General features: G+C 32.2%; 49 protein-coding genes and 3 pseudogenes. 30 read left to right on the forward strand and 22 right to left on the reverse strand.

Annotated elements, in window-relative coordinates; all coding sequences use genetic code 11:
- Positions 1–168: 168 nt before the first annotated feature.
- The 4 genes from MHH44_RS20800 to MHH44_RS20815 all read right to left on the reverse strand — a co-directional run bounded on the left by MHH44_RS20800 (position 169) and on the right by MHH44_RS20815 (position 2,685).
- Complete coding sequence (locus tag MHH44_RS20800) at positions 169–606, reverse strand: hypothetical protein (RefSeq protein ID WP_340799540.1); 438 nt, start codon at positions 604–606, stop codon at positions 169–171.
- Between the two features lie 166 nt (positions 607–772).
- Positions 773–1,213 carry a hypothetical protein gene (locus tag MHH44_RS20805; protein ID WP_340718496.1) on the reverse strand — a complete coding sequence of 147 codons (441 nt, stop codon included), beginning with the start codon at positions 1,211–1,213 and terminating at the stop codon, positions 773–775.
- A 172-nt stretch (positions 1,214–1,385) separates the two neighbouring features.
- Positions 1,386–1,628 (reverse strand): hypothetical protein, encoded by a 243-nt coding sequence (locus MHH44_RS20810; protein ID WP_340718495.1) that lies wholly within the window; start codon positions 1,626–1,628, stop codon positions 1,386–1,388.
- 166 nt (positions 1,629–1,794) lie between these two features.
- The gene (locus tag MHH44_RS20815; protein ID WP_340799541.1) at positions 1,795–2,685 is read right to left on the reverse strand and encodes a hypothetical protein; all 891 of its coding nucleotides are present in this window, start codon (positions 2,683–2,685) and stop codon (positions 1,795–1,797) included.
- Positions 2,686–3,058: 373 nt separating this feature from the next.
- Between MHH44_RS20815 and MHH44_RS20820 the strand changes: the two genes are divergently transcribed.
- From MHH44_RS20820 to MHH44_RS20835, 4 genes are all read left to right on the forward strand, one after another.
- Positions 3,059–3,619, forward strand: a complete 561-nt coding sequence (locus MHH44_RS20820; protein ID WP_340799542.1) for a DUF3967 domain-containing protein — start codon at positions 3,059–3,061, stop codon at positions 3,617–3,619.
- Positions 3,620–4,371: 752 nt separating this feature from the next.
- The gene (locus tag MHH44_RS20825) at positions 4,372–4,701 is read left to right on the forward strand and encodes a helix-turn-helix domain-containing protein (protein WP_340799543.1); all 330 of its coding nucleotides are present in this window, start codon (positions 4,372–4,374) and stop codon (positions 4,699–4,701) included.
- Complete coding sequence (locus MHH44_RS20830; RefSeq protein WP_340799544.1) at positions 4,702–5,415, forward strand: ImmA/IrrE family metallo-endopeptidase; 714 nt, start codon at positions 4,702–4,704, stop codon at positions 5,413–5,415.
- Positions 5,408–6,031, forward strand: a complete 624-nt coding sequence (locus MHH44_RS20835) for a PIN domain-containing protein (RefSeq protein ID WP_340799545.1) — start codon at positions 5,408–5,410, stop codon at positions 6,029–6,031. Before MHH44_RS20830 ends, MHH44_RS20835 begins: the two co-directional genes overlap by 8 nt.
- A gap of 108 nt (positions 6,032–6,139) precedes the next feature.
- On the opposite strand, the gene MHH44_RS20840 is transcribed toward MHH44_RS20835, so the two are convergent.
- Together MHH44_RS20840 and MHH44_RS20845 are read right to left on the reverse strand one after the other, a co-directional pair.
- Positions 6,140–6,325, reverse strand: a complete 186-nt coding sequence (locus MHH44_RS20840; protein WP_340799546.1) for an antitoxin VbhA family protein — start codon at positions 6,323–6,325, stop codon at positions 6,140–6,142.
- 179 nt (positions 6,326–6,504) lie between these two features.
- Positions 6,505–6,786: an AbrB/MazE/SpoVT family DNA-binding domain-containing protein gene (locus tag MHH44_RS20845; RefSeq protein ID WP_340799547.1), complete on the reverse strand. Its 282-nt coding sequence runs from the start codon at positions 6,784–6,786 to the stop codon at positions 6,505–6,507.
- Between the two features lie 413 nt (positions 6,787–7,199).
- On the opposite strand from MHH44_RS20845, the gene MHH44_RS20850 reads away from it, so the two are divergent.
- Both MHH44_RS20850 and MHH44_RS20855 read left to right on the forward strand, forming a co-directional pair.
- Positions 7,200–8,093 (forward strand): tyrosine-type recombinase/integrase, encoded by an 894-nt coding sequence (locus tag MHH44_RS20850; RefSeq protein WP_340799548.1) that lies wholly within the window; start codon positions 7,200–7,202, stop codon positions 8,091–8,093.
- 223 nt (positions 8,094–8,316) lie between these two features.
- Positions 8,317–9,441 carry a hypothetical protein gene (locus MHH44_RS20855; RefSeq protein WP_340799549.1) on the forward strand — a complete coding sequence of 375 codons (1,125 nt, stop codon included), beginning with the start codon at positions 8,317–8,319 and terminating at the stop codon, positions 9,439–9,441.
- Positions 9,442–9,522: 81 nt separating this feature from the next.
- Here the strand turns inward: MHH44_RS20855 and MHH44_RS20860 are convergent, their stop codons facing one another.
- Positions 9,523–10,995, reverse strand: a complete 1,473-nt coding sequence (locus tag MHH44_RS20860; RefSeq protein ID WP_340799550.1) for a MutH/Sau3AI family endonuclease — start codon at positions 10,993–10,995, stop codon at positions 9,523–9,525.
- A gap of 144 nt (positions 10,996–11,139) precedes the next feature.
- On the opposite strand from MHH44_RS20860, the gene dcm reads away from it, so the two are divergent.
- From dcm to MHH44_RS20900, 8 genes are all read left to right on the forward strand, one after another.
- Positions 11,140–12,390, forward strand: coding sequence for a DNA (cytosine-5-)-methyltransferase (gene dcm, locus MHH44_RS20865; RefSeq protein ID WP_340799551.1), 1,251 nt, complete (start codon positions 11,140–11,142; stop codon positions 12,388–12,390).
- A gap of 49 nt (positions 12,391–12,439) precedes the next feature.
- On the forward strand, positions 12,440–12,817 hold the full coding sequence (locus MHH44_RS20870; protein ID WP_340799552.1) for a hypothetical protein: 378 nt from the start codon (positions 12,440–12,442) through the stop codon (positions 12,815–12,817).
- 177 nt (positions 12,818–12,994) lie between these two features.
- Positions 12,995–13,129 carry a hypothetical protein gene (locus tag MHH44_RS20875; protein WP_285848982.1) on the forward strand — a complete coding sequence of 45 codons (135 nt, stop codon included), beginning with the start codon at positions 12,995–12,997 and terminating at the stop codon, positions 13,127–13,129.
- Positions 13,130–13,578: 449 nt separating this feature from the next.
- Positions 13,579–14,430, forward strand: a complete 852-nt coding sequence (locus MHH44_RS20880; protein WP_340799553.1) for an AAA family ATPase — start codon at positions 13,579–13,581, stop codon at positions 14,428–14,430.
- Positions 14,411–14,773: a DUF5388 domain-containing protein gene (locus tag MHH44_RS20885; RefSeq protein ID WP_340799554.1), complete on the forward strand. Its 363-nt coding sequence runs from the start codon at positions 14,411–14,413 to the stop codon at positions 14,771–14,773. The genes MHH44_RS20880 and MHH44_RS20885 overlap by 20 nt, the downstream gene beginning before the upstream one ends.
- 181 nt (positions 14,774–14,954) lie before the next feature.
- Positions 14,955–15,458: a YkvA family protein gene (locus MHH44_RS20890; RefSeq protein WP_340799555.1), complete on the forward strand. Its 504-nt coding sequence runs from the start codon at positions 14,955–14,957 to the stop codon at positions 15,456–15,458.
- 941 nt (positions 15,459–16,399) lie between these two features.
- Positions 16,400–17,950, forward strand: coding sequence for a primase C-terminal domain-containing protein (locus MHH44_RS20895; RefSeq protein ID WP_340799556.1), 1,551 nt, complete (start codon positions 16,400–16,402; stop codon positions 17,948–17,950).
- 680 nt (positions 17,951–18,630) lie between these two features.
- Complete coding sequence (locus MHH44_RS20900) at positions 18,631–19,896, forward strand: hypothetical protein (RefSeq protein ID WP_340799557.1); 1,266 nt, start codon at positions 18,631–18,633, stop codon at positions 19,894–19,896.
- 457 nt (positions 19,897–20,353) lie between these two features.
- On the opposite strand, the gene MHH44_RS20905 is transcribed toward MHH44_RS20900, so the two are convergent.
- The 6 genes from MHH44_RS20905 to MHH44_RS20930 all read right to left on the reverse strand — a co-directional run bounded on the left by MHH44_RS20905 (position 20,354) and on the right by MHH44_RS20930 (position 29,996).
- Positions 20,354–20,527 carry a hypothetical protein gene (locus MHH44_RS20905; protein WP_340799558.1) on the reverse strand — a complete coding sequence of 58 codons (174 nt, stop codon included), beginning with the start codon at positions 20,525–20,527 and terminating at the stop codon, positions 20,354–20,356.
- A 736-nt stretch (positions 20,528–21,263) separates the two neighbouring features.
- Positions 21,264–22,688, reverse strand: coding sequence for a hypothetical protein (locus MHH44_RS20910; protein WP_340799559.1), 1,425 nt, complete (start codon positions 22,686–22,688; stop codon positions 21,264–21,266).
- A gap of 265 nt (positions 22,689–22,953) precedes the next feature.
- Positions 22,954–23,331 (reverse strand): hypothetical protein, encoded by a 378-nt coding sequence (locus MHH44_RS20915; protein ID WP_340799560.1) that lies wholly within the window; start codon positions 23,329–23,331, stop codon positions 22,954–22,956.
- A 171-nt stretch (positions 23,332–23,502) separates the two neighbouring features.
- On the reverse strand, positions 23,503–24,063 hold the full coding sequence (locus tag MHH44_RS20920; RefSeq protein WP_340799561.1) for a DUF3967 domain-containing protein: 561 nt from the start codon (positions 24,061–24,063) through the stop codon (positions 23,503–23,505).
- Between the two features lie 1,590 nt (positions 24,064–25,653).
- On the reverse strand, positions 25,654–25,869 hold the full coding sequence (locus MHH44_RS21240; protein WP_445683060.1) for a nucleotidyltransferase family protein: 216 nt from the start codon (positions 25,867–25,869) through the stop codon (positions 25,654–25,656).
- Positions 25,870–28,550: 2,681 nt separating this feature from the next.
- The gene (locus MHH44_RS20930; RefSeq protein ID WP_340799562.1) at positions 28,551–29,996 is read right to left on the reverse strand and encodes a hypothetical protein; all 1,446 of its coding nucleotides are present in this window, start codon (positions 29,994–29,996) and stop codon (positions 28,551–28,553) included.
- A gap of 3,441 nt (positions 29,997–33,437) precedes the next feature.
- Here MHH44_RS20930 and MHH44_RS20935 point away from each other — a divergent pair.
- Both MHH44_RS20935 and MHH44_RS20940 read left to right on the forward strand, forming a co-directional pair.
- Positions 33,438–35,007: pseudogene (locus MHH44_RS20935) on the forward strand (IS3 family transposase).
- 273 nt (positions 35,008–35,280) lie between these two features.
- The gene (locus MHH44_RS20940; RefSeq protein ID WP_340799563.1) at positions 35,281–35,520 is read left to right on the forward strand and encodes a hypothetical protein; all 240 of its coding nucleotides are present in this window, start codon (positions 35,281–35,283) and stop codon (positions 35,518–35,520) included.
- A 541-nt stretch (positions 35,521–36,061) separates the two neighbouring features.
- Here MHH44_RS20940 and MHH44_RS20945 read toward each other — a convergent pair.
- The 4 genes from MHH44_RS20945 to MHH44_RS21250 all read right to left on the reverse strand — a co-directional run bounded on the left by MHH44_RS20945 (position 36,062) and on the right by MHH44_RS21250 (position 38,759).
- Positions 36,062–36,787 (reverse strand): LytR/AlgR family response regulator transcription factor, encoded by a 726-nt coding sequence (locus MHH44_RS20945; RefSeq protein ID WP_340799564.1) that lies wholly within the window; start codon positions 36,785–36,787, stop codon positions 36,062–36,064.
- Positions 36,788–37,768 carry a sensor histidine kinase gene (locus MHH44_RS20950; protein ID WP_340799565.1) on the reverse strand — a complete coding sequence of 327 codons (981 nt, stop codon included), beginning with the start codon at positions 37,766–37,768 and terminating at the stop codon, positions 36,788–36,790.
- A 273-nt stretch (positions 37,769–38,041) separates the two neighbouring features.
- Positions 38,042–38,182 carry a cyclic lactone autoinducer peptide gene (locus tag MHH44_RS21245; protein ID WP_445683061.1) on the reverse strand — a complete coding sequence of 47 codons (141 nt, stop codon included), beginning with the start codon at positions 38,180–38,182 and terminating at the stop codon, positions 38,042–38,044.
- 1 nt (position 38,183) lies between these two features.
- Positions 38,184–38,759 carry an accessory gene regulator B family protein gene (locus tag MHH44_RS21250; RefSeq protein WP_445683062.1) on the reverse strand — a complete coding sequence of 192 codons (576 nt, stop codon included), beginning with the start codon at positions 38,757–38,759 and terminating at the stop codon, positions 38,184–38,186.
- A 197-nt stretch (positions 38,760–38,956) separates the two neighbouring features.
- On the opposite strand from MHH44_RS21250, the gene MHH44_RS20955 reads away from it, so the two are divergent.
- From MHH44_RS20955 to MHH44_RS21005, 11 genes are all read left to right on the forward strand, one after another.
- The gene (locus tag MHH44_RS20955) at positions 38,957–39,118 is read left to right on the forward strand and encodes a type A2 lanthipeptide (protein WP_340799566.1); all 162 of its coding nucleotides are present in this window, start codon (positions 38,957–38,959) and stop codon (positions 39,116–39,118) included.
- A gap of 91 nt (positions 39,119–39,209) precedes the next feature.
- Complete coding sequence (locus MHH44_RS20960; protein WP_340799567.1) at positions 39,210–42,467, forward strand: type 2 lanthipeptide synthetase LanM family protein; 3,258 nt, start codon at positions 39,210–39,212, stop codon at positions 42,465–42,467.
- Entirely contained in the window at positions 42,452–44,617 is a 2,166-nt protein-coding gene (locus MHH44_RS20965; RefSeq protein ID WP_340799568.1) for a peptidase domain-containing ABC transporter, read from the forward strand. The genes MHH44_RS20960 and MHH44_RS20965 overlap by 16 nt, the downstream gene beginning before the upstream one ends.
- Positions 44,618–44,749: 132 nt before the next feature.
- A complete protein-coding gene (locus MHH44_RS20970) occupies positions 44,750–45,460 on the forward strand; it encodes a response regulator transcription factor (protein ID WP_340799569.1) in 711 nt (236 codons plus the stop codon).
- A complete protein-coding gene (locus MHH44_RS20975) occupies positions 45,457–46,569 on the forward strand; it encodes a sensor histidine kinase (protein WP_340799570.1) in 1,113 nt (370 codons plus the stop codon). Before MHH44_RS20970 ends, MHH44_RS20975 begins: the two co-directional genes overlap by 4 nt.
- Before the next feature lie 81 nt (positions 46,570–46,650).
- Positions 46,651–47,571, forward strand: a complete 921-nt coding sequence (locus MHH44_RS20980; RefSeq protein ID WP_340799571.1) for an ABC transporter ATP-binding protein — start codon at positions 46,651–46,653, stop codon at positions 47,569–47,571.
- Entirely contained in the window at positions 47,568–48,326 is a 759-nt protein-coding gene (locus MHH44_RS20985) for an ABC transporter permease (RefSeq protein ID WP_340799572.1), read from the forward strand. The genes MHH44_RS20980 and MHH44_RS20985 overlap by 4 nt, the downstream gene beginning before the upstream one ends.
- An 11-nt stretch (positions 48,327–48,337) precedes the next feature.
- Positions 48,338–49,081, forward strand: coding sequence for an ABC transporter permease (locus MHH44_RS20990; RefSeq protein WP_340799573.1), 744 nt, complete (start codon positions 48,338–48,340; stop codon positions 49,079–49,081).
- Positions 49,082–49,102: 21 nt separating this feature from the next.
- The gene (locus MHH44_RS20995; protein ID WP_340799574.1) at positions 49,103–49,387 is read left to right on the forward strand and encodes a hypothetical protein; all 285 of its coding nucleotides are present in this window, start codon (positions 49,103–49,105) and stop codon (positions 49,385–49,387) included.
- A gap of 944 nt (positions 49,388–50,331) precedes the next feature.
- Positions 50,332–50,772, forward strand: a complete 441-nt coding sequence (locus MHH44_RS21000; RefSeq protein WP_340799575.1) for a hypothetical protein — start codon at positions 50,332–50,334, stop codon at positions 50,770–50,772.
- A 107-nt stretch (positions 50,773–50,879) separates the two neighbouring features.
- Positions 50,880–51,155 carry a hypothetical protein gene (locus MHH44_RS21005; protein ID WP_340799576.1) on the forward strand — a complete coding sequence of 92 codons (276 nt, stop codon included), beginning with the start codon at positions 50,880–50,882 and terminating at the stop codon, positions 51,153–51,155.
- Between the two features lie 351 nt (positions 51,156–51,506).
- Here the strand turns inward: MHH44_RS21005 and MHH44_RS21010 are convergent, their stop codons facing one another.
- Positions 51,507–52,016 (reverse strand): hypothetical protein, encoded by a 510-nt coding sequence (locus tag MHH44_RS21010; RefSeq protein ID WP_340799577.1) that lies wholly within the window; start codon positions 52,014–52,016, stop codon positions 51,507–51,509.
- A 197-nt stretch (positions 52,017–52,213) separates the two neighbouring features.
- Here MHH44_RS21010 and MHH44_RS21015 point away from each other — a divergent pair, with 197 nt between their 5' ends.
- Positions 52,214–52,774 (forward strand): transposase, encoded by a 561-nt coding sequence (locus MHH44_RS21015; RefSeq protein ID WP_340799578.1) that lies wholly within the window; start codon positions 52,214–52,216, stop codon positions 52,772–52,774.
- Positions 52,738–53,601, forward strand: coding sequence for an IS3 family transposase (locus MHH44_RS21020; RefSeq protein WP_340799586.1), 864 nt, complete (start codon positions 52,738–52,740; stop codon positions 53,599–53,601). Before MHH44_RS21015 ends, MHH44_RS21020 begins: the two co-directional genes overlap by 37 nt.
- 90 nt (positions 53,602–53,691) lie before the next feature.
- Here MHH44_RS21020 and corA read toward each other — a convergent pair whose 3' ends face one another.
- Entirely contained in the window at positions 53,692–54,645 is a 954-nt protein-coding gene (corA, locus tag MHH44_RS21025; protein WP_340799579.1) for a magnesium/cobalt transporter CorA, read from the reverse strand.
- 135 nt (positions 54,646–54,780) lie between these two features.
- Entirely contained in the window at positions 54,781–55,719 is a 939-nt protein-coding gene (locus tag MHH44_RS21030) for a magnesium transporter CorA family protein (RefSeq protein ID WP_340798684.1), read from the reverse strand.
- Positions 55,720–56,462: 743 nt separating this feature from the next.
- Here MHH44_RS21030 and MHH44_RS21035 point away from each other — a divergent pair.
- Positions 56,463–56,641, forward strand: a pseudogene (locus MHH44_RS21035) (transposase); the annotation flags it as partial.
- Positions 56,642–56,791: 150 nt separating this feature from the next.
- On the opposite strand, the pseudogene MHH44_RS21040 reads toward MHH44_RS21035, so the two are convergent.
- Positions 56,792–56,911 (reverse strand): annotated as a pseudogene (locus tag MHH44_RS21040) (undecaprenyl-diphosphate phosphatase); the annotation flags it as partial.
- Positions 56,912–56,961: 50 nt separating this feature from the next.
- Positions 56,962–57,579, reverse strand: coding sequence for a DedA family protein (locus tag MHH44_RS21045; protein WP_340798686.1), 618 nt, complete (start codon positions 57,577–57,579; stop codon positions 56,962–56,964).
- Positions 57,580–57,671 lie beyond the last annotated feature (92 nt).

The raw sequence follows: 57,671 nt of genomic DNA on the forward strand, positions 1-57,671 counted from the left end.
TTTACAACAATTCTTATTCCGACCTTATAGTTCCCAAATCGAGGTTTGGGGATTTACTGTTTATAAGCGTCAAAATAACCCCTTATTCAATTGAATAAAGGGTGTTGGCTCCCAAAGTGTCATTTGGGAACGTTATTTAAATTTACTTTATAGAGTTTAATAAAAAGCTTATTGTTTAATTTCATCGAAAATGTATTCAGGAATATCATCATTTACTATTTTTCTAATAAAATCTACTATTTCATTTTTACCTAATGATTTTTGATATATATCGGTTGATTGAATTATAAAATTAGTCATATCGAATAATCCTGTAAACATGTATATTTCAGATACAAACTTTTTTATATGTCTAATAATTTCTTCAAAGTTTTTAGTTTCATCTTCAATTAAATATACAAAACTTTTTTGTTGCCCTTTTTTAATATCAATATATGTAACAAGGTATCCCAATACTTCAAATAGTCTTCCATCCCAATATTCATCAAAATTTTGAGGTTCATTTACTCCGCGAATAAAATAAAATTCTAAACTTTGAGTTCGAATTAAGCGAGTAAATGAGTATCCTTCAAATTTACTCATTTTCATATTTTCATAGTCGAACAAAATAATCCCTCCCTTCCCTTACACTCATTACAACCCGTTTTTTAACATTATATACTTATTGCGGTTTAAGAAAACGCACCCAAAGCGGGGTTTGGGCACATTTTGAAACGTTTGTTACACTGCTCAAGAAGTGTTTTCACAATTTACCTTCAAACAGTAACTTATTTTACTCAGATCCATTCTCTATTTCCTTCAACATTTTTACTTCTTCTGGGAATAAAAAACTAATTAGTTTTTTAAACATACTTTGTTGATACATAGATAAAAGGATTTCTTGAATAATTTCTTCATATTTAATATTTAAAGTAGATGAAATGATTGTAAGTGTTTGATTTAAAGTTGGTAAATCTTTTTCGAACAATTCAGGTGGGAATTCGGGATCTTTCCTTAAACTATCGTATTCTTGATCTAAGCGACTTGATAGATGGAACATAATATATTCAAGTTTCTTTTTATCCTCTTCAAAAATACCTAGTGAAAGAAGTAGATGCCAGTATGGTTTTTTTTTATTAGGTTCTACCAAGATAGCAAGGCGTTTTAAACTTTGCTCTAAAGAATAAAGTTTTCCCTCTAATTCTTCTATTTTGTTTTGCTGTTCATCTTTCATATTAGGTCCCCTTTAATATAAATAAGATTCTTTGTTCAGTTGAATAATTCCTTATTAAACTAAACTGCTGCGTTAATTGAAGTATAACCTTCCCAAACCGATGTTTGGTCACATCCTGATTATAAGGAGTCTAAACCTCAATTAAATTAAATTGGGGTTTAGACTCCCTATACTAACCTAAATAAACAATTTTCCCATCTTCTTTTTTTAATCGAATTGTTACTTTACCAACAAAATGCTCTGGATTTTTGTAACCTTCTTCAACTTCTTGGAACTGCTTAGATAATAGAGCTTCAATTTCTCCTAGTGTTGTATCTTTAGGAAGGTTATGTAACCGAATTAATTCAGTGCCTTTATAAACATCTCCATTACCATCAACTTCTCCAAATGCTTTAACTTCAATCTCAATTTTCATACCTTCACCCCTTTCGATACTATTATCACATTTACGGATTAAATCACAAAATATTCTGGTGGTTTTTATAAATAAAATAGAAACCTTCCCAAACCGACGTTTGGGAACATTAAGTATAAAAAACAGATAATATATTACTCATATTCAATGCGTACGCATTCCCCTATTATTTATTGTCTTTATTAAAGGCTTCTAAACGGCTTTCATAATTCTGTCTGATCCGCTCATTCTCCACATGCATCTCAGCGACTTTATCGTTGTACTTGTCATTTTGGGCTTGTAACTTCGCCTGATACGTCCGTTCTACTTCTACCAGGGCCTTCTCGCGCTCAAGATCCTTACGTTCCTGCATGATTTCAAGTTCACGTGTATAGTTCAACTGGGCGTTTTCTAATGTTTTTTCTAATTCACGAACACGCTCATTTGCGTGCTGATGTGCTTGTTCTAATTGACGGATTTGGTCGGAGGAAGCTGTTTGTTGCTCGTTTAACTGCTGCAAAAGTGAGGCCTTTTCAGCTGCAAAAGCCGTTTTTAATGCTTCGTTTTCTTCAGCGTAACCCTGGTACCTCGTTACAAGTCCACTTAACGTATCATTCTTCTCTTTGTATTCGTTAATGAGCAAATTGCCGTTATCGATTGTGCTCTTTTGTTCGTCTAACTGTTTTTTTAGCAACGTCTGTTGCTCGGTAAATTGTTTGTTTTCTAAGGTTAACTGGTTAACCTTCTCTTTCACTTCGGCAAGTTTTGCTTGTAGCTCCGTAATAATGCCTTCCTTGCTTTCCAGTTTGTCAGAAACGTCCTTCACTGCATGGTCCTTTAAGTAAAGGGATTGCTGAATCATGTTGATCACAAGCTCATAAATGCGTGTCGTATGCAGTTCCAACTCGGTTAAATCCTTCGCGTAATCGGGTGTATTGGCTTGGAGTGCTTTCACTTCATACATCGCTAATGCGTTTTCGAGCCACTCTTTGGAAGTTAAGCCACTCGATTCGATAAGCATACGGGCTCTTTCATGTACTTCGTCGGTTACTTTGAATCCTAATGTACGATCTGCCATTACTATCTCCCCTTTCATGGTTAACCTAAAAATCCTTATATATCAATAGGTTAACCGGTTAACATTATTCTGTATTATCTATATTCGTCATCTTTTTTGAGAATCCTGCTTGTTAGTTGATTTTTTGCTTAAATTACAAGGAAAAAGCGAAATAGGACTACACGGAAGTAGAAAAGCAACATGACGGGATAGTAATTAATTCAGCGAAACGCACTTATTCGCTAGGCTACGTGCTGGTTATATCTGTTATAACGGTTACATCAGTTATGTCAGTTGTACCAGCTATATCTGATATGTCTTAATTTGTAGAACGATTTATAAAGGAATGTGGTAAGTTTTTACGAATTGTATGTATTAGAGGGGGTGATGTGTTATGTCTGATACATCGAATATAAATTTTATATCGGATATATCTGATACAACAATTGGTGGGGAGCTTATTTATGACACTGTTACGGTAAGTAAAATGCTGGGGGTCCAGGAAAGTACGCTGAGAAAATATTGTGCGTTAATGCAAAAGCATCATTATGAATTTAATAAAAATTCAGTAGGGCATCGTATTTTTTATCCAAGAGATGTAGAGATAATAAAGGAAATTGTAACGCTTAAAAATTCGGGATCGTTAACATTGAGCGAAGCAGTGAAAGCCATATTAGAATCTGACATAGACGATATAACAGATACAGCACCTATAGCAAACCCTGATTACAGTAAGCTATTAGAACAGTTTGAGACATTTAAAAATAATCAAATGCAGTTCAACCAGAAACTGTTGGAGCGATTAGAAAAGCAGCAAAACTATATTGAAAATAGTATTGATGAAAGAGATAAGAAGTTAATGTTGGCCATAAAAGAATCCATGGAAACAAGAAGACAATTAGCTGCAGAGGAAGAGAAGAAAAAATCCTGGTGGAAATTTTGGAGGGAAACCTAATTGAGATTTGATGGCAAGAAGGTTTTTAGACCGAAACCTTAGGAACATCTAGTCTTGCTAAGACGATGATATATCAGGTATATCTGATATATGAATAGATATAGATGTTATATCTTCAATACTCAATGATCTAAAAAAAGAGCGTTCAGACGAATCGAGATGGGTATTACCCACTAACTTGCAAAAAAAGTCTGAGCGCCTTTGAATTTTGCAGAGTTTCCTCTATAATTTACCCAATGTATTCTCAAATTGGTATTGGAATATATTTGATAGAAAAGCAGGTGAAGTCACAAATGTGGCTCTATTTGCTTATTTCTTTTTATTCGTAGTACTTTTCAAAAGCTCTTCTAAACGATTTTCATCCGTCCCGCAAATACGATCGTTTTCCTGAAGCTTTTAAATACGATGAAATCAATGGTTAACCAGTTAATTTAGATAACTAAGCTCGCTGATAAGTAGAAATAGTGAAATAAAATGTATTTGAGTTAACTCTTAAACATTGTTATATAAAGAGTTAACTGGTTAACCTTTTATAAATTAAGTATTCGAAGTTAACTAGACGACATATGGCGTTCTACCATTTGTTGGATTTAAATCGATGGTTGCAATGATTTCATCCATCCACAATAAATGTTCTATTTGAAAATCTTACGAAATGTCCCGTATAGAAATGTAAAATTAGCATATAATAAGATAAATTTGTAGACGTCTACAAAAAGTTATATAATTAATGTAGACGATGGAGGGATTGTATGAAATCAAATGAACATGTATTAGACCGTATCAAGTTGTTATTGCAAGAACAGGGAAAATCATATCAGGATTTAAGTAATGACACGGGTATTAGTAAATCTCTAATTGGTCATATGCTTTCAGGGGAACGTGTCATGAAACCGGAGCGTTTAGTAGCCATTGCAAAGGCATTAGGTACGGAAGTAAAGGATTTAGTGAAAGTAAACGAAATAAATGAACCTTTAGAAGTTATTTTTAGAGGTGAACTAACGAATCGTCAATCGAAACGTGCTTTTGAAGCAGTCCTTTTCGCCATTGAAGATTATGTAACAATGAAGCAGGTGGACTAAATGAACGTAAGAGAACAAGCCGAAAAAACAGCGGAAGCCTTTGCTGCCTCTTTTTTAGATGATGTCTATGGTTACGACCTGTTTTTAGGCTCTCAAATTGAACGAATTTTGAGTGAGCAAGTACATTTAGTGTATAAAAATATTGAAGACCCTGCCTTTTTTGGTGCAGCAGTTACGCATCAGACAGGCGATAAATTTATTGTATTAAATACGCATCATCCTTTACGAACACGCTATTTTACTGCGGCCCATGAGCTTTGGCATCTTTCAGAGGCAAGTCAAATGCAAAAAGAAAGTTTTGACCATGAACGTGCTGCAGACCGTTTTGCAGCATGTTTAATGTTGCCGAAGCCTCTTGTAAAGTCGCTGTGGAAACGATTTAAAGCGAAGTGGAATGAAGAACAGGCGGTACTTGCGATTGCGGATTTATCAGCAGCTCCTTATAAGACGGTTGAACGTAGAATCACCGAGGTTGGAGAATCGATTAAAGTATCTCATTCAGAAGAAAAGTGGCAAAAATTACGCGAACACTATGCCTTACCTGATTCACCACTTGATTTAGCCATCCATGATACTAAATTTAATGCCTATGAAAAACAAGTGTTACAGCATGTAGAGAAAGGTTTAAATCCTTTAACAGCAAGTAATAAGCTAGCAAGCTTTGCACCAAGTATTAGTGAACAGCTTCGACAAGAGGGTATAGTGGATGAATAAACGCCCTGGGAAAGTATTTGTAGATACGAATATTCTTTTACATGCAGATGCCTATCAACACGACAATATTTTCGACTGGATTGATGGGCTGTATGAAGAAGTTTATATTCATCAAATGGTATTAGATGAAATATTAAGTGCGAGTGCTAGAAAAAAAGTAACCCAATATATTGATGAAGGTCGATGGTATTTATTTAATCCAGACGATGAAAATTGTTTGTCGGATGATTTATATGATATTTATGAAGGATATGTTCATCAGATTAAGCAAGCATTTCGCCAGCTAGATCAGAAAAAAGTGACACAAGGACGTCGCCTAAAAGGAACAAATGATTTAGGAGAAATTCACTGTCTAGCTGCAGCTCTTTTATTAAGTGCAACAATTATTTGTAGTAATGACGGGGATATTCAAGAGGTCATTGATGATAATCAGCTTGAAGTCGCCTCAGAAGAAGAGCAGCAAAATCTTAAATTGGTACAAGATACACTAAAGGATTTTTGTTATTATATATGTCTACATAAAATTGCTTCGGCACCAAAAGTACGAAAGCTGATAAAAGCTTTCCAAAAAGAAAAAATACAAGAATTAGATGACTTGTTAGAAACAATTAAATGAAGGAAAATGAAAGCGAGTATTCCTAATTTAGGATGAGCTCGCTTTGTTCGCCTAAAAATCAGTCGTATTAATTTAAATGCTAAAGTACAAGTAAAAATATAAATAGATTTAATTCGTGTCCTTAGTATATTTTTGAACAATTGCCTGCTTTAGTTGAGTAGAAGTTATTTGTCCAAGTTCATATGGCTTTAGTAAATTTCGTGTAAAAGCAGATGGGTTACCTCCATCAAGAGCTACTATACCTACCGCAAATTGTATTTGTTTTTGGCGTTCTAAACGTGAATTATCTTTCATATAAATAGGTCCTTTATAGAATAGTAAATGCATTATACCGTATTGTCTTCAGTTTTATTCAAGCCGAATGGCTCTCTGAGACGTATTGAAAGGTACAAGAGTATAATGTACAAAATTTCGCGAAGCCTCAGCCCGTTTTATAACAATAAAAAATTTGAGTTTCTTATATTATATAGTCATTATAAATGAGGCTGCTCACCATTTAGCACCATTTTCTTTACTTCTTTAAATTTAGCTACAAGTTCCTCACCACTATAACCAGCTTCAATTAACTTCTCTAATAAGTTTTCCGCAAAGTCCTCACTTACTTTCACAATTGGTTTAATGACTAGCTGCCCTTCATGTAATTCAATCGTTACTTCCTCACCAATCTGTAACGCTTCATAGTATTCTTTCGGAATGACTAAATGACGTTGTGCAGATACTTTGATTGTTTTGCTTTTAATGATTTCATGATTCATTCGTTATCAGTCCTTAGTATATATTCATAATGTTTTATTTATTATCTATTATAACTATTTAATTAAATTTTATATATCATTTTATAAATAATTATATATAATAAATAATTAATTAGTTGAAAATGAACCAATGTTCAATGACAAAAAAGATTCCTTGTTAGGAGTATAAAGTTTTATCAACCTTAAAAAATAATGCTTGTTTAAGGTTGATTGTGCTATACTGAAAGAAACGTACGTTCCCTTAAAAAGTGATTTCAATTTAATTTCGACCAAACTATACTTTTCAGAAATCTACTTAACAAAAGTAGAAATTCGTTTTGAAGAAATATAAGTTGGATTAGGGTGAAAATGAAAAAATAGATGAGTAAAGAAATGTAGCAAAAAGAACGGAATAAAATAAGGAGGTATATATAATGGAAGAAACTCTGTTTTCTTTACAACAATATAAGATGCAGCAACAGAAAGATGAAACAATCCAGGCGATGAAAAAGAAGAAACTGGATATGTATAAGCCGGATTTCAATTTATTTCAGGTGTTCTGTGAAAAAAACTTTTTAGCTTTGAATTTCGATTCGCTTGAACTCTATTTACACGAACTCATTACGCAACAACATATACGCCTTTCAACATTCAACCGCAGATTTGCGGGAGTGAAATACTGGCTGGTTAATCAATATGGACTGCAGATGACGAATGAGCAAGAGTCAGGTGTGAAAATGCTACGTGCACTATACAACGAGGAAGATTATCTGCGCCTAAAATCGATGCGTGGTATTCGTGCTGAGAAACAAACGGATGTGCTGCGTTTAATAGATCGCTACGATACGGGGAAGAAAAGTGATATTCGGAAGCGTGCAATTTGTCTCGTAAATTTAATCACTGCCAATCGACCTTCGGAAATGGTACGCCTTAAAGTGAGTGACTTTGATTTAGAAAATCGCACGGTTCAAGTAATGATGGTGAAACAAGGCGACATGAAAGAAAAGCGCCTGACGCTCGAGTGTGTGCAGGCAGTTAAAGGTTATATAAAAGCATGTGAACTGCTTGCCGAAGATTACTTTGTCGGTGCAGCCGATAAATGGGGCAACCATACAAGCCGTCAAATTAGTGAAGTGAGCTATAATCAAGCGATTCAAAGTTGGCTTGGCTTTGCACCATACACTTTCCGTAAAACACAAATCACGGCCATGTATCAAAAGGGTGCTGATATTCCGACAATCGCTAAGCAGTCTGGCCATAAGTCACACCAGACGATTATGGAGCATTATATTAATTTACGGTCGGATGATGTAGATGAGTATTTGTAGGGAAGATAAGGACATATTTTGAATTTACCTAGACAAAGCAATTGAAATGTCTGCTCAATTATTTAATTGAGCAGGCTATTTTTAATTCTTTTATCGCCCTAGCCATATCTAAATTTGAGAAGTTGATATATTACCATATACTTATATATCTTATATGATATGAGAAATTTATAGTAGCCCATCGCGCTAATAATCTATATGATTAATTAAAAGGAGGGTTAAAATGGCAGGTTATATTTTCACATTGAATAGCTTACATTCACTCAGAGAAATAGCTCAATCAGGCGTTTATAGCACCAAGTTAAATATACCGGATGGTACTTGGAAAGCACATCATGAAGGCACATTTGCAGATTATTTATCAATGAAAGCCGGTGATAATGTTTATTTTTTTCATCAAAGAAAAATCTATGGAATTGGAAGATTAATTGATGTGGCTGGAAGTTGTGTCCATTTGAACTTTCCAGGTGCAGACCGACCAGATAGTAATTCATTTACGACTATTCAAAACGAGATGATTTTAAGAGAATCTGAAGAAAATTTAGAGAACCGCTTTATATGTACATTTGCAGGGAATCCATTTATGTTTGAGAATGGGGTTGATATGGATGAAGTACTTGCTTCACAACCAACAGCTTTTCGAATGTTAAGAGCCTTTTGGAAGCTCTCATTTATAAAAATTGATGATATCGAGAACAAGGCATTATTCGATTATATTTTAAAGGCGAATGAAGAATTTATTGATGGAAGTGATGGTTGCTTTTTAATAAATAGTACTCTCCATCAAAGAATTGAAACTTTGCATACACAAGACTATGTAGCTACTTCTAATGAAATTGTTAGCTCAGTTGCTAGTGGGCAGCGACTGAGGCACGAAATGGCTGTAGAAGCAGCGATTATAGATTATATAAGTCATCAAACGACCAACAATATTTTTGGCAATTGGGATTATATAAGTCATCAAGTCATTGCTTCGCCTTTTAAACCAATTGATTATATGGATAAAATGGATATATTCGGTTACAGATACATACCAGGATACAGGACTATTTCAAAATATCTGATGACAGAAATAAAAAAAGATGCGGCAAGTATTGAAGTAATAAATCAGGCAATGAAATATGTTGATTGGATTGAGCAGGAATATAGCCATGATTACAGTATGATTGAGGCCTTTGTTGTTGCTAGTGACTTTTCACAGGAAGTAATTGAAGAAAGAAATTTAGCAGCAAGAAGATTTTATACGAAGGGACGTACACCAGCTGTGACATATGAATGGGCGAATTTAAGATTAATTCGATATACATATAATGAGGTAATAGGAACTTTAGAGTTCGAAGAAATATAGGGAGTAGGTTTTCTAGAGTTGAATTCCTACTTAAAAAAATAAAAAACCAAAAGCAATACATACTTTTGGTTTTTCGTATTTTCAAATAAACTCAATTTCTCCCAGCATCCTATTTAAAACACTACCCTTCATCCACAGGTATTGTGTATACATTTTAATTCCGTTCAGCACAAAATTTTTATAATTAGCATCTGTACCCGATCCACGCACAAAGAAAGTATGCTCTTCTGATTTCGGAAAATTCAGCTGCTTACGGACAGTTTGCGTTTTCTTATTGATAATAGGCGTACCATCCTTTTTAAGCATAACATTTTCCGTCAGCTTGTTATTGTTAACTAAATCTCGTACCTTTTCCCATACCGGCTTCACTTCTTTATTAATAATTTCTTCAGTAAAGACAAGGCGCTTAAAGCCAATAAATTCATTATCTAAAAGAACCGCTTCTGAAGAAGGCTCCTGAAAGATGATGCACAAGAACTGCTGGGCACTGAAGTAGTTGTAGACATATGAATCCTCAAAAGGGATTGCCAAATCAGTCCATTCCGGAAAGTCTATTTTAAATAGCTTCGTATCTTCCGTTCGAGCGCCTAATCGTGTTTGTACTACAGTTTTAGGCATTAAACCTACCTTACTAAAAAGCTCAATCTTACTAAGCTTTTTGGCCGTCCCTCCAAACATCTTTATGATAATCTGCTCTGAAATACTCTTCGAAGCATCCTTCCCACTATCAAAATCAAATGGAATATTTAATGTTTTAATCAGTTCTCGTACAGTCTTTCCTTTGTATTTAATAGTAAGTTTATGTAACTCAGCATCTAATTCCCTAAAGCTTGTATACGCTTCATCTAATTCTTCAAATTGTACCCCGAAGTGTTTTTGAACCAATGTTGAAACAGCAGCACGCTTCAAACGGAAGCGAGGGGCATTTGGCCATTTAGGTGCAGTATCGATTAACATGAGTTGCTTACGAAGTTCAGATGAAATACGGTGATATTCTTCTTTTGGATTGACATAGTTGTCTTTTAAATATTGAATAAAATTACGTACAATGAGCCAGTCATTTCTTAAAGTTTTTTTCTCATCTTCCGAGAATTCATGAAAATGAAAGCCCTTTATATAGAAATTCGCATAATCTGCAGCCTTTACTGTTACGGGTGAATCATAATGGTAATAAACAAGTAGCATGTGTTCTAATTTTCTCCAAAAACTAGAGGTGTCAAATTCCTCACTTGTAATTTTATCTGGTGATACTGCAGTAATTGACATTGGCTCCTTTGCTTCGTAAATAAATTCACCTTGCTTTTTTGGGTTTCGAATACCTGTTGTTTTTAATTCTGTAGGTATTCCATCAACTAATAAATCAGGATTTTTATCCGAATCTGCTGGATAGCCTAGAATGGATTGTTCTACAACATCGCCTGCGATACCAGTAATTTTAGGGTGAGTAATTGTGCGATTAAAAACATTTTTAACATCTACGTCCCCAAGCGGTCTATTTAACACATTTTTTAAAATTGTTTCTAATTCAATCCTCTTAAATTCATGCAATGCCATTTTCAAAACTCCCTTATATAAACTTTAATTTTAGAATACGGTAAATTTTGTATTTAATCACGTAAATATGTCCAAAACATAATTGTTGATCTTTCAATCTTGTTCGTTTATAATAAAATTAAGATAGAAAGGATGTTCGTATTTATGAATAAAAACCTAAATGTTGTGGAATTATTCGCAGGTGTTGGTGGTTTTCGCCTTGGTTTAGAGAAAGCTGACAAAGAATTTTTTCAAACGGTATGGGCCAATCAATGGGAACCTTCAAAAAAGGCCCAAGATGCTTATGAATGCTATAAAAATCACTTTTTTGAAGGCGAAGTGAGTAATGAAGATATTACGACAGTGGCTGACAGCAAATTCAGCTCACTACATATAGATATGTTAGTTGGCGGTTTTCCTTGTCAAGACTACAGCGTAAGTCGCTCTTTGAATAATGAGCAGGGTATAAATGGTAAAAAAGGTGTTCTATTTTGGGAAATTAAACGTGTTCTTGAAAGCAGTCACCCTAAGTATGTATTATTAGAAAATGTCGATCGCTTAATTAAATCTCCATCGAAACAACGTGGACGAGACTTTTCCATTATGTTGGCAGTATTCCGTGACTTAGATTATGTCGTTGAGTGGCGCGTAATTAATGCAAGCGATTACGGAAACGCACAACGCAGACGTCGCGTTTTTATCTTTGCCTATAAAAAGAACCTGAGCTTTGCTAAAGAGCAGATGAAATTAGATAAAGAAAAGATTTTGTTTAAAGAAGGTTTCTTTGCACGTACGTTCCCAGTAACAGGTGAACCGTATAAAAATCGTCGTGCCTCTGTTAAATTGCCGAAGGATATCATTGAAATCTCGGATCATTTTGCGTTTGGTTTCCATACAGCCGGTATTATGATTGACGGAACTGTTCATACCGTACAACCAGAACCAATTCTAAAGGTTCCTATTCCTTTGAAGGATATTTTACTTCCAGAAGATATGGTTGATGAAGAATATTATCTAAATGAAGCAGCCATTGAAAAGTTTGGTTATTTACGTGGACCTAAAAAGATTGAACGAACTTCTGCTGAAGGTCATCAATATATTTATTCTGAGGGTGGTATGTCACCAACTGATAATTTAGAATTACCTGGTCGTACGATGTTGACAAGCGAAGGTACTGTTAACCGTAGTACACATATTGTAGAAGTAAACGGTCGTAAGCGCTTTTTAACACCCGTAGAATGTGAACGTCTAAATGGATTCGATGACAATTGGACGGAAGGTATGCCAAAACGCATGCGTTACTTCTGTATGGGGAATGCTCTGGTCGTTGATTTAATAAAGGATATGGGTGAAACTATAAAAAGCATTGATTTACAGGAGCAGGAAAATATTACACAAATAACATTAGGGATTTAATACACAGGGTTTACTCTGTGTATTTCTATTTATAGGTGGGATAAAAAATATGGAGTTTTATGTGATTACGTTTGATACGGATTTTTTTAAAATGAGGGCGGAAGTAATTAAAATAGATTTAACATTAGATGATATCTATGATGAATTGAGTACCCTTATAGAAAGTGATTCATTAGAATTTGTCGATTTTAATAATGAAATTGTAATAATTATTGATGAACAGGGGAAATCCAAAAAAGGCAATCCGGTGTTTAGAATAGTAACGGAAGATGGTATTACCCTAGATTTAGCAGGCAAGTTACTGTTTGCAAGAAATATCGAAAATGAATTCAGCACAGATATCAGTAGTATTAAACGCGAGGATATTTTTAATTTACGCCTCAACTTAGATATCAAGTTAATAGGAATGACTACAGGGGGATTATAAATGCTCTGTCCAAAATGTAATGGAATTCAGGATGTTATAAAAGTACATGCTAGCAGCACCATGATTATGTGATGTATCAACCATATGATTTTGAATCAACAATGAATCTAGTTCCAAATAATAAGGAATTAAAGTAGTAGCAGTATTACACTCGTTCAAAAAAGGAGGTGAGGTAAAGTGAAAAAGAAAGAACCATTAAAAAAGATTTATCTTGAAAAACGTAATTGGTTATCGTTTAAGAATATCCTAGTGTTGATTGAGCATGTATTAATACGCCCATTCGCAATTGGATTAGCGCATTATTTACGATAAACAGCAAAAGCAGCTGGTCGCACCCAGCTGCTTTTTTGTATAAAAAACCATTAAAAAAGATTTATAAGCTAATTTTAGCTCATTAAAAAAAGATGTCAACAATAACGAAGTAGTGGCTATATATCAAAGTGCTTGATATATCAATGATTAGAGGTATTAGTAAGCCTAAATAAATATTTTTCATAAAAAGAAATTAAAAATACCTTCGTTAGAATCCCTTTATATAGTAGATGAGTCTACAAATCTACAAGTAGACTCATCTATATGTATACAGGTCTACAAATAAATACCCCTAGAGCCCTTAACAACCAGCACTCTAAAAAAATAACTTCAAAAACAAAGAACTTATTTCCTTTCACCACAAATCCTTGCTATAATCTACTTGTCTACACATCTACAAATCTACATGTGACTAAAAGTACGTTTTTAAAATGAAGGAGGTAGTGAAGATGGAAAAAAGAGAAGAAGCAATCATAGTAACGTTCGGTAATTTCAAGGGGGGTACTGGGAAGACAACTAACAGTACGATGATAGCCTATGCGTTATCAGAAATGGGTTACAAGGTGCTTTTGTGTGATCAGGATCCTCAGGCAAATGCGACTACACTATTCTTAAAAACTAAAGCTTCAGTGACCGATGAAATCGTAACATTTAATAAAACATTGATGGCAGCAATTCAAGAGGAAGATTTGGGGCAAATTGTAACAGAGGTTAAAGAAAATTTGTATCTTTTACCGAGTTTTAGCGATTTTGCCTTGTATCCACGTTATCTTGAAAAGAAATTCCCTTCAGATACGAGTTCACGGGTAAAATATTTTGCTTCGTTAATTGAGCCATTAAAAAAGGATTATGATTTCATATTTATTGATGTGCCACCAACGATTTCTGTAATTACGGATGCAGCACTGTATGCTTCGGATTTTGTCGTTGTTGTACTCCAAACACAAGAAAGAAGTTTGCAAGGTGCCGAAGTATTTACAGGCTACTTACAATCATTAATCGATGAATACGGAGCGAGTTTGGATATTATCGGGATTTTACCTGTCCTTCTTAAAAATGGAGCAGCTGTCGATTTGGCAACATTGGAAAATGCCCGTGAAATATTTGGATCTGAAAACTTATTTGAAAACGTAGTAAACAATATGGAACGACTAAAACGTTTTGATATAACGGGAATTACGAATGATGATATGCATGATCGTAAAGTGCATAAAAGTTATGGAATTATCGCTGGGGAATTTATACAGCGTCTGGAGTCTGAGTTATCGGAGGTGACGGGTGTTGAGCAACTTACTCAATAACAAAAAGAAAAAATTATTGGATCGTGGGCCTAAAATTACCCCTGCCCAAGAGTTTACTCTTAACAATGTAGAGACAAACGAAATAAATGTAAGTTCGGTTGAACCCGAACCATTAAGAGTAGAAGAAAAACCGAAAAAAACAAAACAAAGCACGACAACGGTCCGTGTAGAAAAACTAACTAGGAGTAAACTTAATGCACTCGTTCAAATGGGCAAGGCAGAAACGGTAGATATATTAGTAGATATACTGATTGATGAGTATGTTAGTCATCAGCTTCTGAAAGATGAAAAGAAAACATATGATATCCTTTTAAATGTCCTTCGTAAAAAAGAGGAATTATAATCTTTAAAACACTTACTTAATACGTCAAAAGTAAGTGTTTTTTTGTAGCCGAGATTTTTTAATAAAGAATCAAGGTTTATATATAATGGAAAATTTATGTTAAAATGTTAAGTAATATACTTATACTATTATAGTTTTCACAAAATATGCCTACATTTGTTTAGGTCAAGGAGGATATAAATTGTTTGAGAAACTTAGAAAGAAAAAACAATTAGATGAGCTACCAGGAGTAGTAGAAATAGGCGAAATAAAGCTTAATGAAGAAGAAATTGAAGACTTAAAAGGAAAAGCTGAAGCAATGGATGAAGAAAAAATTCAAAACTTTAGTAAGCATTATTCAGAAGATGGGCTTTGGAGTAAGGTAAAGAGATACTCTAAAAAAATTGGCTCAACGGCAGTGTACGCCGTACTACTCCTTTACTTTGTCTTGCAAAAGGAAGAGGTACCTACGAAAACTAAAGCGATTATTATTGGAGCTTTAGGTTACTTTATATTCCCTATTGACTTGATTCCAGATGCAATACCAGGAGTAGGTTATAGTGATGATATAGCAGTACTTCTTGCAGCTTTATGGCAAGTAGCAATTTATATAGATGCTGATGTTAAAAATAAAGCCAAAGAAAAACTCAAAGATTGGTTTGGCGATGATATTGATACATCAGATGTAGATGATAAATTAGTTTAGATAAGATAGCAGGAATTTAAACTAAAAGGATTTCACGATTGGGTGCGTCTAGGTAGTAACCAGATTGAAGAAGTTTAAACTTTCGTATAATCCAAACTTATAAATACTAACTTAGAATCCATTTTGGCCCAAAATGGATTTTTCTATTTGTTTTTTGAGTTGAAAAGCTACTGTAACAAAAAATATTTTTTAAGCAAAAAAGTCTACTGGTATACTCATCTACATGTAGATGAGTATACCAGTAGACGCATCTATAAATCTACCAGTCTACACGAATTATAAAAACCTTATTAAATCAACAATTAAAACATATATAAAAGTCTACAAATCTACCAGTCTACAAATCTACTGGTAAACTGGTATACTAGTATATTTGTAGACTGGTATACCAATCTACAATGCTATGAAAACGCTGAAAAAGCCTATTGCATCTAGATTTTCCCATAGTTATAATGCAATTAACAGAACATAAAGACAAAACAAAAAAGCCATTCCCTAATGTCTTTAGCCGGACAAGGAATGACTTTTACACGATTAACAACTAAATAAGTAAGTGTTCGCAAATAACTAACCTATCGTCATTAATCTACAACAAAATAAAGTAGCATCATCAATAGATCGCTTATCTTGTTGCTATAATATAATCGTGTGCTGGTAACACACAATTAAGTAATTCAATATTATGTTTATTATAGCAAATTTAGACCTGATTTTCAATATTGTTATATTGAAAAGTGGTTTTATGTATTCTTTTTTAGGCTGCTTTTTTAAGGATGGCTATGGAGCCCACCTATTTAAAAGGAAAGCAATAGATCAGAGCTATTATGTTTATTAGCTCTCAACTATAAGTATCAACTTCATTACCTCTTTTAGAGGTTTATCAACGAATTTTAGCTATTTGCGTCCACTCACCTAATTATTCAAGGGAGAGGTCTGCGCAAATGGCTATTTTTTCGTATGCAACTAAACAAGATACACTAGCAAAAATCATTGAAACAATCATGCATGAAGGTCTGCTAACTTACCATCCAAAATCATCAGAAGCACCACTTGATTTGCAGTATAGAGCAAAGCAGCTGGACAAGCTCCACAAAAAGGGGGCTGTTTTTGCTGTGCGCGATAAAAGCCATTTTGATGGTGGTGTGAAAGGCTACATCATCACATCAAAGGAAACGCTCATTAAACAGGCAAATCAAATTTCACATTTCACCCCAAACGTATATCGCCGCTATTACTATGCCGATGACAAACGCCAAACAATTAAGGGTTTTGAAGAAGAAAACCTGCAGCAAATCAATGTATTTGTAGTCGATATTGATACAAAGGAATACAGCGTAAACGATATACAATTGGCTTGCATTGATGAAAGTATTGGCGCACCTACCCTCATATTAGAAACAGAGAGGGGTTACCAGGTGTATTTTGTTCTGATAAAGCCGATTTTTATATCAAATAAAAACCAGTTTCGTAGCCTGAGAGTAGCCAAACGCATTGCAGAAAATTTAAAATGCAGTTTAGCGAGTGTCGAAGCAGATACGTATTGTAATGACTTCGGTTTTTTCCGTATGCCAAATAACAGAAATGTGAAATGGTTTAACGAATATGCAATTTATGATCCGGCTGCGTTAATCGCATGGTCCCAGCGTAAAGATGCAGACAGGGGACGCCAGCTTTATGTAGTACCGCAAAAAACAGCTAGTCCTTCACTATTGAACACAGATTGGTTTCATCAGCTGCTCCAAACAACGGATGTAAAGGGTGAAAAAGGCCAAATCGGGCGTAACAACTATTTATTTACGCTTGCTTTAGTGTGCTATCAGGACGCGCGTGACCAAAGCTATGCATTTGATTTACTGGATCAGTTTAACTCACGCTTACGCACACCACTGCCAGTAAAAGACCTAAATACAATCGTTGAATCAGCATATTCCGGGCGTTACCACGGACCTAAAAAGGAATATGTTGAACAACTTATAGAACTATACGCGCCGCAGTACAAAGATATTAAAGTATCTTTTGGTCAAACAACTTGGTACAAGCATAAAAAAGCGCGCAAAGACCGTGAACGCAGCCATTTAGAAGAATGGGAAACAGACATCACGGAGTGGATAACGGCAAAAAAACAAGTTTCTGAGCCGTTTATTTGGCGTACCCAAAAAGAGCTGTGCAATGAAATCGGTATTTCAAACAGTTCTTTAAACAAGCTGCTGAAGCAATCTAAAAAGCTATTGAAAACAACTATAGGAAAAGGCCGTAATGCAAAAACAGGCTGGACCACAGTTAATTTATACATGGCGTACATCATTTGGCTGAAAAAAGATCTTGGCTCACGTTTTGTCTTTGGCATCCGCACGATGATTGAAGAACAAATCGATATGATGGAACATGTTGCTGGATATGGAGTACTCATAAATAAATTTAGAAAGCTTCATTTTGAACAGATCATTAATGAACAACTGACAATGAGCGGATTATTAACAGATACTGGTTAATTAAATACTCCACTCTGCCTATACATATTTCTAGTTTCCTATTTTTAAATTTGCGGATAGAAAGATATAGGTTTCTGGTTTAATTGATATTAGGGAGTGTATATTACTGTTTTTGGTAGGGGAACTAAGCCTAAAGCGGGAGGAGTTCCACAGTCCAGCTTGCTGGGCGAGGACCTTAAAACAAGGCTAATGGGTTATTTAAAGGTTTAGTATTTATGGACTTTGAATGATGCATTATTTAATAGGAGAGCTATGTAAATATGGGATTTGAAATTTATATGGATTCTTATAAGGATTGAACTTTTAAGAAAGGGTTTAAAGTATGCTGCTTAGACCCCAGCTGAAGTCAGTATTATAGATCTCATTTGTAAAGTAGGTATTTTTATCTTTTATTTGCCTTTTAGCAGTTTGTAAGAGTTGATGGCTTTTATATGTTACGTGAGTATTTTTTCCGATGAGCATATTGAAATAAGTAGGTATTCATATTATACGACTCTATTTTTATTTTAGGGAGTAGCGATTAGCTAGATAAGGTATTTACTATTTAAATTAGACTACACATAGGGGATAAGAAATTACCTATTTTATGTAAATATATGAAATATAAATAGGTAAAATTATAATTATTTTGGTATAATATAATGGGTATTATAGATTATTCAGTTAAAAAAGGAGTTATTATGAAGAAAATTAAACACTTAGCATTTGCAGTAATCACTATAGTAGTAGCCAGCATGGCAATAGTAAACGAATCACATGCAAACAATCTTGAACAAGAAGTAAATTTTGACCAACCTTTTGAGGTAAATATTAGTAAAGAATCGAAGTATTACAATTTTGAGCTTGAAAAGGATGGCCGCTTAGTAGTTGAATTGGATGCTGCAGGTAGTTCCTGGGCCGTTCTTGATATTGTAAAAGATCGTACTACTCTTAAACAAGAACGTATCTCAAATATTAAAGACAACAAAGAGTTTTCGAAATATACATATGACCTTCCTGCAGGGAACTACACACTTGTATTCACTGGGAGTTACCTCAATAGAGGGCATTATAACGTGGATTTAGATTTTACAACTTTTGCATCGGATGAAGTGCAACCGAATAATACAATCGATCAGGCGCAGCCAATTATATCAAAACAATTGGTTAATGGCTTTGTAGATGAAGTTAATCCTATTGATTATTATAAAGTTACATTAGACAAGCCAGCGGTCGTTGATGTAGAAATTAAGGGGTATTTAGACGGGTACACTTCATACAAATTATTAGATGCTGATATGAATGTAATTTTTGACAAACATAAAGACAGTACTTATACAGAATTTGCAAAGATGAACCAAACAACAGAAAAATTAAAACCCGGTGAGTATTTTATTGCTGTTTACGCTGAATATCGTTATTATCCTCGTGGCAAATCTACAGGTAAATATCAATTAATAGTAAATGTTAAGAATGAAGTAACAAACAATGCTATTACCAAATTTAAGGACTATAAAACAGGCTTATACTGGACGGAATCTTTTGCATGGGGCTTTGAGAAGAATGTTATTAATGGTGATACAACTACAATGAAGTTAAATATGAATAATAATATAAACGAGTCGCAATGGTTAGCAATGTTACTTCGCTATGCCTACGATGTTAAGGATGCTACTAAAGGTAAATGGCACGATCCTTATTACACTAAAGCAAAGGAATTAGGTTTAAAAGTATCAAATAAGCCTAGTTATAAATTAACTCGTGGTGAAGTTGCCCAAATGCTTGCTACAATAGCTGAAGGCAAGATTATGACAGAGCGAGAAGCGATATTATGGATGTTTGAAAAAGGGCTTACTACAGGCATAAATGTAGCTGCAGGAGCTACTTACGAGAACTTTAATCCTAAAGGGAACATGACGCGTGCACACGCTGTAACCTTTATGTATCGTTTATTTGAAGAACAATAATTAAACTAATAGTAACCAACTGTTTGTTTTGAGCAAACTCGCCTCAATTCGGTTGACTTTTTCTATGTTGGAAACCGTGAATATTTAAAAAAAATGGAACAAATTCTGTGTAGATATGCAAGTCATTTTCTTATTCCACAATTGGGTCATATTATTGAATAACATTTTCCATGGGGTAGCGTCAGAAAAGATACAGGTTTACAACGATATGAAATATACTATACAAATTTATATGCAAATTAAAGAACAAGCCCAGCAAGTATAAATGCTGCTGCATCAACGTTTGCACCTTTTATATAAAAAACTGTATAAACAATAGTTCTCACAAAAAGTCACGAATGTTAATTTAACAACATTCGTGACTTTTTAATGTGTTCCAAAACTTGCATTTGGGAACGTTATTAGAATTAGTATGTATACTTTATAAGGTATTAAAATAAAGTCGTTTTAATAAAATTCAATTCAAAAAGCCTTTTACTTTTTCAACTTCACCTATCAAACAAGAAATAAGTGAAATTACAAACCCCACACCTGATAATATAAGTCCAAATGTTACTGGTGAACCAGCTGATGCTAAAATAATTGCTATTCCTAATAATGAGATCGAAATACCCAAAAGAGATAAACGCATAATTAACCTCCTATTTTATGTTAAAATTGCTGTGGTTGAAATTTTCTTTTCAACGATGTAGATGAGTACATTGTCCAAACTATTATGAAACTGAGGAAAGACTAATATTGTGTAAAGGCATTGATGAATTTACACAATATTATTAAACATCCTTTTAAGTACCGTTCTTGTATATGGCTCCGTAAAATTTCGTCAATAAAATATTTTAAATTTAATTAGGGTTATGAATATGAATGGCTGGTCTGTTTCATTTTAGGTGAAAAAAGGTGTAGGGGGTTGGCAGAAGTGTTTCAGTTTATTTTTCAAAGGAAATTCTCATAAACGTTGGTGCTGTAAAGTTTATGAGAATTTAGTATATTTATCCAATTTATAAAGTGAAACACTTTTGGGACTTTCGATGTATACGGGGCTGGCAGAAGTGTTTCATTTTAGCCTAAAAAGGTGCATGGGTTTGGCTTTATTTTAATTTAAAGAATCTTAATAACCCTTATCATTTTTTTGAAGGGATACAACTAACATTACGGAAACTTTCTAAGCGTAGGTGGGACAATTTGTTGTCTTGGATTTTTTTTGTTTTCAAAACAAACTTTAGTATTCTAAGTATGGTTTGGAAACAAAAAAATAAAATGCAGAAGTTAAAATAGGGCAATCCCTGGTTTAATTTCTGCATTTTATGTATTAATTAGAAACAGAATCCCTATCAGTGACATGAGATATATGCGAATGGAAAACCATTCTATCGGCTTACCTGATTTTTAATTTCTTCTAATAATTCCTCGTCAGTATTAAAGTCTCCGTAGGCAATCGTAAATTGGAGTATTTCTTTGAAAGTTTCTAATGAAAGATTAATAGAATACTTTCCTTTGAAATAATTAAAATATTTTAATAAAGCTATTTGACCATTTTTAAAAATTAAACCAAAGCCCTTATTTTCTATGATTAATTTTGATAGCATAGATTGAGCATGCTGTTGATTTTTTGTATGATTTATTATGCATTTAACTAGGATATAATTTATCAGAATTATTTTTGTTGGGGGAGCTTTTTCAGCGAAAAATTCCAGTAAATTTTGGTAATTATTTTTTGTAAGTTGAATTTTATTTTCATTAATATTTATGAAAAATTGCGGTTCTTGATTTTTGAAAAACGAGATATTTTTAATAAAAGCGTCGGTAATAAACTTGCTTAATTTCGGGAAAAAAAATTTATTTAAAAAAATAGGAACTTTATCTCCTATTTTTATATCATTAAAAAAGAAATAATCATATGCCTTAATATATTCAGTTAATGCATGATTATAAAAAGTAACCATGTCTTTTTTATTTACATTACTTATTCTTTTTAAAAATGTATGTTTGAATTCAATAAGTATATTTAATCCTAAATTATCATTATCTTCCCCTAAATCAAGAAGTGGAAAATTAAGGTTATCGTTAATATAGTAAAGTTTGGGCCTCCCCTGTAAGGAAGATTCAATAAAATAAAAATCACTTAAATTTTCTAAGGATTTAAATTTGTATAAACAGTTCAATTTAAATCCTTCTATAGAAATGAGCTCAGCTTGAAGGATATCTCGATTTATTTCTAAGCTAAATAGATCCATTTCTTGAAATTTATTAATAGTTTTTAAAATGCTTTGTAAAATCTCTTTATTTATTATCTTTTTTTTATTACTCTGGTAAAAGTTTAATAAATGATTTAAATCAAATTCATGTATTATTTTATCATCCGTATATGTATTGAGAATTAATTGATGTAAAAATCGTTGTTCAATAGCTGTTAATCGATTAAATTTACTCCAGTCTGTTATATGGAGCGTAGGATAATCAATTACTGAGGAATCTTTAGATATTAGTACATGAGATTTTTCCGTAACATAATATTTCTTATAATATTCATCCCAAATTAAATAATTATTATTTATTAAATATTCAATAGCATAATCAAAAGTTTTAGTATTCATATTTATAAAACTGTTAAATACATATAAATCAATTACAATTGAAAAATCTACATCTGTAAAAATCGTAAGTTTATCTAAGATAAAAAAAGCTGTATTACGCATTTTAATCTCATTTTGACCAAGGTTCTTAACAAAATCATAGCTTAACTTTGGTTGGTCAATTAATGGTGAATCGTTTTTTAAGGTATTGTAAAACATAAAGTTACAGATGCCTCCTAGAATAGCTGTCGATTATCCAGATGAAAGGTCAATTAAAAATCTCTGGTAATGACTATCAGAATGTTTATTTGTATTACCGCAGTAAAGGTGAAATGAGTAAGTTTTTGTGCAATGCAGGTTAGTAGTGTAGCTGTTCCCATTATATGCAGAGACAGCTTTTTTCAGGTGCACGCACTATATCTGAAAAAAACGAAAACTTCATTTCTCCAAAAAAATCCTTCATACTTATTTTTGTCTAGCAAATCTATCCTATTTCTTTAGCTGTTTTTAATATGTTAATCATATTTATGACATCATCAAGTATTCTCATCGTTTCTTGGAGCTCCTGACTGTCTGTTACATGAAAATTAGTACTTTGCAAATTTTGAAATGAATTCATTTCTAGCTGTTCTAAGTTTCGTGGTAATTTAATATCAATTGAATAAAAGTAAGATGAATCATTAATCCGAAATAATTTACTTATTTTTGTAACTACCTCTTCTGTATGCCCTTCACCATTTAAAAACTTTAAAAAATGCTCCTCAAAAATATTCGCTCGTTGACAAACCCACTTATGTGATTTACCTATAGCTTCTAAATATGCTTGCACATTACGTATAGCAACTAACTCGTTCTCTTTCATCTTAATACCTCCTAGATATAAACAACATTCTATTTTCATCATTATTTTAAGTATTGATGATATAACATGTATATCTACTGATATATCAGATATACATGTTATATCGTTGTATTAGTGAGCCGAGATGCTAATATGATTTCGATTTAAAAGGCTTTTTGCCCCAAATTGCAATTAGGTTTCCCGCCAAAATTTCCACCAGGATTTTTTTTTCTCTTCCTCTGCAGCTAATTGTCTTTTTGTTTCCATTGATTCTTTTAAAGCCAACATCAACTTCTTATCTCTTTCATCAATACTATTTTCAATATAGTTTTGCTGCTTTTCTAATTGCTCCAACAGTTTCTGATTGAACTGCATTTGATTATTTTTAAATGTCTCAAACACTTCTAATAACTTACTGTAATCAGGGTTTGCTATAGGTGCTGTATCTGTTATATCGTCTATGTCAGATTCTAATATGGCTTTCACTGCTTGACTCAATGTTAACGATCCTGAATTTTTAAGCGTTACAATTTCCTTTATTACCTCTACATCTTTTGGATAATATACACGATGCCCTACTGAATTTTTATTAAATTCATAATGATGCTTTTGCATTAACGCACAATATTTTCTCAGCGTACTTTCCTGGACCCCTAGCATTTTACTTACTGTAACAGTGTCATAAATAAGCTCCCCACCAATTGTTGTATCAGATATATCCGATATAAAATTTATATTCGATGTATCAGACATAACATATCACCCCCTCTAATACATACAATTCGTAAAAACTCACTACATTCCTTTATAAATCGTTCTACAAATTAAGACATAGCAGATATAACCAGCACGTAGCCGAGCGAATAAGTGCGTTTTTTTGGATTAATTACTATCCTGTCATGTTGCTTTTCTCCTTCTGTAGTGCTATTTTGCATATTTCTTGTAAATTTAAGCAAACTCAACTAACAAGTAGGATTATCAAAAAGAAAGTGAATATAGTTAATACAGAATATCGGTTAACTTATTCATATATAACGTATTTTAAGTTAACCATAAGGGGAGAGCTTCTTTATATTCACTTGGGTTATTTACTTTTAATACGCCAGCCTTTTTAAAACGGGTCAATCCTTAGCAACGTTCTGCCTTGCTCTCACCATATCGTCATATGAAAAGCCAATTTTATCTCGAAAGGTTGTGCCATATCGAGATATCTTAGGTTCTATTTTCATTACTTTTACTTCCCTTCACATTTTTAAAGCAACAAAAAAGCCGACCTAAAATACACCTACTTATTACGTAGAATGTAAATTAGATCGGCGGGGGATTCCCTACGATTTGTATGCTGTTTTTATCCTAAATGATTGTATCATAATTATTATTTTATACAAATAAGGAATTTGATTTCTTGTGGCTTTTCAAGTGGGAAATCATTTGAATGGAGCAGACACTTTTATAAAGATAATTGAGAGTGTACAACTGCTGTTTAGACTCATCAACTAACCCCTTTTAGTAGTCGTCCCAAATATGCTACAAAACTATGCTGTGAATGGCTTACTGCTATAATTCCTACATACCCGGCATCATAAAGCATGGTTTTATCGTAAAAAACCGTACTTTAAGAGTAATTCGATAATCGGTAAAAACCCTACTTTAAGAAGCAATCATTTTTTTACCTATTTGCTCACGTGATTCTACTTTTTTAAACCTTAATTCCCTTGCTTTATAATTCCAATAAGTCTACATGTAAATTATTGCTTTTGTATTATCATATTCGGTTGTTGTATTAATTCTTTTAGACGCACATATAGGAATATTTCTTAAATTTATAAAGTGTTTCACTTTATGCGTAAAAGGTGCACGGGTCTGGCAGCGGTGTTTCACTTTGTTTTTTTAAGAAAAGTCTCATAAACATTGGTGCTATGCGGTTTCCACCGCTTTGGAATATTTCTTAAATTTATAAAGTGTTTCACATATATGTAAAAGGTGTAGGGGGCTGGCAGGAGTGTTTCACTTTGTTTTTTTAAGAAAAGTCTCATAAACGTTGGTGCTATGCGGTTTCCACCGCTTTAAAATATTTCTTAAATTTATAAAGTGTTTCACATTATATGTAAAAGGTGTAGGGGCTGGCAGGAGTATTTCATTTTCTATTTCTAATGTAGCTTTTTAATAAAGTTTGATTAAAAGTAAATTGCAAACGCTGATTTATACAGAAAGAAACTAACTGTTTTGAAACAAAGTTTGATCAAAGAATCGTCCCAAAATGAAATTTTGGTAACCAACCGCCTCATTCAATTGGATTAGGGGTATTGTACTGCTTGTGACTAAAGAATGCGTTAAGGATTTTTATTCAGATTCAACTGTTAATTTACTCCAAATAGAACCCCATTTTTTACTTCGTATTCGATTTGAATAAATAGTGTGTAATTCGAAATTTTGATTAAATGAAGGCGTAGGTCTAACTATTCCTTCAAATAAATCTGTCAAACCATAAGGAACCAATATTTCTATGTGATTGTTATTTAACGAACATAAACGTTTCCAAATCAAGTTTGGGGTCAACAGAAAAATCGGTAAACTTTGTTGTAGCGACGTTTACTGATTTTTTATTGGAACACGTATCCCCGCGCTCATATCCCATTTTCTTTGCAATGACTGCTGCAATTAAACCTATACGGAATCAATATGTTTCTTACTTTTGTCAGAACTACTCTTCCGCCAGCTTCCCAACTCTATTACAAGATTACATGCCTTGGGCGGTACCACTTCAAGCCACAATTGTGTTACATAAAAATTCAGCTTTCTGAAAAAACATCAGAAGGCTGGTCATTTGTAATGGGTGTTTCAGGCGAGCTTATTTTTTGAATTCGGGCTAACTTTTCTATAAATTTCTAAATATAACATTTATACAGCGGGTAAACTCTTAATAAACAATAAATTCCGGGTAAACCATACTTTTAGATTTAAGTAAGGGGTTAACAATATTTTTAAATTTAAACAGCAGGTAAATAACGGTTAAACTTATTGTTGAGAAATTAATGTATTATTAATAATACATTTGTATAAATTCACAGACCTACAAAATGGAATGAATTGTATTAAATCCTTATATACCAATGATTACAAAAAGTTTAAATATGGTTTAAGTTATTATTATACATTATATATACAAATAGGTATTTTTAGAATAATGATTTAAAACAGCGTGATGCCAGTGGTTTCAAAGGTGGCATCACGCGTGCGATACACTTCTTCTGTATTCAATGTCGCGTGAAATGATTCAATATACGCATAATCATAGGGACAACCTTTACGACTGTAAGAAGGCGTGATGTCATGCTGCTCCAGCTTTGTGCGAAAATCCTCACTACATTCCCGTATAAATCGTTCTACAAAATAAGACATATCAGATATATCAGGTATAACAGATGTAACTGATATATCCAGCACGTAGGCTCAACGAATAAGTGCGTTACGTTGAATTAAAAGGCATGAGCCCGATACAATATTGACCCCAGCCTAACAGGTTGCCTGAAATAACCGCGCCTAAATTTAGGAGGGGCACTACCGAATTGCTCCTGACTGTGAAATATTGAAAATGTATAATTACCGTCTAGTCGCTTTTCCACTTTTCCTCACAATCTATAATCTTAGGACATGTTTATATCAACCTTTCGTATATTCTTTTGAATATTTAGCCAGTATGTAAAGTAGAATTATAAAAAGGAAGGTGGAAAACATGAGTAAAATTCAAAAAACAGTCGCAAAGGAATTTGTAAAGGCAGCTATTGAATCGAGTAAAAGAAATGGAGTTAGACTTATTAGTGTGAAGCGTGTGAAGCAATAATTAATAATCGATGTAACCGGAACAATATTAGGATTGTAAACGAGTTATAGAGGGTTTCCTACAAGAAAAATACAAATTTACAACGTTAATGCATTCTTAATGGTCGAAGCTCCTTTGGATTACCAATTTACTTAACTTTTAGGGGTCGCTTCAAGTTTGAGAATGGGCCTCAAAGCGACAAACGTTGCTTACCAGGTATCGGAAAATTGTCGAGGCGATATGTGTACAATATATGTACATATATTGTACATATATCGATGACTTTACATGTACATATAAGATTATACATTTCTATGACAACTCTCATTAAACGTTCAAAAATACTTGTAAACGTTGATATGATAAGGTTCTTTATATGTACACATATTAGCGTTAATTTTAAAACATACATGTAAACATATGAACATATATGGTACATATATTGTACACATATCGATGACTATATAAGTACAATATTAACTAATACATTTTTGTGCCAACTTTCTATATATGTATTTCGAAACCGGAAATTTAGTTCAATTCAGTGCAAATGATTTAAGCAGCAAGTTTAACAGTGGGCTTTACATGGAGCCTCTGTGGGCATAATTCTCGCTTAAAAGGCAAAGCAGTAAGGATTTAACGCCCAAATAAGGGGATTGCCTGCCTTTCCAGAGGGGTTAAGCGGATCACTGGCTCAGTTAAGAAATAGCTCCCTATTGGGTTTCGATATACATTTATAAGTTTATGAATACTTGTAATCATTGAGATATTTAAATGTATAAGTGGTAAAAAATAGTTTTGCAATCGCAGAGTATTTCCAAAATTATATGTTTATTTTTGAGTTAATCAATATTTAAATAATGGTTAGTTTATTTTAGAATTACCATGTATGTTTTTATTAAGAAATTTGTATATAAGACAAACTTAAACCTTTGAATGACGAATCGAATTTCTTATATATCAATGATTTAAAAACGGTTAAGGACTTTTATACATTAAACATACAAAACCGGCTGTTGTGATGTAAATGATTTAAGAATTATTTAAATAACAGGTAAGAGGCTTTAATATGCAGCAATGGCATCCAATGCGTTAAATTTGGAGTCCGGCTAGAAAAATGCGAATTTACAACGTGAAGGGATTTTTCTGACAGGACCCCATTTAGTGCAGTTTCTAATCTCACCTGCAAGGATTTTTGGAGGTTCTTGCTACTCCTTTAACAAACTGTTTTAGAGAGTTATAAAATCCGATTGTAGGAGACCTGGTAAGCTATCATATTGTTTCATCAATCGAATTGGATAATGAAAGAGGCAGTATTAATAGTCGTGTATTAATTAGGTTCATTCTTCAATTTTCACAAAAGACCCCGCTGTAAAATATAGCGTAATTATTTAAAGCTCTTGTTGTTCAGATTGCTTCACAAGCGATAGTTCTCCTTCCGTAAAGTGTAACTAAGCAATTTGTTGTTTTGCTGATATAGGGGTAAGACAACCTGCTCCAGGTTCTCTGCTTCAGCAAGTTCCCTCCATTCTTTCTCACTAGTCGCAAAGATTTGTAGCGCATCAGATTTAACAAGATCGTCTAATGCATCTGTTACCCTTGAATGAGAACTACCGTATAGCAGTAATAAATTAATTTGCAAATTGTTGGACTCGCTTTCGTTAATTGCTCTTAGGCGCTGATATGTTTCTAAATAACGTTGCTGACTTCGAATATCCCCGTTATACATATACAGAACAAAGTAGTGTTTCTCTTTCTTCCCAGCTTGCTTCAGTTTAATAACTGCATCTGGGGAATAGACTGTCGGTTTCGCTTGTGGTAATAGTTCCTGTTCAGTTAAAACAGTTACTTTATAGTTAAGTGGCATTAACGCACTTTCTAAATTGAATAGCCACTGGTTCATAAGCATTTTTAAACCATATTCACTTAGTTGTTCTGAAAATGCTACTGTTAGATTTACAAATTCCTCGATAGCACTGTATCGAATGGTGAACATATTCAAGTTGTTCCCCCACTTTTCAAAGCTAGGAATACAGTTCTTTAAATATTTCATTCGGTGTGATTTGCTACTGCGATTTTCATCTGTTAGGAAATCAGCATCAATTGGTAGAAAGATGATGTGTGCCTGTAATTCGTTATTGTACTTTTTCACATAATTACTGGAGAACATTTTCTGATAACGGAAATACTTGTTTTTGATTACATCACGTAATTGCTTTCCTCCATCTACTTCAAAAACAAGTAGTTTGTTAAGGTCAGGAATCTCTAACAATAAGTCGGGGAAAATTTGGCCCTCATCATCGGTATAGTTTTTAAAAAGGGGATGTGTCGTACCTTTACAGATAGCGTAATCATCTTTGCCCAACTTCCTCTTTAACTGTAAGTCGAGCCGAGTTCCTAATGCAGCGATAGCTACACTGTGAGTAGTTGGTGCTTTAAATTGCCTTGTCTTCTCTAAAACAACTGTGTAATAAGCGAGTTCATGATCAGTTAAACGGTTTAATGAATATAGAATTTCAAGTGTACGTTTTGTAAACGTGTAGAAGATGCGTTTATACAGAAGGTTGAGCCCTTTGTATTCACTTGCATCATTTGCTTTTAGTACGCCAGCTTCTTTAAAACGGATTAACCTCTTTGCAGCATTCTGTCTTGCTCTCACCACATCATCAGTTGAAAAGCCATTTTTTTCTCGAATGACTACAAAGTAATCAACTAATTCGACAGCCCTTAAATAGGTGTACTTCACTATCTGTTCCAGTAAATCTAATTCAAATTCATGTAACAGCATTCTTGTATGAATACTTGTTTTAGGAACTGTGTAAATAGTTGTACCATATTGAGATAACTTGGGTTTTAATTTCATTACTTTCACTTCCATGCCTTCCTTTCAACACACAAAAAAAGCCGACCTAAAATACACCTACTTATTGCGTAGAATGTAAATTAGATCGGCGGGGGATTCCCTACGATTTGATATGCTTGTTTTTATCCTAAATGATTGTATCACAATTATTGTGCCGTACCAATATTGAGTTTTTTATTGGGGGATTTTTATGGGAGAAATCATTTATTAGGGAGAAACATTAGGAGCATTATTCAGTACAATTATTTGGGCTTTTGATTCCTCACCTAACCCCTTTTAGTAGTCTTTCCGAAAATACCTCAAAACCTTGCTATTATTGGATTAGTACCCTACTTCCTAGATTCGGGGGTTCTTGATGGGGGGATTTGCCCCTTAAACCCCCCCATCAAGAAGCGATAACTTTCTACTGTTTCCCCTAACCATTTTCATTACTGGCACATCAATTCCTATGCTTTTTTATTTCGATAAACGTACCTGTAAATTAACGGTTTTGTAGTATCTCATTCGGGTGTTGCGATAATTCTTTTATAGCATATATGCTATTTGAGTTAGTGAATTTTGAAGTAATAATTGCGGAATTTTAGCGTAGTTGAAGTGCCATACATCCCTGAGATTTAAGGAGAATATTAGTTCATCATAAATAGATAGATTTATTGCTGTTCTACATTATAACTTGAAGCTGTATTACTCATTATTCGTAGTGATTCAATTAGTAGCGGTAGTTTAAACCCTAGGTTATCTAAGTAATTTACCATCAATTCAACATGTCTCTTACTACTCTAATTAGACTATTTTATCCGGATAGGAACGGCAGGAAATGGATTCATTCAAATGATTATATGTACGGCATACAGCTCGCTATCGCCAAGTTTATTGCATTGGTTATAACACAAGCACCATAAAACCGTTTAATGAGATTCACCACCTACTCTAAATTTTGTATTCGCAACTGAAAACCATCCTTTATCATGTGTACACATGATAAAATTTTAGTGTTAATAAAACCGTAAAACTCTAATAAACGTTGATAAATCAACATTTATTGTGTGTACATACGTAACAATTAATTTTATAAAATTAACTTTATCATGTGTACATCCAATGTACATCCAATGTACAACCGATGTACACATGATAAGCCTCTCAGATGTACATATGATAAAATTTTATTGTTACTACAAACATAAAACTCTAATAAACGTTGATAAATCAACATTTATCGTATGTACATCGGATGTACATACGTAACAATTAATTTTATAAAATTAACTTTATCATGTGTACACATGATAAAGGGATATTTTAATAATATATGGTGCTAGGTTGATTGACGAATGGATAGATATAATTATAACTTCAAAGAGAATATTTGATCTGTAAGTACTACGAACATAATTTGTGTTAAAAGCTAAGGGGGAGAAGTAATCCTGTGCCGATTTAGGCCTATTTGGAATATTCGCGAATGGAAAAAAACAAAAGCAACAACACGGAAATAAATTTAGCTAGGGTTATGGGGTTATGACCGATGACTTAGCCGCCGTAATAACTAATTCTAGGGCGCTGTTACGTACTTCCTTGTTGATGCGAGGTAGTGGAAGAATACTTAGGAATGGAGCGGGCACATTCATATTATCCGACGCTATTTAACCTTAGTATTTAAAGGTGTCAATGAAATAGGGAATAATAACGATTAAAAACCGCCCCTTTGAAGTACAAGTTGTTTTGGTGTTCTTGTGTATTTTCTAGCTCTTGATCCGTAACTGGGGAGTGCTTATTCCCCTAAACCTCCCTCTAATACATACAATTAGTAAAAACTCACTATATTCCTTTATAAATCATTCTACAAATTAATGCACATCAGACATAGCTGGTATAACTGACATAACTGATGTAACTGATATAACCAGCACGTAGTCCAGCGAACAAGTACGTATTGTTGAATTAAAAGGCATGAGCCCGATACAATATCGAACCCATGGTAACCGAACAAACTAAGGGAATTTCTCAAGTTAAAAGTTACATGTCTATTCTTTGTGTTTACTATTGATACTTAAAGAGCGGTTAACCAACGGTTAAACTATTTAAGGAGTAAGGTTTGTATTTTTGTATTTTTATTCGTAGATACATATGTAATTACAATCTAAAGAAATTGACGAGTGCTTAATAAGTTTGTTATATCAATGATTTTAAAAAGTTTATAGAAAGTTTATATAAACAATATACATTAAATATGCAAACTACAGGTTTTAAGGTTTTGATTTAAGGATTAGTTGAAATTCAAGTTGCTCCCTCATTTTTTCAAAGCCTGGAATACAGTTCTTTATATATTTCATTTGAAACGAGAACGTTTTATTCGGATAGCAATGTTGGAAAATGCATTCATTCAATACTTATATGTACGGCATACAGCTCGCTAGCTAGAGGGAAGAAGCAATCCTGTGCTGATTTAGGCCTATTTGGAATACTCGCAAGTGGAATGCAATAGCAACACTACGGAAATAAGTTTAGCCAGGGGTATAGGGTTATAGGGTTATGACTGAGACCGAACTTAGCCGCTGTAATAACTAAGTCTAGGACGGAGTTACATACTTCCTTGTTGATATGGGCATTGAACCCCACTCTCTATAATTATAATTAAAAATTTAATTACTTATATAATTTAAATTATATAAGAAGAAAAAAAGTAAATATATAAATAATGAATAAAAATAAAATTAATTTGTATGATTTTTCACTTAAGAAATACCTGTAAACATTGATATAATCAATGATTTAAAAATAATTGAGTTTTGAATTATACAATATTTAAATAAATATACAAAAAATGCTTTGCAAACAGTTAAAAGAAGTAAAAAACATTAGTATATAATTTATACATAAACATACAATTTTTTTGTATGATTTTTCAGTTAAGAAATACCTGTATGCATTGATATATCGATGATTTTAAAAAAATTTAGTTTAAATTATTCAATATTTTTATTAAATATCCAAAAACTGGACACAATTAAAGAATATTGAGGAAATAAAGAAAAAGGATTTAGTTGATTTGTTATTAAAGTAATGAGGTTATTTAGTGTAACAATGATTTATAAAGCATACAAATAAAACCTAATAAACATACCCAAATGGCAATTAGGGTACCAATAAAGGATTCTTTTGACTCTTCTAGAAATATTGATTTATTAACTTTGGAGGTTCGATTATGAAAAATAAAAATAAGCAAGCTCTTATGTGGACACTAATTGCAAATGTATTATTGATGATTGGAATTATACGCATAGTATAAATAAACGTATATATACAAAACCATACAAAATAACATTCTCAAATAAAAGCTTGGTAACATTTCAAATAGCGACAAGCACTGTTAAATGATATGCTCCCCGTTAGATAGACAGATAAAAAAATAAAATCTGTTTATCGAATGGGGGCATTTTTTTGTCTAATAAAACATTTTCAATAGATACGAAGATTTTGGCTCTTAAATACTTGGAGGAAGGTCGTTACTCTGTAAGAGAAATTTGTCGCATGTTCAATGTGAATGTAAGGAACTTATATGAATGGCGAGCTAAATATCAATTCGGGGGCACAAACGCATTACTTCGTCCTGCAAAAAATAAAATCTATCCTGAAGAATTGAAAAGAAACGCCATCGAAGATTACTTAACAGGAAATTATTCAAAGCACGAGCTCGTGGTCAAGTATGGAATCAGTGGTCAAACTGTATTCAACAGGTGGTTAAAAAAATATAATAGTCATAGTGAATTAAAAGACTCGAATCAAAGGATGAGCCAAACTATGACTAAAGGAAGAAAAACCACTTTAGAAGAGCGAATTGAAATTGTGAAAACTTGCCTAAAAAATGAAAAGGATTATAAAAAAACAGCAGCTCAATATGATGTAACGTACCAACAAGTATACCAATGGGTACGAAAGTTTGAAGATGGTGGCGAAGAGTCTCTTGAAGATCGCCGTGGGCGAATGAAATCAGTGAAGGAACGTACACCCGAAGATAAATTACGATTAAAAATCCAACAAATAGAACGTGAAAACGAAAGATTGCGTGCTGAAAATTTACTTTTAAAAAAGTTAGAGGAAATCGAAAGGAGGCTTCATTAAGCAGAATTCGTACACAGAGTCATTATTTAGCTATTCAAGAGCTAGCAGAAAAAGAAAAATTTCCGATTGTATTACTTTGTCAATTGGCCAATGTCTCGCGTGCAGCTTATTATAAATGGTTAAATCGCCAACCGACATCACAAGAATTAGAAAATAAACAGTTAGTAACATCCATTGAGCACTTATACAAACAAGTAAACGGTATTTATGGCTATCGTAGAATCACGATGACAATCAATCGTCAGCGGGAATAAGAAGGTTTAAATAAAGTAAATAAAAAGCGTATTTATCGTCTATGCAGATTTCCGAATTACAGGCAGTTATTCGACGTCGTCCTAAAAAGTACCGTAAGGTAACACCAGATTACATAGCTGAGAACGTATTAGCACGTGAATTTACGGCTAAAAAGCCCAATCAAAAATGGTGTACAGACGTAACTGAATTCCAGTATGGGAACGGTAAAAAGGCTTATTTAAGTGCGATTATTGATCTTTATGACAAATCTATTGTGAGTTACAAATTAGGACATTTAAATAATAATGATTTAGTTTTCAAGACCATTAAACCAGCCATACGCCAGTTAAATAAAAAGGAATTTCCTATCCTACATAGTGATCGAGGATATCAATATACATCAAAAGAATTTAAGAGAATCATGGAGAAAGCAACTCTGACACGTATGTCGAGAGTCGGCCGCTGTATTGATAATGGACCGATAGAAGCTTTTTGGGGGACTCTAAAAGTAGAGAAGTATTATTTACACAAATTTGAGACGTACGAAGAGTTAAAAAATGCGATTGATGCGTACATAAAATTTTATAACAACGAACGATATCAAGAAACATTAAACGGCCTGAGTCCTATAGAATTCAGGTTTCAAGCCGCTTAATGAATTTTTATTATTTCCACTGTCTACTTGACGGGGTGCAGTTCATAAATCAGTGTTTGTCGCTGTTTTTTTTAGAAAATAACGCTCTAAGACGCTGCGAGATATCATTTTAAAGAGAACTGCTCAATTCACTCAATCTGAATGTTAACTACACCTGTATGGCGGAATCTTTTCCGAACAGTCAAGTATGGTTTTTAATTACATTTCTGTTGCTGGGCTAAAAAGAACTAAACAAAATGGATGAAAACAAACGACTAGTAGAAACATTTTCGAATGAAAAGGCTCAACTCCTTGCTGTTTCTGACAAAACCAAGCAAGAAATCGAGCACCGGCTTAAAACAAGCAGAACACAATTTTTCAGAAGCTGTAGCGAAAATCTCTAAACTGCAAGGGGATATACAAACAAATGAAAGTCAACATAAGCTGGCACTTGCTCGCAAAGACATTGAAAATGGCAAAGTTATTAACCGCGTTGAAGCGGAGCACCAGGAGAAAATTGCTATCATTTTTTGAACAAAAGACAGAACGTATCTCCGAATACATAATGAAAATGACCGTATCGCCAAGTATCTGATAGACGAATTAACGAACTTCAGGCAGAAAATGAACGCCTAGCAACGAATATGTAAAGCGTATTGAAGAACTACAAGCCGAGAGCGAACGTACCGTCGACTAATTATGAATCGGATTTGTTCTCAGCTTCGTTATATTATTGAAAGGGGTGTTTACATGGATTTAGAGCAGATATTAGACGAACATAGTGAACACTTATTGCGTATAGCCTATTACTACACGAAAAGTCTACACGCTGCAGCAGATATTGTTCAGGCTGTTTTTTATTAAATACTCGCAATGCCTCTTTATCTTTTCGTTCTCGCTAACATTTTTGTTTATGTCTAATTCAAAACATCCGTTCGCGAAGGAAAAGTAAAGGCAAAATTAAAAAAGTGCCCATAAAAGTTAGATTGAGTCTACTTTTTAGAGGCACTTTGTATGTATTTTACATTCGATAATTCTACAACAAGATTAGGATGTCAAACTAAATGAAAATAAATCATCGGAAATTTATTTTTTTATATAAGCTAACCATGTGGTTTTTGCTTAAATATGCGATATCTGTACAAGTTTTAAAGTAAATAAGGTTAGTTTGCCCAGAAGATTCAATCTTACTTATGTGATTTAAGTTAGTAATATAACTTCTATGAGTACGAATGAAATAATTAGGGTCAAGTTTGGTCTCTATTAATTTTAGAGGTTCTGTTGTTTTAATTTTTTTATTTTTTCCTCCGATGGTATTTATAAAAGAATATTTACCTTCTGCATTTATATAAGCAATATTCTTTTGTTCTATCAACTCAATACCTTTATTAACTTTAACAGCCAAAATAATATAAGACTGGTTTTGGTTTTTCTTATCAGTAGCGTTTAAAAAAGTATAAACCTTTTTTATACACTCTCTAAATCTTTCTTGACTGAAAGGTTTAATTAAATAATCAATTGCATCTATTTCAAAAGCCTTATGAGCAAAATCTTTATACCCTGTGATAAAAACGACACCAACATTCGGATATTGAATGCTTAGTTGTTCAGCAAGATTAAAACCATTTGAATCAGGTAAATTTATATCAAAAAAAACAACATCGGGAATTTTTTTTGATAATACTATTTTTGCTTCCTGGGCATTACTTGCTTCTGAAACTTGAACACCCATATTATATAGCAATTCAGCTACTTGTTTCCTAATTATTACATTATCTTCAACTATTAAAACAGAAAACATCTAATCACCTATTATTTCATTTGGTATAAATAAAAAGAATGTTGTTCCACTCTTTTTGTCACTCTCAAATTCTAGAAATCCATTATACTTGTTTAAAATATTCACGACAGTATATAACCCTATGCCTTGATGATTTTCTTTCAAGGAATATCCCTCACTTAAAATATTCTTTTTTAGGGATTGATCGATAAAAGAGTTAATATTGTTTACTGAAATTACTATTGTAGAGTTATACAAACTGTCAATTATAATAGTTACTTTCATCTCTGCCTTCTTTGAGTTAATTTCTTCTTCAAAAGCGTTATCAATAATATTTCCCATAACCTGAACAAGTTCATAGGACTTTAAGGGAACATTTGTGAGGGGATTTTTTATTTTAATTTCGAGTTCTACCCCATTTATTCGAGCATATTCACTCTTTGTTTGTAATAGTGCTATCAAGGATGGTTGGTCTAGGACCAATAAAGAGTAACTCATGTCAATATCAGTACTTAATTCTTTAAGATAAGATGAGGCTTCTTTATATTCTTCAGTTGAAATTAGATGCGATAACACATGTACATGATTCATATGATCATGTCTTTGGCCGCGTATAAAGTGTAAGAGTCGTTCAAGATTAGTCAAATTCACTTGTTCAGTATGTCTCATTCCTATTTTTTCTTCTTTTTTAATAACTTTAAATATAAAAAAAAGCATTGAAACCATTAGTATAATAGTCAGAATAGGTAATGTGGTTACTTCTGAACTACCAAAATACATCAAACATGCAATAATTATTTGTAGTAGGACAATATTAAAAATGGGAGATAAATTATTTTTATTATTTAATAAGCCAAACTTAATGTATTTTTTATAAAAAATAACAGTCAATATTGCGATTAAAGTATAAATGAAGAGTGAAAAGCCAATGAAAGGTAATTCGATTGAAAAGTATCGATAGAAAAAAGTGATAAATAGAAAGCCAAAAAATTCAAACAACATTTGGAATGCAGATCTTATCAAAGTAATTAGAAAGGCATTCTTGTTTGAAAATAGAAAAATATATTTAATACAAAAAAAATGAAAAATTATATTAATAATCATTCTTAAATTTAAATCAATTACATAATAATATGTAAACGTTGTCACAGTAGAATAAATTAAGATAAATAAAAAAATATTATTAAGAGAGATTTGCTTGTTACTTCTAAAAAATGCAACTAAAACTAAGATGAAAACTATGTTTTCACACGTAGTTAAGAAAAAAGTAACCATCTATTTTATTTCACTTTTATTCCTATTCCTTAATAATAAGGGTATTTTTGGTTCATGTACTAAAAAAAAGCTGGCTGTTGTAACCTCAGATTTTGCTACAAAATAAAAGAAGGAAAACAAGAGTGTTAATAATTTTTTCACGTTAATTCACCTTTTTCTTTGAAATTAGGGTTATAGATTGAACTAGAAGTGATAACTGAATTGCGATTGCATATTCTAGTGAATCTCTTATTAAAATTAAAGATGTTAATATACATATAGTTAAATAAAAAATAGACAGCAGCAAGTATATAAAGTTCTTTTCGGCAAATGGTCGATTTTGATTAATTAAAGGTCTATATACTAGTAAAATAACAAATGAAATCACCGAAAAAGAAGGGAGTATTAATGTCCAATTTAAAAGATATGTACTAAGGGTTTCGGCTAGCAAAGATAAAGTGGACAATATTCCCATAGAAAATAAAAAACAAGCCATATAAGACTGGAAATGAAAACCGCCGGATACTAATCTAAACAATATAAAGGCAAGAGAAGTACACATTAACAAGCTTAGATTGCTTAATAATAGTCCAATTAACACTAATGTAAATACTTTAATTAACCCTTTTATAATAACTTCGATACCATATTGGACTATTTCAATATCATTTATTCTATCAATTGGACAACAAATTTTTTTAGAGAGTTTGTAAGATAGTTCTTCTATTATGTAAGACACATCCTTATACCTTTATAAAATTATATAATAATAATAATGCATTTTTTGTTAATTCGCTACAATATTTTACATTTTTTCCTCTCGTATCATAAAAACGTTTATTCACCCCCTGTTTCTACCCTTTCACTTCCAATTTGTGGGAAGTATTTATTTTCTTTGCTAATATGAGGTTGTACATAAGAAAAGAGGTGAAAAAAATGGAGGAATTAGAAAGAGAAGCAATGCAATCAATTAATACCCTTTCAGACGAAGAACTTGCCAATATTACTGGCGGTGCTGGTTCTGGAGTAGTTAAAACTGCTACATCTGAATGTTACTTAGGGACAATAGCATTTATCTGTTGTTTAGGTAGAGATTAATTTTAAAAAAAATGAGATAAAGAATATAAGCTTTGGCTTTATTCTTTATCTCTTTTTAGATTTTCCACTTTCAAAAGGGAGAGAAAAATAAATGATAACAGACAAGAGAAATATAAAAATAGAAGATATTTTAAATGAAAATAATTGGGCAAATGCATTATTTCTACACGAAAGGAAAAAATGGAGAAATACAAACATTAATTCGGATGAATTAAATAATTGGAGGAATCAGACAGGCTTACAAGATCAATTTGTTTTCAATAAAAGACTAGAGGCAGATTTATTAACATTAGAAGAATTCGAAATGATAATCTCTTTGTCTAAAAATAATCTACCCTCAGATTATAAGCATACCGAGTGGTTCATTACTCTTAATCAAATCTTTCAGAGTAATAATGATTATACTAATCTTGAAAATATCTTGAAAAAAACTGATGTTTCTTCTGTTCCTTTTATTGAATTTATGAAACCTTTTTTGCAATTTTCTTTAAGCGAATCAATAAAAATTTTAAAGCAAATAGGTATTGATAATAAACAACATAGTGAAAATATAATAGTTTCTATTATGATAGCTAACATTCGAAATATACTACAATTATCAGGAAAAACTTTAGTATTTGAACTAAATAAAAGTAGATTAATGAAGGAACTAGTAGGCATTAGCTCAAAGGATAGATATTATAATTTTATTAAAAATAAAATTACAACTTCAGAAGATATACTTAAATTTTTACTGGAATATCCAGTTCTGGCAAGGTTATTATGTGAAAAAGTAAAAAAAACTACTTTCTTTATTTTAGAATCTGTGAGGAATTTTTATAAAGATTATACTCAGTTATATAAGCAAATGGGTATTCAATCTACTATGATAAAATCTATTGAGATGCTCGGTGATACCCATAACAATGGCAAAAATGTAATCCTATATCATTTAGAAAATAATCAAAAGTTAATATATAAGCCACACCCGGTCTCAGTTGATATTGCCTTCCAAAGCCTTCTTGAATGGTTTAACTCGAAAAAAATTAATAAACAGTTTAAAACGATGGAAATAATTAACCGACAAAGTTATGGGTGGGTAGAGTTTATTCATCATGAAGAGTGTGATAATCGTGATCAGATTCATAGCTTCTATGAAAGGCAAGGACAGTATCTTGCTTTATTATATTTGCTAAATGCGACAGATATTCATTATGAGAACATCATTGCTAAAGGGGAGCATCCTATAATAATCGATCTAGAGGCACTCTTTCATAATAATACTCTTTATAGTGATAACACAACTGCAACGTACAAAGCATTAGCAGATTTAAATAACTCTGTAATGAGAACAAGTTTATTACCTATTTCAATTAGAAATGTAAATGATATAAAATTGGACGTCAGTGGTCTTGGTTCTCAAGAAAATCAAATGATGTATGCTTATAAATTTGTTAACCTTTGGTCAGATGAAATGAAGATGGAAAAATCGGTGGTTCCAGTTAATAAAAAGAATAATCACCCTTATTATAATGGAGAGAGGTTTAATAATAGTGAATCTTTTACTAAGGATATTGTCAAAGGATTTAAAAATACATATGAAATTGTTCTAGATAAAATTCAGGAATTTAATAAAACTCGAGGTCCTCTTGATATATTTAAAACTACAGTAATTAGAAACATTGTTAGAGATACGCAAACATATAGTACCATTCTTGATGAAGGTAGAAATCCCAAATATCTTAAGAGTGGGCTAGAAAGAACCAAGCTTTTTGAGAATATGTGGAGATCAGCTTCTAGGTTCCCTGTTTTATCAAGGGTAATAGATTCAGAAATTAAAGATTTGCTCAATGAAGATATTCCTTACTTTTGGTCTAATCCTGAATCATCTAGGATGTATGATCCAAGAGGAAAAATCATATCTGATTTCTATATTCAGGACAGTTTTTCTAAAGTTATAAGTAATTTAAATAATTTTAGTGAAAAAGATTTGAGCAAGCAGATTGAACATATAGAGAATGCGTTAACAACTGTAAAAAAAGTTACTGAATTAACAGAAGATGACCATTATAAATCTATTACTCCAAAAGTTCATCCTAAAGCTCATTCTCTTTATAGTAAAAAAGACTATTTATATGAAGCAATAAAAATTGGCGAGAAATTACTAAACGATGCAATCTGGGGTGATGACAAGAAAAATATTACTTGGATTTCGCTAGGAATTAACGAGTATGAACAGATAGAATACAAGCCAATGGAACTTGGTTTATATGATGGTCTAGTTGGAGTGGGGATATTCTATGCTTATTTGGGAGAGGAAACAGGTAACTCTGAATTTAAAGATGTTGCAAAGAGCTGCTTCAACAGTGTATTACAGGAGTATTTAGATATGGGCGAGAACGTGGTCAGTTCATCTGCATTCCTTGGTTATTCTTCAATTATATATGCTATAAATAATTTTTATTATTTATGGAAGGATAAGGAGCTTTTAGCTATAGGTAATAAAATAATTGATGGTCTTTCTACTAAGGTTAAGAACGATAGAATGTATGATTTTTTGGGAGGAAGTGCAGGAATAATCCCAGTAGTCTTAGATTATTACAAAATCTCTGGTTATAATAAATGTTTAGAGTTAGCTATTATGTATGGCAATCATTTAATAGAGAATTCAAGAAGTATGACGGAAGGATTAGCCTGGCTTCAAGTAAACCGAATAAAAGGTAGACCTTTAGGTGGCCTTGCTCATGGAAACTCTGGTATCGCTTACGCACTTTTAAAATTATACGCATATACAGATGATGAACGTTATAAAGAAACTGCTATTAAGGCAATTATGTATGATAACTCTTTATTAGATAGAAATGAACAAAATTGGATGGATTTGAGAAATATAGAAAATACGGGTGAAGTTCACTACCCTGTTTTTTGGTGTAACGGAGCTCCTGGTATAGGATTAAGTCGTTTATATTCTCTAGATTATATAAATAGTAATGAATTAAAACTAGACTTGACTCTAGCTATAGATAAAACAGTATCTGATGGTTTTAATAAAACGAGCCACTCTTTATGTCATGGTGACTTTGGAAATTTAGATTTTCTTCTATCGGCTGCCATTAAACAAAATGATCCAGAACTATTAGACAATGTATACGCTAGAGCTAACATGATACTAAAAGAGCAGAGATCTACTAATTCGCCTTGGAAGTGTGGTATACCAGGTAGTGATAAGCCGACGCCTAATTTATTTATGGGGCTTGCCGGAATAGGATATACAATGCTAAGGTTACATAATGTAAAATTACCTTCAGTATTGATATTAGAATCTCCAGAATTATCTATAGAGGAGAAGGAAAAGTGGAACAGACTTTAGACAATATCCCTCGAAAACGAAGGGTTCCTTTTATTGAGCAAATGCAACAGACGGAATGCGGTCTTAGTTGTTTGGCAATGGTACTGTCTTATTACTCGTATGAAGTGAACCTTCCCGAATTACGAAAAAAAACTGAAGGGGGACGTAATGGAACAGATCTTTTAACATTAAAAAATTTAGCAATTAGCTATAAATTAGATGCCAATGGTAAAGTTGTGCCATTAAAATTACTACCATCAATACAACTCCCAGCAATTCTTTTTTGGAATAAAAAACATTATGTTGTTTTAGAAAAAATAGAAATAGGGTCAGCAACAATCGTTGACCCTGAAATTGGTAGATTAACACTTAAAATGACCGAATTTCAAGAAAACTATTCAGGAGTCGTTTTAAGTCTATTTCCTTCTAAAGATTTCACAACTAGAAAATTAGATAAAAAAGAAAAATATTCATATTTTAATCAATTCTTAAATCAAAAAAAATTAGGTATTAAAATATTAGTTATATCTGTGTTATTACAATTACTTGCAGTAACAGTACCTGTTTCGATTAAATATATAGTAGATAATATATTAAAAGGAATAACTTTAAATACTATTAATGTAATCGGAATATTCGGTATATTAACTTTTCTGATATATTATGGATTCACTTTATTACATGGAGGTCTTCTAGTTAAGCTTCAGAATAATTTAGACATTAATTTAATGAACAGATTCATATCTCATCTGATGTCTTTACCTTATAAATTTTTTGAAATGAGGACAAGTGGAGATTTAATATTAAGAACTAATAGTAATGTTATCATACGACAAATTATTTCGAATCAATTGATTACTTCATTGATTAACATATCTTTAATAATAGTTTTGTTAATATATATGTTATCACAATCAGTAAAGTTAACCTTATCAGTACTTGTCATTGCATTTTTACAAATTGGAATAATTGCGTTAACTAAGACAAAGCTTAAAATGATGACTCAAGCTGAGCTTTCTGCTCAAACAAATACAAATGGATTTATTACAGAGGCTATACATGGTATATCAGTTATTAAGTCTTTAGGGATTGAAAAAGAAATGTATACTGATTGGTCAGAACTGTTTAATAAACAAATTATCTCTTCAAAAAATAAGTTACTTTACCAAAATAAAATCAATGCTTTGATTAGTTCACTTATGTTTTTGGCTCCTTTAATAGTTGCTTGGTTTGGTTCTATCCTAGTGATTCAAAAAGAAATAACAATTGGGACATTATTTGCCTTTCAATCATTAGTAGCTATTTTTTTAACTCCTTTTACTTCTATGGCTACATCATTTAGCGAGATTATTAGAATCGGTACACTTTTAGAAAGAATTAGGGATATTTTGGGTACAGAGAGTGAACAACAACTTAATATGAAAAAAATTGAAAAGCCAAAAGGAAACATTTCTATTGAGAATTTAACTTTTGGATATAACGATCGAAATGAAATTATAAAAAACATTAGTTTTAAAGTATCTAAGGGACAAAAAGTAGCCTTTATTGGAAAATCGGGTTCGGGAAAAAGTACATTAGCCTCATTACTTGCAGGGCTTTACGAACCAAACTCTGGCACAATTAAATATGATGATGAAAATATTCAATTTTTAGATAAATCACATCTTAGAAAACAAATTGGTATGGTACTGCAAGAAGACTTTTTATTTAACCGAACTATTAAAGAGAATATAATCATGCATAATAAGGATATTACGCTTAAGGATGTAGAAAAAGCATGTCAAATTGCTCAGATTCATGAAGATATTCTAAATATGCCTATGAAATATGAAACAATTATCTCTGAAACAGGAACGAATATTTCAGGGGGGCAAAGACAAAGAATAGTTCTTGCAAGAGCACTTGCAAGAAATCCTTCAATTCTAATTTTAGATGAAGCGACTAGTGCTTTAGATACGCTCACGGAACGAAAAATTAGTGACATGTTAGATGTATTGGATTGTACTCGTATAATTATAGCTCATAGACTGAGTACTATTATTAGCGCCGATAAAATTATTATTATTGATGAAGGACAAATATTGGACCAAGGTACTCATGAGGATTTGTTAAGTAGAAGTGCTTATTATAGGGAGTTTTATAATGATAAATCAGCGGAGTTAGTTGGTTAAAGATGAAAACTATGTTTTCATCTTTTTTTTGAAAAAGTTTATAATTACAAAAATTAAAAGTTAAAGTATATACTATATACAGTTTTAATTTTGATGATAAATTTTAAAATATACCCTTTTGGAGGTGGTTTTTTGTCTAAATTGTTGCTCGTTGATGATGAAACAGGATTGTTAGAAATGCTCAGTACTGCCTTGAAAAAAGAAGGTTTTAATAATATAGATACAGCTAATAATGCTAATGATGCTCTTCAATATGTGGAAAAATATGATTATTCCGTTATCGTTTTAGACGTTATGTTGCCTGATATGGATGGATATACATTGTGTTCCAAAATAAGAAGCAAAACGAACGCACCTATTATGTTCTTAACTGCTCGTTCTACTGATTTAGATATTCTTACTGGCTTGAATGTAGGAGCCGACGATTATATTACTAAACCCTTTAAACCGTTAGAAGTTGCCACCAGAATAAAAGTTAAAATTAGAAGAGAACAACGATATCGTGTTTCAAGCTCATTAGAAAAAACTGAATTCAAATTCGGTCATTTAATCGTTAATCAAGATACAGCTCAGGTGTTTGTACACGAAAAAGAAGTCCACTTTACAGCAAAGGAGTTTCAGCTACTATGTTTCTTTTGTAAGAACCCAAATTTTATTTTTAGTCTACAAAGTCTATATGAAAAAATATGGGGAACAGATTATTTTAATGATACCAACTCTGTAATGGTTTATATCAATCGTATTAGAAAGAAAATTGAATTAACCCCCAATAACCCAGAAATTCTAATTAACATAAGGGGTCTTGGATACAAATTTATACCCCCGGGGAGTAAAAATACGTGAAAGTAAGAATGAAACTTATTTTATTATTACTACTTAATTTGTTCATATTATTTAACATAATATACTTATCATTTGCTTTAATTAATTCTCTAAGCTCTGACATTCTCACCATGGTTACCAAAAATCAGGAGTTAAGAAATTCAGTTAATAAAAATATTGAAGAGTACCATACACTTATTATTTTTGTATTAGTTATATTTGGATATGTTTGGATTTTAAGTAATCCACTAATTCATATTCTAGAGTGGATAACCCTATTGGGTAAAGATCGGTATGAAGAGCCTATAGATAAGGGTGGATTACCTAGAAGCATCTCAAAAAAGAGGAATAGGTTAAAATATTCTTATATATTTTTTAAAAATATAATAAATAATCTGCAGTATTTAACAGATGTATTGAAATATAACAAAGAAGAAAGGGAAAAAATTGAGAAGAGGAAAAAAGAGTGGATAGCCGATATCGCCCATGATTTGAAAACACCTCTTTCCTACATAAAAGGATATTCTTCTATGTTATTGACGAGTGATCAGTGGACAAAAGAAGAGGAAAAAAGGTTTCTCTTACAAATAGAAGAAAAAGCAGACTACATAGAAACACTACTAATGAACTTGAACGATGTATTCAAATTTGATAATCAATTACTAAACGTTAAGAAGGAACAACAAGATATTGTGAATTTTGTAAGAGAAATTCTAATTGAATTTGCTAATGATCCTATGACAGATGGGTTTTCCATTCAATTGGTGAATGACTATAACGATTCAATTATCTATAATTTTGACTCCTCTTTAATCAAAAGAGTCCTACATAATTTACTAATTAACGCTATTACTCATAACCCCCAAAAAACTTGTGTAGACATATCCATTACTAAGGATGATCTCTTCGTTTTAATAACTGTAAAGGATAATGGCGTGGGAATAGATCCCAATACTATTAGGGACGTATTTAATCGTAAGAATAAAATTAATAATAATAAATTACCAACGGGCCTTGGAATGTCCATTGTAAAACAGTTTGTAGAAGCCCATGGGGGTAACCTGTCAATAAAAAGTGAACTAGATAAAGGGACTTCGGTTATCCTCTATCTACCTATAGAACTCATTTAATAGTAGGAATTTAGGTTATATTAAGATTATGTTTAAGTTAATTTAATTTTCATCATGTACAGTATGTATGAGGTGATAAAATTGACAAAAATTATTGAAACGATTGGTCTCACAAAAAAGTATAAAAAGACAAGTGTGGTTAATCAGATTGATCTATCTATAGACCAAGGGGATATTTATGGATTTTTGGGACCAAATGGAGCAGGTAAAACAACTACAATACGTATGCTGCTGGGTCTTATTAAACCATCAGCAGGGCAAATTAATATTTTTGGTAAAGACCTAGCTACAAATAAGATAAATATATTAAAAGGAATTGGCTCTTTGGTCGAATATCCTTCTTATTATGGTAACTTGACAGGGTACGAAAATCTAGAAGCCATTAGACGTTTACTTCGCGTACAAAATAAAAACAGGGTATTAGAAATTTTGAAGACAATTGGATTAACTTCTGCAAAAGATAAATTAGTTAAAAATTACTCACTAGGAATGAAGCAACGTTTAGGGATAGGAATAGCACTTTTGGGTTCCCCAAAGCTATTAATCTTAGATGAACCTACTAATGGATTGGATCCTTCGGGGATTCAGGAAATAAGAGAATTAATTAAAAAGCTTCCGCGCGAGTTTGGTATTACAATTATGATATCAAGCCATCTACTTAGCGAGGTAGATCAAATGGCCAATAAAGTTGGAATTATAAATCAAGGTCAACTCATTTTTCAGGATCGAATAGAAGAGTTAAGAAGAAAAAGTGCACCTAAAATACAGATTAAAGTTAATAATCCTTCTTTGGCAAAAACTATACTAAATAATGACGGCTTGGATGTAACCCTTTCTTCTAATGGAGAGATTGTTATCAATGAAAATGATGATAGTAAGGTTGCCTATATAGCTAATCAATTGTTCCGCCAACAATTAGATATTTACCGTATTCAAGAAGAAAAACGTTCACTTGAAGCCATCTTCCTCGATATAACAAGAGGGAAGGAGACCATTTCATGAAATATATGTTGGCTTCTGAGAAGCTCAAATTGAAAAGAACTTTTTTAATACCTATCGCTTATATTTATCCTATTGCGTTAATTTTATTATCTTTATTGGTTGTGGGACTTCAGAGAGACAACTTGGCTGCCAATCATAATAATATGTGGGAATCAATGGTTGTAGTCGTTCACTATTTGTATATGTTTACTATACCCTTAGCTATTACTGTCGTTATTTCAAATTTAATCAACCTAGAACACCAAACTAATTCTTGGAAACTTTTATATTCATTACCAATAAATAAATCTAATTATTATTTTATTAAATTATTTTACATTCTATTTCTAAGTTCAATATCCGCTATAATCGTTTTCATAGGTCTAATTGTAATAGGGAAAATTTTGAATTTTGATGGAGACATACCTTTTTTATTATTGCTTAAAGAAGCTTTCTTTCCAATCATTGGAGCGCTACCTATTATTACTTTCCAGTTGTGGTTATCTTTGAAGTTTTCTAATCAGGTATTTCCAATTGGAATTGGAGTTTTTGGCGCTGTATGTGTGTTTTTTTTACAAACTAATAAAACTACCTCATTTATATTTTGGGCCTACCCAGCAATGATGTCGCCAGTAAAACAAATAATAGAAAATGGTTCACTTGACCAGATAGTAGTAAATAATGATTTAACCCTATACATGTTATTGAGCTTTTCTTTTACGCTTTTATTTATGTTGATAGGATTAGTTCATTGTACAAAAAAACAAGTGAATTAGGAGGACAATACATGCTATTTGATTATATTTTGTTTGAATTTTTCAAGCTCAAACGTCAAAAGATATGGCTGTTAATCATTCTTGTCCCATTTATAAGTGTACTATTAGGATTTGGTAATTTTATGGGTAATTATAGTGTATTAATGGACCAATTAGGTGACAATGCTTGGTTGGAGGCATGGACTCAAATTACTCTTTTTTACGGAATTATCTTTCTTCCTATATCTTCAGGACTATTTGCAGCTTTGATATGTCGTACAGAACACTTAAATGGTGGTTGGAAACTTCAGTTTTCTCTTCCATTCCCCCAAAAAAACATATTTTTTTCAAAGTTATTCATTGTACTTACTTTGATTCTTTTTATGCAGGTTTTCCTTTCTATTTTCTATTTAATAGGTGGAATGATTTTAAATATTGAAGATTCTATACCATGGTTATTTTTATTAACTGCTGTTTTCTTAAGTTGGGTGGGAACATTCACCTTATCTACTATCCAATTATGGTTATCTTTTAAAATTAAAAGTTTTGGTATCCCATTAGCAATTAACATTATGTTTTCACTCCTTGTTTTTGGCGCGTATACGTCTAAATTAGGTATGCTTTATCCGTGGGCTCAACCTTCTTTTGCTATTTCATCTCCAGATGAAAGTCCTGTTGATTCCATGCCAATTTTTATTGGTGCTATTCTTCTAACTTTCCTCCTTACTTTAACAGTTATAACATTAAAGTTTGGGAAGAGTGATTTAGAAAACTAACGAAGGATGAGGAGGTTTAAAATGACAGGAAATAACATCAGTGATGATAAAAAAATTATTACAATTTTCACTAGAATTACTGTAACTTTACTCTTTTTATTATCTCTTTATTACATTGTGTGGTCAGCAGTGAGAGCAGAGGACTTTTCAAGCATTATTGTTTATCCTTCTGCAATAGCACTAAGTATTCTTGCAATTAAGAGAGTTATATTAAATAAAAAATCATACATTCTCTATGTTTTGATAGCTATAGTATTATTTATGGTAGGGATATTAGGTATTAATATTTCAGCACTATTTTACTAGATTATTCGATTATTCTTTTTATTAAGGATCACTTTTTATTTATAAGTATCTAGTAATCAGAAAGCTGTTAATTGATGAATTTTAACACAGGTATAATCCTCTAAAAAGGCTGCATAGCAGCCCTTAGACTGTAGACAAACTCGAAGAAATTCGAGTTTGTCTACAGTCTTTTGTAGCTTTTTAATAAAGTTTGATTAAAAGTAAATTGCAAACGCTGATTTTATACAGAAAGAAACCAACTGTTTTGAAACAAAGTTTAATCAAAACAGTTGGTTCTTTATTTATCGAGTTTGTTTTTTATAAAAAAGTTTGATTATTTGGGGATGCGAATATTCAATTAAAGCGCCCGATTGTGGAATAACGAATGCCGTTACAAGGGTTACAAGGTTATGAACAGCAAACTTCCCAAACAACGCTTTGGGAATGTTATTTAAGTAAAAAATAGTATATTGTTTAAGGAAGAGAACAATATACTGCTGCAAAAGGAGGTTAAATACATTTTTACAAATAAATATATACGTCCGTTTGTATATCCAAGTCTTTTGTTTATAGGTATGACTATTTTAAATATTTATGAAGACAACGAGATTCATTGGGGGGACAATCTTTTCCTCTTCCTTTTCACATTAGTTTTCTACAACTTAATTTTATTTTTGCTTAAACGGTTTAAAGAAACACCGCCTTCAAAATAACTTTTTATTTGTTGAATCATTCGAGTAATACAATTCCATACATAATAACGTTCCCAAATGAAAGCTTGGGAACGTTCGATCAAGCAGCTAATACAAAGTGTTAGCTGCTTGTTATTTAATTAGATTCCCAACCGACGCTTTGGGAAGATTATTGTAGTTAAATAACATAATTTAGTTGAATTATCCTACAAATAAAAATATGTGTAACATTAGGACAATTCTACACGTCTATGTTTTACGAGGGGGAAGTGTATGAAAAAGGTATTAATTTCTTTATTAGCTGTAGTTGTGTTAGTAGGTGGGATTTATTTTGTACTTAACCTTAAACCACCTAAACCAAGCATAACTATTGAAAATAAGACTGTAGAAGTAGCACAAGGTTCTTATTGTTGGGGTGGGTTTATTAAATTTGAATGTGTTGATATGATTTCGCCACCAGATATTATTAAACGTCATGGACTTAAACCCGTTGTTGTATCACCTGGAGCTGAATTAAAAATGGAATTTAATCGTAAACCACTAGAAAATACGTTGGACGCATCTATATGGTTTAGTAACGATGAAATAGAAAATGCCCCATTAAATGACAATGTATTAGTAGTGCCAAAAGAAAAAGGTGTTTATATTTATAGTGTTTCTGCAAATTGGGAAAAGGGAAGTTCGGGTTATGTCTTTGTAATTGAAGTTAAGTAAGTTATTTTTGGGTACGTTTTTTAAAATTATTAACATAAATTGGTAAATAAATAATTTAAAGAGTAGGGTATAATTTTTGTATAGTGTTTAATTAGGAAGAGGTTCGTATGTTTCAAAATTTTTTTGAGAGAGCATTTGTAGTGGCACTACATTTATTAAAATGGTTGTTTATACTATTAATTTGTTGTGGTGGGATTATTATCGGGCTTGTATTATTAGCGATTTTGGGTTTTGATATACCTGATATGGAGCCATTCATAAATATAATTGCAATACCTCTAATGTTATTTGGAAATAAAATTTCGCTAATAATATTAAATATTATTATTGCTGTTGTTGTTATTGTGAATCTTTTTATTTTAAGAAAAAAATTAGAGGAATAAAAATTTACAAAGAATACAAATCTATACAAATAAGTGTTCCCAAATCAAAGTTTTGGGACACATTAAAAAGTCACGAATGTTGTTAAATCAACGTTCTTGGCTTTTTATGAGAACTATTGTTTATACAGTTTTTTATACAAAAGGTGCAAACGTTGATGCAGCAGCATTTATACTTGCTGGACTTGTTCTTTAATTTGCATAAAAACTTGTATAGTATATTTCATATCGTTGTAAATCTGCATCTTCTGCATCTTTTCTGACGCTACCCCATGGAAAATGTTATTCAATAATATGGCCCTCTTGTTGAATAACAATTACTTGTTTAGCAACCTTCTACAGTTACTTCTATAATTACAGATCATCAATTGTATCAAAGATTCTTGAGTAGGCATCTTGAATATTTTGTTCATTTACTATGTCATTATATAAACCATATCCCCAATACTTTTTACTCTTACTATCGTAAAGATAAGCATAAAAACCTGAGTCAACATCTGGATAATTTTCGAAATCAGCTTCTTCACTAATGAAAGGAACATATCCTTTTTGTGTCTCAATAAATAGGAATGGTAGAGGACTGTTATTATAAACAGTTGCATATTGCGCTTTATCTGCTTCTTTTAGATTTTCCTTTGTAATAAATACAGCATCATAGTGTTCTAGGTTTTGCAAATCAGTAAAATCTATAGCTGTAAATTTTATATGTTCTTCTCTAACTTTTGGTTCTTCACCAATAATACCAATATGTAATGGTTTTCCGATATAGGGTTCTGTTTCTATATTTTCATTCTGCTTAGAACAACCGAATGCTATAAATAGAATTGAAATCACTAAAATTGGAAGATTCACTTTTGACTTCATATTTTCACCCCTTTTAACTAATAAAAGCTTTTTTTAAGTATATTATTTCATCAGTTTAAACTTTAACATATTTATCCAAAGTTAGAGAAAGTTTTTCATCAATATGGCCCTATAACCGAAGATGGCGCAATTCCTATTCAAGAAGGTGCTGCACCCCAAAAGTTAGAGTAAAAAACTAACCTTTGGGGTGATTTTTTATGACTAAATTTAATGAAGAATTTAAATTGATGGTGGTTCAAGAATATTTAAGTGGCTCACTAGGGTATCGAGCGATCGCGAAGAAATATGAAGTCGGTGCTACACCGTTAAGGAAATGGGTACGTGCTTATAAAGAGTTTGGGCGTAGCGGCTTATCCGTTAAGAAAACGAAGCAGTTTTATTCTGTTCAATTTAAATTAGATGTATTAAACTTTATGAAACGAACAGGTGCTTCCCATCAAGATACTGCAATTCACTTTAACTTGAATGATCCAACTTTAGTTGCCAGTTGGTATCATCGGTTTTTAAAAGAAGGGATAGAGGGCCTGCAAAGAAAATCAAAGGGGCGCCCGTCTATGTCTAAAAAACAAAAGTCAACAGCGAATAACCAAGAAAAAACAATGTCACGTGAGGAGAAGCTAGAACGCGAAAATGAACTGCTTCGTTTAGAGGTGGCGTATTTAAAAAAGTTGAAGGCTTTTCGGGAGAATCCAGATGCCTTCCTCGAAAAGCCCAAGCAGCCATCGCTTTCGAACTTAAACAAGAAGGATTTCGATTAAAAGATATTTTAAAACAAGTGAATATTCCAGAAGCGACGTATCATTATCATATCAAACTGATGGAAAAAAAGGACCCAGACGTAGAGTGGAAAGTCTTGATTTTAGAGACTTTCGAAAAACATGAAGGTCGATATGGCTACCGCCGAATTCATGCGGAATTAAGAGTGCAAGGACATACAATTAATCATAAAAAGGTACAACGAATTATGAAAAACCTAGGGTTAAAATGTGTGAAATTCGTACGTAAATCACGCTATAAATCCTATAAAGGAACAGTTGGGAAAGTTGCTAAAAACCTTTTGAATCGTAGATTCAGAACGTCATATGCCCTTCAAAAATTGGTGACTGATGTAACTGAATTTAAATGTACAGATGATGAAAAATTATATTTAAGTCCGATCATGGATTTATATAATGGTGAGATTATTGGGTTTAGTATGTCAAAACGGCCGAGCCTAGATTTTGTGTTAGATTCACTTAGACAAGCACTTCCAATTATTCAAAAGCGTGCAGTATATAGGACAACAATTCATTCCGATCAAGGATGGCACTATCAACATAATACATGGGTGAGAACATTAAGACAGAACAGGATTTTTCAAAGCATGTCTCGTAAAGCAACATGCGCCGACAATGCGGCCATGGAGAACTTCTTTAGCTTACTAAAACAGGAAATGTATTATGGAGAACAAATCATCTCTTATGAAGCATTACAAAAGACAATAAATGAGTATATCAATTATTATAATAATGTTCGTATTAAACAAAAACTGGCCGGCATGAGTCCGGTAAATTACCGAAAACATGCCAGCCAATTAGTTGCATAATAAAAACTCTAACTTTAAGGGGTCACTACCGAAAAGCGCCCGATTGTTGAATATCAAAAAATGTTTAAACAATTAATCTTTAGTAGCGTATTATTTAAACCAGCCTCTTCTCTTAAACCAGATAAACATTGATATTCCCGTTATCCCCATAAGTCCAAGCGTAAGAAAATAACCATATTTCCACGTTAATTCAGGCATATTTTCATAGTTCATCCCATAAATCCCTGCAATAAATGTTAAAGGAGCAAAAATGGAAGTTATAATTGTCAGAATTTTCATTACTCTGTTTGTTTGATGTGAATTCAAGGAGAGATAGCTGTCTCTTATATCAGCTGTTAATTCTCTATCTGACATAATTGTGTCTGATAGTTTTAAAAGATGGTCATAAATATCAGAAAAATATTCTCTTCTTTCACTTATTTTAATTAAATGATGGGAATTTAACATACGGTAGAGTAAATCCCGCATCGGATTAACTGTATGCATTAGATTTAATAACATGTATCTTGTGTCGAATAGTTCAGTCATTAGGAAGTTCATCGATTTATGATTTATGTTATTTTCAATTTTGTCTAAATCATCTTCAATTTTATATATTATTGGAAAGTAATTATCTACAATTTTGTCCAAAGTTCGATAAAATACATAAAAGGGGACCCATTTTTCAATGTTCTTTTGCAACACCCTTTCCCATATCTCATCAACTTCCTTTGATGGCTTAAGATGGAATGTGACAATGAAATTTACTCCAACAAAAAAATTTAATTCTTCTTTTATAATTTTTTTTTCTTCTTCTCGAACTATATGTGTAACAAAAAAAGTATAGTCATCGTAATAATCTAATTTTGGACGTTGAAGTCTATGTATACAGTCCTCAATAGCAAGCGGATGAAATCTAAAAGTATCTGCTAAATGTCTTATTTCTTCATCAGTTGGTTGATTAAAATCCACCCAAAACCATTTATAATTAGAAAAATTAATATTGCTTATAGAAATTTCCGTTTTCAAATTATTCTCATCCGTAATTCCAATGAAGTTAATCACTGTATTAACACCTTCTTAATAGTTATTTAAATATCATTCATTTCTTTTAAACTCAATTGTATTATTACTAAAATAAATTCAATAAAATAAAGTGTTAATCCTTTTTGGACTAACACTTTCATCAATGATTTTAGTTTAAAAAAACCTTTTTTTCCAAAATATCACTGCAGTCAAGCTTGATAAAATGAAAGAGATAATGAGTGCGATAAAAAAGGAATATGGGTATTGTTGAAATGGAATTGAAACGTTCATACCGTAAAAACTCGCAACCATTGTTGGTAAAGACAAAATAATAGTAATTGATGTTAAGAACTTCATAACGATATTTACATTATTTGAAATAATAGATGCAAAAGCATCCATCATTCCACTTAATATTGAAGTATGTGTTTCAGCCATTTCAATTGCTTGCTGATTTTCTATAATGACATCCTCTAACAATTCCTGATCATCTTCATACATTTTTAAGTAATTGCTTTTCAACATTTTTTGCATTACAATATTATTTGATTTTAATGAAGTTGTAAAATACACTAGACTTTTTTCTAAATTTAGTAATGAAAAAAGCTCTTTGTTTTTCATGGATTGATGTAGTTCTTTTTCAATTGCATCTGTTTTTTTGCTGATTTGTTTTAAATATTTTAGATATGAAGTTGCCATTGAATAGAGGATCTGGAATGAAAATCTTGTTCTTTTATAAGTGAAAAAATTCTTAACTTTATTATCTGAATAATTATGAAAAATCGGATTGTCTTTTAAGCAAACAGTGACAAAGCAATTTTTGGCTATAATCATTCCCAATGGTATCGTGTCATAGATAGGTATTTCATTTTCATCCTTTGACACCAAGGGAACATTCACAATAATTAGAATGTTGTCACCGTCTTTTTCAATTCTTGAACGTTCTTCTTCATCCAACGGATCTTTTAAAAATTCTAAAGGTACTTCCAATTCACTAGAAATATCAATAATTTCTTGCTCGTTTGGTGCTATTAAATTAACCCAACACCCATTTTGAATTTTTGTTATTTCTTGAAGAACTCCTTGCTTATTGGATAAGTAAATCTTTAACATTGGTAAAACCTCCTCATTGTTCAGGAAGTCAAAAATCTATACCATTCAAAGTTGAATTTTTAACAGTTTTCAAAATTCTACAGAATAGTTCATTTATGTCTTCCTTTTTACCAGAATCCGGTTCTGGTTCGTTACAATTATGACTACTCATAAAAATTCAACTCCTTATCCTAAATAAGTTATATCCTCACATATTCTACTTTGTAAGTGTATAATTGTAAACAAAATATGAACCTGCAACGTTAAGGAAACATTTTTACAACTTTTCAAAGTTTAACCTAGATAGATATTTAGGTGTTGTTCAACAATAGGGCCCTTAAATGCAAAAAGAGCCTTTCCTTATTCAAGGAAAGCGCCCGATTGTGGAATAAGAAACCCTGCCTACCAACAAATATTTTCTTAATACCTCGCAAATATTAAATAGGAATTCAATAGATAAACTCTTTAAAGGTAATTTCGTTATGTACACCATTCATTACCCGAGGTATTAGGAAAATTTCTTTTCTCTTAATTGCTTCTCTCAATTCAAATCCAAATATTGGATCTCCCTTTTTTTGAATTACTTTTCCTAAGAAGGAATTCGAACTCACTTTTAATATTCCAAATTGATCTAACCACCAGTACATACTTTTATTTAAAAACACTAAAGGTAAAGGATAATTTTTTACTAATTGCTAAGTATGTTTCTTTTTCCTTTGATAATTCTACTGCGATTTGAGCTCCACTATTTCCTCCACCTAATTAAATCAATCTATGCGAAACGTAAAGAAACGGTTGAGCGTGTCTTTGCGGATGCGAAAGAAAAGCATGGTATGCGATGGACAACTTTAAGGGGCCTTAAAAAATTGTCAATGCAGGCGATGCTACTTTTGTTGCCATGAATTTGAAGAAACTTGCCACATGGACTTGGCAAGGGGCTTAATAGAGGCATATTTCCTCGAAGAGGAGACTCTTTTACAGAATTCCAGGAACTAATTTGATAAAAGAAATGACAAAAGGCATCGAGAGACGGGCTCTCGATGCCTTTTGTCGACAATCTGACCCCACCCTTTAAGTGGAGTAGAAGATTTATTTACCTTAAAATAATGACTGCTATTCCAACTACAAAACAGTAGATTGAAAAGTAACCAAGTTTCCCTCTTTGCATAATATTAATAAACCACTATAACAAAAAATAGGAAGCAACTAAAGAGCAGTATGAAGTTCAATTACATTTACTGTATCCACGTACAATCACCCCTATCAGTTGCTGTTCTTTTTTGTTTTCCTTTTAACATAAATCGCCACTAAAATAATGAACAGCACGGCCAAGATTGCATAGGCGATGTTCGAATATATGTTCATATAATTGACAATATCATGCCATGATGCGCCAACTGCAGCACCAACTTTAGTCAAGACAACATTCCAAATCATAGTTCCCACTGTAGTAAGAAGGAAAAACAACCAAAAATTCATACGTGCCATACCTGCTGGGATGGATATTAAACTTCTGATTAAGGGAATAAATCTACAAAAGAAAACAGTCCAGACTCCATACCGATCAAACCATGACTGTGCCTTATAAATATCTTTTCTGGTAAGGCGTAAAAGGTGCCCCCATTTGTCCACAATTTTTTCGAGTCGATTTACATTAATTAACATTCCAATAGCATATAGTACAACAGCACCTGCCACTGAACCTGCAGTCGAGGCAACAACTACACCTAGAACACTCATATTTGTTGTTGTGGTCATAAAACCGCCAAAAGTTAGTATGACCTCTGATGGGATAGGTGGAAATATATTTTCTAACATAATTAAGAGAAATATCCCCATGTAGCCATAACTATTCATTATTTCTGTAATCCAATTTTCCATAAACTCTCCTTTACTTTGGTAAGATCTAAGTTTGTAGTAGTAAAAAGCAAAATCTTAAAAGCCACTATTAAAGTACCAAATAAGGAAGAAAA

The sequence above is a fragment of the Solibacillus sp. FSL K6-1126 genome (assembly GCF_038003445.1).
In the GTDB taxonomy this organism is placed as follows: Bacteria; Bacillota; Bacilli; order Bacillales_A; family Planococcaceae; genus Solibacillus; species Solibacillus silvestris.

Coding starts and splice junctions, on each gene's coding strand:
- MHH44_RS20950 (WP_340799565.1), bottom strand. CDS start 37,768: ATGTTGTTTGAATTTTTTGGCTTTCTATTTATCACTTTTTTCTATCGA.
- MHH44_RS20835 (WP_340799545.1), top strand. CDS start 5,408: ATGAATAAACGCCCTGGGAAAGTATTTGTAGATACGAATATTCTTTTA.
- MHH44_RS20920 (WP_340799561.1), bottom strand. CDS start 24,063: ATGTCTGATACATCGAATATAAATTTTATATCGGATATATCTGATACA.
- MHH44_RS20825 (WP_340799543.1), top strand. CDS start 4,372: ATGAAATCAAATGAACATGTATTAGACCGTATCAAGTTGTTATTGCAA.
- MHH44_RS20995 (WP_340799574.1), top strand. CDS start 49,103: ATGACAGGAAATAACATCAGTGATGATAAAAAAATTATTACAATTTTC.
- MHH44_RS20810 (WP_340718495.1), bottom strand. CDS start 1,628: ATGAAAATTGAGATTGAAGTTAAAGCATTTGGAGAAGTTGATGGTAAT.
- MHH44_RS20960 (WP_340799567.1), top strand. CDS start 39,210: ATGATAACAGACAAGAGAAATATAAAAATAGAAGATATTTTAAATGAA.
- MHH44_RS20940 (WP_340799563.1), top strand. CDS start 35,281: ATGAAAAGGCTCAACTCCTTGCTGTTTCTGACAAAACCAAGCAAGAAA.
- MHH44_RS20870 (WP_340799552.1), top strand. CDS start 12,440: ATGGAGTTTTATGTGATTACGTTTGATACGGATTTTTTTAAAATGAGG.
- MHH44_RS20855 (WP_340799549.1), top strand. CDS start 8,317: ATGGCAGGTTATATTTTCACATTGAATAGCTTACATTCACTCAGAGAA.
- dcm (WP_340799551.1), top strand. CDS start 11,140: ATGAATAAAAACCTAAATGTTGTGGAATTATTCGCAGGTGTTGGTGGT.
- MHH44_RS20830 (WP_340799544.1), top strand. CDS start 4,702: ATGAACGTAAGAGAACAAGCCGAAAAAACAGCGGAAGCCTTTGCTGCC.
- MHH44_RS20815 (WP_340799541.1), bottom strand. CDS start 2,685: ATGGCAGATCGTACATTAGGATTCAAAGTAACCGACGAAGTACATGAA.
- MHH44_RS20805 (WP_340718496.1), bottom strand. CDS start 1,213: ATGAAAGATGAACAGCAAAACAAAATAGAAGAATTAGAGGGAAAACTT.
- MHH44_RS20990 (WP_340799573.1), top strand. CDS start 48,338: ATGCTATTTGATTATATTTTGTTTGAATTTTTCAAGCTCAAACGTCAA.
- MHH44_RS20860 (WP_340799550.1), bottom strand. CDS start 10,995: ATGGCATTGCATGAATTTAAGAGGATTGAATTAGAAACAATTTTAAAA.
- MHH44_RS20955 (WP_340799566.1), top strand. CDS start 38,957: ATGGAGGAATTAGAAAGAGAAGCAATGCAATCAATTAATACCCTTTCA.
- MHH44_RS21010 (WP_340799577.1), bottom strand. CDS start 52,016: ATGAAGTCAAAAGTGAATCTTCCAATTTTAGTGATTTCAATTCTATTT.
- MHH44_RS20845 (WP_340799547.1), bottom strand. CDS start 6,786: ATGAATCATGAAATCATTAAAAGCAAAACAATCAAAGTATCTGCACAA.
- MHH44_RS21045 (WP_340798686.1), bottom strand. CDS start 57,579: ATGGAAAATTGGATTACAGAAATAATGAATAGTTATGGCTACATGGGG.
- MHH44_RS21000 (WP_340799575.1), top strand. CDS start 50,332: ATGAAAAAGGTATTAATTTCTTTATTAGCTGTAGTTGTGTTAGTAGGT.
- MHH44_RS20910 (WP_340799559.1), bottom strand. CDS start 22,688: ATGTTTTACAATACCTTAAAAAACGATTCACCATTAATTGACCAACCA.
- MHH44_RS20905 (WP_340799558.1), bottom strand. CDS start 20,527: ATGCGTTTATCTCTTTTGGGTATTTCGATCTCATTATTAGGAATAGCA.
- MHH44_RS21015 (WP_340799578.1), top strand. CDS start 52,214: ATGACTAAATTTAATGAAGAATTTAAATTGATGGTGGTTCAAGAATAT.
- MHH44_RS20945 (WP_340799564.1), bottom strand. CDS start 36,787: ATGTTTTCTGTTTTAATAGTTGAAGATAATGTAATAATTAGGAAACAA.
- MHH44_RS20985 (WP_340799572.1), top strand. CDS start 47,568: ATGAAATATATGTTGGCTTCTGAGAAGCTCAAATTGAAAAGAACTTTT.
- MHH44_RS20880 (WP_340799553.1), top strand. CDS start 13,579: ATGGAAAAAAGAGAAGAAGCAATCATAGTAACGTTCGGTAATTTCAAG.
- MHH44_RS20840 (WP_340799546.1), bottom strand. CDS start 6,325: ATGAAAGATAATTCACGTTTAGAACGCCAAAAACAAATACAATTTGCG.
- MHH44_RS20820 (WP_340799542.1), top strand. CDS start 3,059: ATGTCTGATACATCGAATATAAATTTTATATCGGATATATCTGATACA.
- MHH44_RS20930 (WP_340799562.1), bottom strand. CDS start 29,996: ATGAAATTAAAACCCAAGTTATCTCAATATGGTACAACTATTTACACA.
- MHH44_RS20850 (WP_340799548.1), top strand. CDS start 7,200: ATGGAAGAAACTCTGTTTTCTTTACAACAATATAAGATGCAGCAACAG.
- MHH44_RS20900 (WP_340799557.1), top strand. CDS start 18,631: ATGAAGAAAATTAAACACTTAGCATTTGCAGTAATCACTATAGTAGTA.
- MHH44_RS21005 (WP_340799576.1), top strand. CDS start 50,880: ATGTTTCAAAATTTTTTTGAGAGAGCATTTGTAGTGGCACTACATTTA.
- MHH44_RS20915 (WP_340799560.1), bottom strand. CDS start 23,331: ATGAAAGAGAACGAGTTAGTTGCTATACGTAATGTGCAAGCATATTTA.
- MHH44_RS20895 (WP_340799556.1), top strand. CDS start 16,400: ATGGCTATTTTTTCGTATGCAACTAAACAAGATACACTAGCAAAAATC.
- MHH44_RS21030 (WP_340798684.1), bottom strand. CDS start 55,719: ATGTTAAAGATTTACTTATCCAATAAGCAAGGAGTTCTTCAAGAAATA.